Source organism: Arthrobacter sp. NPDC058097 (genome assembly GCF_042884885.1).
GTDB lineage: Bacteria > Actinomycetota > Actinomycetes > Actinomycetales > Micrococcaceae > Arthrobacter.
The window spans coordinates 56,386-114,056 of the sequence record NZ_JBHVSZ010000012.1 but is presented as its reverse complement, the minus strand read 5'-3'; the positions used below and the strand labels follow the sequence as shown (position 1 = coordinate 114,056).

Sequence of the window (57,671 nt, the reverse complement as noted above, 5' to 3'; positions counted from 1 at the left end):
ACGACGGAGACGGGTCCACCTTCGGGGATGCCGGTCCCACCGGATCGGACGGGATCGAGCGCACTTTCATGGACTATTTCGCGCAGAATGGATTGGCAGCTGAGGCCACGGTGTTTGACGGTGGCTCGGACTACCAGCCCTTCCTGCGGGCAGGCATCCCGACCGGCGGATTGTTCAGCGGGGATGTGGACCGGAAGACGGCAGACCAGGTCGAGGAATTCGGCGGGGTCGAGGACGACGATCTGGACCCCTGCTATCACAAGAGCTGCGACACCATCTCGAACATCGACCCGAAGCTGCTCAACGAAATGGCGGGTGCCCTGGGTTACGCCACGGCCGCCTACGCGATAATGGCCCGGCCTGACTGACAGGGACCCCCGACTAAGTGCAGGACCGGGGCTGCGGGCTACGAATGAGGCTTCAGAAGAACCGCCACTGCCGCAGTGAAGGAATCCGGCAGCCCCACCGAATCCGGCTCTACGGCGTCGACCAGCCAGCGATGACGGTCGCCTTCCTGGCCCCCCACCAGAGGCACCGCCGCCACCAAAGGCCCGGCCGGCGCCTGTAGAAACCCTGGCAGCAGTGGAACTGGCCCGGCAACGTCCACAAGACTCGGGTCGACGACGGCCAGACCCCTGCCCAGCGCTTTGAGGACTGCTTCCTTGCGCGTCCACAGGAGTGTCTGGACTCGCGGCCGGAGTGCGGGCTCCGCCCTCTGAAGGTGTTCCCGCTCGCGCTCGGAAAGGGCAACCGCCCCGAACCCGTCGAAGCCTGCGGCTGTGCTGCCCTCCAGGTCCACGCCGACGCCAAGCACCTGTTCATCGGTTGTTGCGGCCAGCAGGCACCAGTCACCTGCCCGGCTTAGGCTCGCCAGTACGGTGGGCCCGGACGGACCGGCCTGATACCGGGGCTTTCCGTGCACGTGGTCGTCCCGGGTGCATTCCCGGCAGACATAATCGGCCTGCAGGGCGCCGGCACCGACTCCTGCGGCTGTGGCGGCGTGACGCCGCAACGCTATGCGGCCGGCGAGGAACCTGTCCCGCTGCAGCTCGGGACGGAACGACGCCGCCCGCAGACGCTCGCCGTCGTCCAACGTGCCGGCCTGCCCAAGGTCCACGCTGGACAGCTTCACAGCGGCCAGCAGGATCCGGTCAATGTCCGGCCCGGCTGGCCTTTCGATGCTGCCTCCGGGAGGGTTGCTGCTCGGTTGATGAGTCATTGGAATCAACAGCCTATACTCCGGTGGCACCGTGCCCGGAGTGCTGCCCATGTGCCGCCATGCCTGACCCGCCAGGCGCGGACCCAGTAAGCTCGAACCCATGAGTGTAATCCGTCCCGCAACACCCGCCGACGTTCCCGTAATCCTGCAGCTGATCCATGAACTGGCTGTCTACGAAAAGGAGCCGGACGCCGTCCGCAACACCCCCGAGATGCTCACCGAAGTGCTCTTCGGCAGCAACCCGCGCGTGTACGCGAACATGGCCGAGAACGAGGACGGCGAGGTGCGGGGCTTCGCTCTGTGGTTCCTGAACTACTCAACGTGGGAGGGCGTGCACGGGATCTACCTCGAGGACCTCTACGTCACCCCGGAGGGGCGCGGCGAGGGCCACGGGAAGGCGCTGTTGCAGCATCTGGCGGCCACCGCCGTCGAACGTGGCTACGCACGCGTCGAATGGAGCGTCCTGGACTGGAACGAACCGTCCATCAACTTCTACCGCAAGCTCGGTGCGTTCCCGATGGAGGAATGGTCCACGTTCCGGCTGACCGGAACGGCGCTGGCCGAATTCGGCAGCCGCCGCGAGGTTGGTGTCCATGGCTGAGGCAACGCTGGACACCGGCGTCCACCAAGGCCCCGTCCATACAGTCCGCGCCCGGCACAAGTTCCGCGGCATGCGCACCGCAGAACACTTCTTCACCCTGCCGCTGGACCATTTTGCCGGTTCGGACGGAGAAGGCGCGGCAGAGACCATCACGGTCTTCGCCCGCGAATACGTGTCTGATGAGCACAGCGAGGCCGAGGCGGCGGGGCTGCCGTGGCTCCTGTACCTGCAGGGCGGTCCCGGCGGCCGCGGCAACCGCTTCGCGTCGCTGGGCGGCTGGAGCAAGGCGGCCGCAAAGGATTTCCGCATCCTGATGCTGGACCAGCGGGGCACTGGCCTCTCCTCCCCCATTGACCGCAACACCCTGCCCCTGCGCGGTGACGCTGCGGCGCAGGCGAGGTACCTTGAGTACTTCCGCGCCGACTCCATCGTTGCCGACTCCGAGATGATCCGGCAGGCGCTCGGCTCCGACCCGTGGACTGTCTACGGGCAGAGCTACGGCGGTTTCTGTGCGCTGACGTACCTGTCGTTCGCGCCCGCCGGTCTGCGCGAGGTGCTGATCACCGGCGGGCTGGCCCCGCTGACCGGCTCTCCCGAGCGGGTCTACCGCGAGACGTTCAAGCGGGTGGCAGCCCGCAACGCCGAATACTTCGGCTGGTACCCCGAGGACCGGGACGCCGCGAACCGGATCGCCGATCACCTTCGCAGCACCCCGGAATACCTCCCCGACGGCTCTCCGCTCACGGTGGAGAGATTCCAGATGGTGGGATCCTTCCTCGGCGGAAACACTCGGGTGGACAACCTGCACAATCTGCTGGAGGACGCCTTCGTGGAAACTCCCGAGGGCCAGCGGCTCTCGGATCCGTTCCGTGAGCAGGTCCGCAGCCTGGTCTCGCGCGCAGCCAACCCGCTGTACGCGCTGATGCATGAGTCCATCTACGGACAGGGCGCGGCCACGGGCTGGGCTGCCTGGCGGGTCCTCGAGGAGTTCCCCGAGTTCAGCCCGGACGCTGCCGAGATCCTCCTCACCGGGGAGATGGTCTACCCGTGGTACTTCGACCAGGATCCCGCCCTTAGGCCGCTGAAGGAGGTCGCGGAACTGCTGGCGGCCAAGGCTGACTGGAAGCCGCTGTATGACCCGCACCAGCTGGCGGCCAGCATCGTTCCGGCGGCCGCTGCCGTCTACCGCGACGACATCTACGTGGACCACGGGCTCTCCCTGGAGACCGCCGCCGCAGTCCGCAAGCTGAAGACCTGGGAGACCGGGGAGTTTCACCACGACGGCATTGCCGACGACGGCGAGGCCATCTTCGGGCGGCTGCTCGGCATGGTCCGCTCCGCCCGCTGAGATCCGCCGGCAGACCAAAAAGACAAAGCAACCCCGGCCACCAGGTGTGGCCGGGGTTGCTTTCTGCTGAGACGGGTCAGTGGAACCAGTCGACGTCAGACCTTAGTCGACGTCGCTCAGGCTCTTCCGGGCGTCCTCCTCGAGGCGGGCGTCCAGCTTGGCCTTCTGCGCGCCGGAGCTCACCAGGCTGGCGATGACGGCGATGATGATGGTGCCGATGATGACCGCGAGCGAGACGTAGGTCGGGATTTCCGGAGCCCACTCGATGTGGTGGCCGCCGTTGATGAACGGCAGTTCGTTGACGTGCATGGCGTGCAGGACCAGCTTCACGCCGATGAAGGCCAGGATGATGGACAGCGCGTGCTTCAGGTAGATGAGGCGGTTCATCAGGCCGCCGAGCAGGAAGTACAGCTGCCGCAAGCCCATCAGGGCGAAGATGTTCGCCGTAAAGACGATGAAGGCGCTCTGCGTGAGGCCGAAGATGGCGGGGATGGAGTCGACGGCGAACAGCAGGTCCGTCATGCCGATGGTGATGAAGACGATCACCATCGGGGTGAACACCTTCTTGCCGTCTACGGTGGTGCGCAGTTTGCCGCCGTCGAACTTCTCGGACATCGGGATCACCTTGCGGAGCTTGCCGATGAGGGCATTTTCCTTGTCCTCTTCGTCCTCGCCCTCGTCCTGCGCCTGCTTCCAGGCGGTCCACAGAAGGAAGGCCCCGAAGATGTAGAAGACCCAGCTGAACTGCTCGATCACGATGGCGCCGAGCATGATGAAGATGCCGCGCAGGATCAGCGCGATGATGATGCCCACCATCAGCACTTCCTGCTGGTACTTACGAGGCACCGAGAAGCGGGCCATGATGATGATGAAGACAAACAGGTTGTCGATGCTGAGGCTGTACTCAGTCACCCAACCGGCCACGAACTGGCTGCCGTACTCGGGTCCCGTGAACATGAACATGGCACCGGCGAACACGAGGGCCAGTGCCACATAGAAGGCCACCCAGAGGCCGGCTTCCTTCATGGAGGGTTCGTGCGGACGGCGCAGAACCAGAAGCAGGTCCATAAGGAGGATGATGCCGAGGACGACGAACGAGCCGACCTCAAACCAGACGGGAAGTTCCACAAAAATGCCTTTCGCAGGGTACAGAAAACCGGTGTAAGTCTCTCCGGCGAACCTGTGCACTTTGTGCTGATGTGGCTGCCCGCTACGCCCGGCAAGGCATCTGTGCCCTGCGTGTTGACGTTCGTAGCGCTTGGGATACTCCCCTACGTGACCTCAACTTTACCCTAGAGGCGCGGCCACGCGCGCCAAGGGATGCCCGCCGCGCCACATGACCCCCGTACCTGCCGCGCCAGCCGACGCACCAGGGCTACGCGTGCCCGGCCGACTGCATCTGGCGCAGTTCCTTTTTCAGCTCGGCAACCTCGTCGCGGATCCGGGCAGCGACTTCGAACTGCAGCTCGGCGGCCGCTCCGTGCATCTGCTCGGTCAGCTGCTCGATCAGGCCCACCAGGTCCTCGGCAGGCGCCGCGGCCAGTCCGTCGGCGCGGACCATGGCCGCGCCCTTCTTGGCGCCCTTGCCGGTCTTGGCCGCCGCGGTAATACCGCGCTTGCCCTTGCCGTAGTCGAAGCTGCCCAGCAGTGCATCGGTGTCGGCGTCTTCTTTGGCCAGCTGGTCCGTGATGTCGGCGATCTTCTTCCGGAGCGGTTGCGGATCGATTCCGTTTTCGGTGTTGTAGGCCACCTGGATGGCACGGCGCCGGTTTGTTTCATCAATGGCATGCGCCATGGAGTCGGTAATCCGGTCCGCGTACATGTGGACCTGGCCCGAGACGTTTCGCGCGGCACGGCCGATGGTCTGGATCAGGGACGTGGACGATCGCAGGAACCCTTCCTTGTCCGCATCGAGGATGCTCACCAGGGAGACTTCCGGCAGGTCCAGGCCTTCCCTGAGCAGGTTGATGCCCACCAGGACGTCAAACGTGCCCATCCGGAGTTCGCGCAGCAGCTCCACACGCCGCAGAGTGTCCACGTCGGAGTGCAGGTACTCGACCTTGACGCCGTGGCCCAGCAGGTAGTCGGTGAGGTCCTCCGCCATCCGCTTGGTGAGCGTGGTGACCAGGACCCGTTCATTCTTCTCCGTGCGGGTCTTGATCTCACCCAGCAGGTCGTCGATCTGGCCCTTCGTGGGCTTGACCACCACCTCGGGGTCGATCAGCCCGGTAGGCCGGATGATCTGCTGGACGAAGCCGTCTGCCTTACCCAGTTCATATTTGCCGGGCGTGGCGGACAGGTAGACGGTCTGGCCTGTGCGCTCCAGGAACTCGTCCCACTTCAACGGACGGTTATCCATGGCAGACGGCAGACGGAAGCCGAAGTCCACAAGGTTCCGCTTGCGGGACATATCGCCCTCGTACATAGCGCCGATCTGCGGGATGGTCACGTGGGATTCGTCCACCACCAGCAAGAAGTCGTCCGGGAAGTAGTCCAGGAGGCAATGAGGGGCGGTTCCGGGGGCGCGGCCGTCGATATGCGCCGAGTAGTTCTCGATGCCGTTGCAGAAACCCATCTGCTGCATCATCTCGAGGTCGTAGGTGGTGCGCATGCGCAGCCGCTGGGCTTCCACGAGCTTGTTCTGGCTTTCCAGAACCTGGAGCCGGTCGGCAAGTTCGTCCTCGATCCGCTTGATGGCGCGCGCCATCCGCTCGGGTCCGGCCACATAGTGCGAGGCCGGGAACACGTACATCTCCTCTTCGTCCCGGATCACCTCGCCGGTCAGCGGATGCAGGGTATGGATGTTTTCAATCTCATCCCCGAAAAACTCGATCCGGATGGCCAGTTCCTCATACATCGGAATGATTTCCACGGTGTCGCCGCGGACGCGGAACGTGCCGCGGTGGAAGTCCATGTCGTTGCGGACGTACTGCATGGAGACGAACTTGCGCAGCAGGTCATCACGGTTCATCTCGGCGCCCCTGCGAAGCGTCACCATGCCGGCGATGTACTCTTCCGGCGTACCCAGGCCGTAGATGCAGGACACAGTGGCCACCACAATCACGTCGCGGCGCGTGAGGAGCGCGTTGGTGGCGGAGTGCCGGAGCCGCTCCACTTCCTCGTTGATGGAGGAGTCCTTCTCGATGAATGTGTCCGTCTGTGCCACGTACGCTTCGGGCTGGTAGTAGTCGTAGTAGGAGACGAAGTACTCCACCGCATTGTTCGGCAGGAGTTCGCGGAACTCGTTTGCCAGCTGCGCCGCGAGGGTCTTGTTCTGCACCATCACCAGGGTGGGCCGCTGGACCTGTTCGATCAGCCAGGCGGTGGTGGCGCTCTTACCGGTACCCGTGGCGCCGAGCAGGACCACGTCCTTTTCACCGTTCTTGATGCGTTCGGTGAGTTCGGCGATGGCCGCCGGCTGGTCACCTGCCGGCTTGAACTCGCTGATGACCTCGAAGGGCGCAACGACGCGGTTGATCTCCTGCGCAAGACTCATGCATCTAATCTACCGTCGGCCACTGACAGAAACCGCTGATTCAGCTTTGGGCTGTACCGGTCACCTTTGGCCGGCGTTGGCGGAGGTGGAAGCGTACGACGGCGGCTGCCAGCCGCTGCTTTCGGCCCACCGTTCCATGCCGGGAGCCGCCACCCCGCTGAACCAGGCCTCCTTGCCCTCGGCGTACCCGGCGGTGGAGTCGTCGCCGGCGTGCAGGGCGGCCACTCGCCGCTTCTCGGCGGCGTACTCCGACCGGGCAGCAGGGTCGGCGCGCAGCCAATCGCGGAAGCAGAGGGCAAACCGCCAGCCCGGCGAGCCGGCCACCCGGACATGGAGATTCACCGGCCGCGCGGGATCGGCATTGCCGTGCAGGCGCTTGGACCAGGCAGCCGGGTCCGGGTCCCCGTGGGGGCTGTCCATCAGGACTCCCGGCCAGAGCGGGAAACCTGCGGCACCCAGCAGCGGCGCAATCCGGTCTGCCGTCGCGAGATCCGCAACCGCGAGCTGCAGGTCGATGACGTCCTTCGCCTCCAGGCCGGGAACGGCCGTCGACCCGATGTGGTCCACGGCCAGGACGGCCTCCGGGGCGGCGGCCTTCAGCCGCTCGGACAGGCTGGCGGCCTGGCGCGGCCAATCGGAGTCCGGGGCAGCAAGGACAGGCGCACCGCTGCGGACGGCCACCGTGGCTTGGCTGATGTTCCGCGCGAACGGCAGCACGCGTTCGTCCCACAGCCGGTCCACCGCAGCCAGCAGCTCTTCGCGCGTGCCGGAGTTAGCGAGGACCACGTCTGCCGCGGCCAGCCTGTCCTGCCGGGACGCCTGGGCAGCCATCCGTGAACGGGCGTCCGCTTCAGTCATGCCACGGTGCTCGGTCATGCGCTGCAGCCGGATATCCTCGGGCGCATCCACCACCAGCACGAGGTGGAAGTTTTTCTGCTGACCCGTTTCCACCAGAAGCGGGATGTCCTGCACCACCACGGCGTCCGCCGGCGCCGCCGCGATCACCGCCGCGGCACGTTCGCGGACCAGCGGATGGATGATGCCATTGAGTTCTGCGCGCCGTTCGGGATGCTGGAAGACGATGGCCCCGAGCCGCGGCCGGTCGAGCCGGCCCTCGCCGTCGAGGATCTCCGGGCCGAAAGCATCCACGACGGCGGCCAGGCCCGGAGTGCCCGGATCCACCACTTCCCGGGCGATCGCGTCGGCGTCGATGAGCACCGCCCCCAGCTCCGCCAGGCGTGCAGCCACCAACGATTTCCCCGAGGCGATGCCGCCCGTCAACCCAATCTTCAGCACTCCCCAAGACTAATCCCCACCGCCTCCCTAACCTCGCTCCGCTCGGCCAGGAAACCCTGGCAGCGTGGGCCCACCCACCGCCTCCCTAACCTCGCTCCGCTCGGCCAGGAAACCCTGGCAGCGTGGGCCCACCCACCGCCTCCCTAACCTCGCTCCGCTCGCTCAGGGAACCTCCCCGCTGCCTCCCCAACCTCGCAAGCTCGATTGGGGCCCCTCGGCAGCGTGGGCCCCGGCGGCGTGGGCCCATGTCCTAGACTTGGGCGGTGCAAGAGCAAGAGAGCAGGGCATCCGGGTACACAACACTGGCTGCCGGGGACGGCTTCCGCCACGAGTTCGAGATCAAGCGTTCCCGGTTCATCACCGTGCTGCGCCGGGCGGCCACTGAAGAGGACGCCCGCGCCCTGGTGTCCGAACTCCGCCGCGAATTCCATGACGCCCGGCACCACTGCTCCGCCTTCGTGCTGGGCCCGGACCGGGACGTCCAGCGTTCCAGCGACGACGGCGAACCGTCCGGCACCGCCGGTATCCCCATGCTTGAAGCGCTGCTCCGCCGGGAAACCGCGCCCGGGGTGACTGACCTCAGCGATATGAGTGCCGTCGTCGTGCGTTATTTCGGCGGGATCCTGCTGGGAGCCGGCGGGCTGGTGCGCGCCTACTCCGATTCGGTTTCGACGGCGCTGGAGCTGGCTCCGATGGTGCAGCGCCGGCGGCTACGCATCTGTGTCGTCCGGGTACCGCACGCCGCGGCGGGGCGCCTCGAGAACGACCTGCGCAGCGCAGGCTATGCGATGGCGGAGACCGGCTACGAGGCCCAGTCCACGGTGCTCCGGCTGGCGCTCCCGGACGCGGCCGAGGATCTCGCGGCGGCTTCCGACCGGCTCGCCTCCATGACTGCCGGAAGTGCGGTTCTCCAGCGCGAGGGCACGGAGTGGATTGACGTCCCCCGCTGACCTCGCGCAGCAATAATCAGCTTGCTTATGAGTTTCTGCTTTCCTAGTGTGGGTCCTGTAGGGCATCACACGGAAAAGGAGGACGCATGTCAGAGCACGACATCACCGGCAAGAGGGTCGCTTTTCTGCTGACGGACGGCGTGGAGCAGGTTGAACTGACCAGCCCGTGGGACGCGGTCAAGAACGCCGGCGGCGAGCCTGTCCTGGTGGCTCCGAAGAGTGGAAAGCTGCAGGGTTTCGAGGGCGTGGAGAAGGGCGATACCTTCGACGTCGACCTGACCCTGAAGGACGCCAACGCCTCGGACTTCCATGCCTTGGTGATCCCGGGCGGCGTGGTGAACGCCGACCACCTGAGGGTGGACAAGGACGCGCAGGCGTTTGCCCGCAGCTTCTTTGAACAGCACAAGCCGGTGGCGGCCATCTGCCATGGCCCGTGGCTGCTCATCGATGCGGGCGTCGTCAAGGGCAGGAACCTCACCTCGTACCACACGTTGGCCACGGACCTGCGGAACGCCGGGGCCAACTGGAGCGACCAGGAAGTCGTGGTGGACCAGGGCCTGGTGACCAGCAGGAAGCCGAATGACCTTCCCGCGTTCAACGACAAGGTGCTGGAGGAGATCGCCGAAGGCGAGCATGCCGGGCAGACCGCCTGACCCCGCGATACCAGCCGGCGCGCCAAACTGCCGGGAGTAAAAAGGTGGCCGCCCCCTCTCGGGGACGGCCACCTTTTTATTGACTCTCAGTCAACGCCGGGGCAATTAGTTGCCGGTCAGCTTCTCGCGCAGAGCGGCAAGAGCCTCGTCCGAAGCAAGCGTGCCTGCACCGGAATCGGTGGCAGCCGGCTCGGAGGAGTAGCTGGTGGCGCCGGAGTCGCTGTCGCCGGACGTCGCAGCAGCGGCGTCGTCGGCAGCGTGCTGGGCAACCTGCTTCTTGTGTGCTTCCCAGCGGGTCTGGGCGTCAGCGTACTGCTGCTCCCAGGCTGCGCGCTGAGCTTCGTAGCCTTCAAGCCACTCGTTGGACTCGGGGTCGAAGCCCTCCGGGTACTTGTAGTTGCCCTCTTCGTCGTACTCTGCGGCCATGCCGTACAGAGCCGGATCGAACTCGGTGCTGTCGGCGTCAACGCCCTCGTTCGCCTGCTTGAGGGAGAGGGAGATGCGGCGGCGCTCGAGGTCGATGTCGATGACCTTGACGAACAGTTCGTCGCCAACGGAGACAACCTGCTCGGCCAGCTCAACGTGGCGGACAGCCAGCTCGGAGATGTGCACGAGGCCTTCGATGCCGTCTTCGACGCGGACGAACGCACCGAACGGAACGAGCTTGGTGACCTTACCCGGAACAACCTGGCCGAGGGCGTGGGTGCGGGCGAAGGTCTGCCACGGGTCTTCCTGCGTAGCCTTGAGCGACAGGGAGACACGCTCGCGGTCCAGATCCACTTCGAGGACCTCGACGGTGACTTCCTGGCCAACCTCGACAACCTCGGACGGGTGGTCGATGTGCTTCCAGGACAGCTCGGAAACGTGAACCAGGCCGTCTACGCCGCCCAGGTCCACGAAGGCACCGAAGTTGACGATGGAGGAAACGACGCCGGGACGGACCTGGCCCTTTTCCAGCTTGTTGAGGAAGGTGGAGCGGACCTCGGACTGGGTCTGCTCGAGCCATGCACGGCGGGACAGCACAACGTTGTTGCGGTTCTTGTCCAGTTCGATGATCTTGGCTTCGATCTGCTGACCGATGTACGGAGCCAGGTCGCGCACGCGGCGCATCTCGACGAGGGATGCGGGCAGGAAGCCGCGCAGACCGATGTCGAGGATAAGACCACCCTTGACAACCTCGATGACGGTACCGGTGACAACACCGTCTTCTTCCTTGACCTTCTCGATGTCGCCCCAGGCACGCTCGTACTGAGCACGCTTCTTGGAGAGGATCAGGCGGCCTTCTTTGTCTTCCTTGGTGAGCACCAGGGCTTCGACCTGATCGCCGACGGAGACAACTTCTCCGGGATCAACGTCGTGCTTGATGGAAAGCTCGCGGGAGGGGATGACACCTTCGGTCTTGTAACCGATGTCGAGCAGAACTTCGTCGCGGTCGACCTTGACGACGGTACCTTCGACGAGGTCCCCGTCGTTGAAGTACTTGATGGTGGCGTCGACTGCTGCGAGGAAGTCCTCAGCGGTACCGATGTCGTTAATGGCGACTACGGGGGTACCGGGCTTCTCGGTGGAGGTGATGGTCATGTAGTAGGGGCTCCGTTGTGGATAGTTAGTCGGTCAGGCAAACCGCCGCGCCCGCGTTATGGAACGCAGGCGCAGGTGTGGGCACTCCGTAACGAAGTGCCTGGTCATCCTGATTTTGTGGATTGAAGAAAAAAACATGCACGTAGTACACGCCCGTTTATTCTAGTGGCAAGCGCCAACCGGGGTCAAAGCGCTAGAAATGCGTCAGGCAGTGCGGTGCGCGTTCGACGGCGAACATCCGCGCGGCGCGGAACGCCGCGCCCGGTGTGCACTCCAGAATACGTCCGGACGCCGCCAGCGTCACGGGGTTGACGCCGCCGAGGTAGATGGCCGACAGCGCCGCGACATCAAGTTCGAGGTCCGGAGCGCTGTGGTCCGGCGAACTGGGACCCGGCTTGCCGCCCGTCGCATCGGTGACGGCGGCGGTGCCGCCGTCAACGTCCAGGGCGAAGGTGCCGCCGGCCAGGCCGAGGGAGTCGGCGACTTTCAGCACCAGCCGCCCGTCGGCCGGGTAGTGCCGGGCCTCCAGCGCCTGCTTCACATCGAGGATGCGCAGCCAGAGCATGTCCTGCGCCGCCGAGGTTTCCACACAGCGCGCGTCCTCGAGGGCCCAGCGCAGCGGGTCATCCACAGGCGCCTCGTCCCAGGTAACTCGTTCCACGAGGTCGATCGCGGCCAGGTACTGCCACAGCTCGAGGTACGCCTCCCCGGTGGCAGCAACCAGGTCCACGACCTCCATGGTGTACGGGGTGCTGGACCAGCCGGCGAACTTGTACGAGACATAGCCGTCCACGTCACCGCCGGACCCGTAGTGCAGCGCCACCTTGACCTTCGGGTCCTCGCCGCCGTCGCGGCTGACGGACCCCGAGGCGAACTGCCGGTAGAACTCATGCCGGCCGATCGATCCCGGCGTGCTGCGGTGGACCCGGTCGAAGACTTCCGGAGCCAGTTCCAGCAGCACTTTGGGGTCGGCAACCTCGACGCTACCAACGGGGGTGTGGTTGAGCCTGAAACGTGCGGTGGTGTCCACCTTCACGGCCTGCTCGGACGTTGCAACGCCGAACCCGAACCGGCCGTAGATCGAGGCCTCGGAGGCGGTGAGCGCGGCCATCGCGAGGCCTTCCTCCCGGGCCAGGGCGAGGTCCTCCCCCATCATGCGGCGCAGCAGGCCGCGGCGCCGGTGCGAGGTCCGGACGGTCACGGCGGTCACCAGCCGGGTATCCAGCAGCCGGCCAAAACCGATGTTCAGCGTCTTGGTCATGGTCCCGAAAGTGGCAACGGGAACGTCGGCGCCGAGCGAATGCCCGGCCACGGTTCCGGTCTGGTACACGCCGGTCATGACCCGGCCGTCGGTGCGCTGCAGCTCGATGCTCTTGTCCACGCGCTCGTCGCTGCGCCGGGCTTCGTGGAAGCCGAAGGCTACCGCGCGCATCCACGCAACCGACTCCGCATAATCAGGATCGTCCTTGACCGCCGCTTGGAACCGGCGGATTTCATAGTCCACGCTCAGATTCGACACAACCCCGAGCCTAGCCAATGAACCCGCCGGCCCGCCACAGGCACGCTGAAGCGCCTGCGGCGGCCCGCTGAACCCCGTAAGGCCAGCCCGCTGGGGCTAGTGGCCGGCGTCGTACCAGCTGGTGCCGATGCCGATCTGGACTTCGAGCGGAACGCTGAGTTCCGCGGCGGCAGCCATCTGCTCGGTGACGAGCTTTTCAACTGCCGCACGTTCGCCCTTGGCCACTTCCAGCACCAATTCGTCGTGGACCTGCAGCAGCATGCGTGACTTCAGTCCCTGTGCGGCGAGTTCCGAATGCACGCCCAGCATGGCGCGCTTGATGATGTCCGCGGCCGAGCCCTGGATGGGCGAGTTCAGTGCGATGCGTTCGGCGTTCTCCCGCAGCTGCCGGTCCGTGCTGGTGAGGTCCGGCAGGTAGCGGCGCCGGCCTTCGATCGTGGCGGTGTAGCCGTCCACCCTGGCCTGGTCCACCACTCCGCGGAGGTAGTCGCGCACGGCACCGAACCGGTCGAAGTAGTCCTTCATGAGGTTCCTGGCCTCGTCCACGGAGATCTCGAGCTGCTTGGACAGGCCGAAGGACGTCAGCCCGTAGGCCAGGCCGTAGGACATGGCCTTGACCTTGGAACGCATGGCGCTGGTGACCTCGGCCGGCGGCACGTGGAAGATGGACGAGCCGACGAAGCGGTGCAGGTCTTCCCCTTCGCGGTACGCCTCGATCAGGCCGGCGTCCCCGGACAGGTGCGCCATGATGCGCATTTCGATCTGCGAGTAGTCGGCGGACAGCAGGCACTCGTAGCCCTCGCTCACCACGAAGATGCCGCGGACGCGGCGTCCTTCCTCACTGCGGATGGGGATGTTCTGCAGGTTGGGGTTGTTGGAGGAGATGCGTCCGGTGGCGGCCACGTTCTGGGCGTAGGTGGTGTGGATGCGCCCGTCCTCCGCCACCGATTTCTTCAGCGTCTCCACCATCTGCCGCAGCTTGGCAGATTCGCGGTGGGCCATGAGCTGGACCAGGAATTCGTGCCCGGTCTTCTCCAGCAGGTTCTTCAGGGACGCAGCGTCCGTGGTGTAGCCCGACTTGATCTTCTTGGTCTTGGGAAGCTGCAGCTCCTCGAAGAGGACTGTCTGCAGCTGCTTCGGCGAACCGAGGTTGACCTCGTGGCCGATCGCGGCGAACGCACGTTCCTGGGCGTCGTCGATCACCCTGGCCAGGTCCGCCAGCTGTTCGTCCATCAGCTCCATGGAGACGGCGATGCCGGTGGTCTCCATGTCCGCCAGCACCCGGCTCACCGGCAGTTCCAGCGTGGCCAGCAGGTCCTCGGCCTTGCGGTCCTTCAGTTCCGATTCGAAGTAGCGGCTGAGTTTATGGACGACGGCGGCCACCTGGACCAGCGCACCGGACGCCGCGGCAGCGTCGTCGTCGAACGACAGCTCCAGCTGGCCCGCCTTGGCGGCCTCGGGCGTGATGTGGATGTTCAGGTGGAACTGGGCCAGTTCGCCCAGTTCGTAGGTGCGGCGGTCGGGCTGGATGAGGTAGCCGGAGATGGAGGTGTCATCCACCACGCCCTCAAGGCCGAACCCGCGGTTGGCCAGGGCCTTCAGCGCCGCCTTGTAGCCGTGCATCACCTTCGGGGAGCCGGCGTCCCGGAGCCACTGCGCCAGGATGTTTTCCGCGTCGGCGTCCAGCGTGGTGAGGTCCACGTAGGCGGCGGCATCGTCCCGCACGATCGCGACGGCGTCTGCGTCCTCGCCGATCCGGCCGGGCAGCACGTCCACGGCCAGGGCGGAACGCTGCCCGGCCCCTGCTTCGAGGAAGGTGCGCAGCGCGTCCGCGTCCGTCAGCGTGGCGAAGTCCCGGGTCTCCAGGGCTTCGCGCTCCGGCACCGGCGCCTCGCTGGCGTACAGGTCAAAGAGCCGGGTACGGATGGTCTTGAATTCGAGCTCGTCGAAGAGCTCTTCGAGGGCCTGCTGGTCCGGCCGCGGATCGGCCAGTTCGTCCAGCGTCACCGGGAGGTCAAGGTCGGTGTGGAGCTGGTTCAGCTTGCGGTTGCGCTTGACTGCGTCCACGTTGGCCCGCAGCGAGTCCCCCACCTTTCCGCCGATGGCATCGAGATGTTCCAGCACCCCCTCCAGGCCGCCATAGAGATTGATCCACTTGGCCGCCGTCTTGGGCCCGACTCCGGGAACGCCCGGCAGGTTGTCCGCGGTCTCACCCACCAGGGCGGCGAGGTCGGAGTAGCGGGAGGGGCTGACGAAATACTTTTCCTCGACGGCGGTGGCGTCCATGCGGGGGATGTCGCTGACGCCCTTCTTCGGGTACAGCACGAACACGTTGTCGGTGATGAGCTGGAAGGCGTCCCGGTCGCCGGACACGAGCAGGACCTCGAAGCCCGCCCTCTCGCCCATGGCGGCGAGGGTGGCCAGGATGTCATCGGCCTCGTAGCCGGGCATCTTGATGGTTTTGATGCCCCAGGCACCCATGACCTGGTCGATAAGGTCGATCTGGCCGCTCATTTCCCGGGGCGTCTCGTTGCGGCCGCCCTTGTACTCGCTGTACTCGGCCTTGCGGTGAGTGGTGTCATCGGAGACGTCGAAGGCGACCGCGATGTGGGTGGGCTTCTGTTCCTTGATCAGGTTGATGAGCATGGACGTGAAGCCGTGGATAGCGTTGGTGTGCTGGCCCCGGGCGGTGGAGAACTTGTCGGCCGGAAGGGCAAAGAAGGCCCGGAAAGCCATGGAGTGCCCGTCCAGCACCAGAAGCCGGGGCTGCTCCGTCAGCGGGACGACGGGCGCCTCGGTGGCCGACACCGAGGGGGCGCCGGTCGGGGACACGGCGATGTCCTCGAGGGTCTGGGTTGTGGACGGATTTGGGGCCGGTTTGGTTGTTTCACTCACAGGTGCCAGCCTAGTTGCTATGATGGACAATTTCACGCCCGGCCCTGCCGGTGAGGCCAGCCCCACAGCGGTGGAAGCCGCGGCCAAGGCTGACTTCCGGGAAGAGCTGTTTGCCGCCGGCGTTCCGGAGCACCTCCACGACTGGCTTGCCGGGTACGGCATCGGCGCCCTCGTGGTGAAGATGGGGATCCGGTTCCTGGAGATGAGCCCGGAGCGGTGCGTTGCCACGATGCCGGTGGAGGGAAACACGCAGGTGGCCGGGATCCTGCACGGCGGAGCACATGTGGTGCTTGCCGAAACGCTGGGGTCGTTTGCCGCCGGGATGCATGCAGGTCCTGGACGCCAGGCACTGGGCATCGAGGTTGGCGCCACGCACCACCGCGCCGTTTCTGCCGGGACGGTGACCGGAACCTGCACGGCCATCCACCTTGGCCGCACGCTGACCACCCACGAAATCGTGATGACCGACGAGCAGGGGCGCCGGCTGTCCACGGCGCGCATCACCAACCTCATCCGCGACATCGGCCGGTAACGGCCGTCCTCGAAGCAGCGCCGGTAACGGCCGTCCTCGAAGCAGCGCCGGTAACGGCCGTCGTCGAAGCAACGCCGGTAACGGACGTTGCCGAAGCAGCGCGGCTAAGCAGCAAAGCTAGCGCTCAGGCCAGCGGTACCGGAGCTCCACGATACCCCGCCCCTGGGGACGTGCTTCCTGCAACTCAAGCGGCGCCGTCGGGCCCTGGACGAGGGGAAGCAGCCGCTTTCCCCCGCCCAGCACCACCGGGATGATCGAGACGATCAGTTCGTCCAGCAGGCCGGCGCCGGCGAACTGGGCGGCGAGTTCGCCGCCGCCCACCATCCAGATGTTTTTGCCGCCCGCGTCAGCCCGGAGGTCGTCGATGAATTCGGTCACCTCGCCGCGCACGAAGGTGATGTCGGCACCCGGCGGGGCGCTGAACTCGTGGTGCGTGAAGATCCAGCAGGGCGTGCCGGGGTAGGGCCAGTTGCCGGGTTCGTGCTCCATCAGCCACTCATAGGTGGTCCCGCCCATGACGATGCACCCGACGCCGGCGATGAAGGTTTCGTAGCTTTCTTTCCCGCCTTCGAAGCCGTCGAACTGCAGCAGCCAGCCGAGATCGTCGTCGGTGGTGGCGATGAAGCCGTCCAGGGAGGACGCAACGTAATACTGGACACTGGGCATGGGGCCAGCCTAGCCACTGATGGTTCCCTCTTCCCAGAGGCAGCGCAGTTCCCGGAGGTGGCGCAGCTCCCGGATACGGGGCTAGCCGCTGAAGTACGGAATGATCAGGTAAAGCCCGAACAGCACGGCGGCACCGCAAAGCCCGAAGCAGGCGTAGGAGAGGTATCTGACCCACGCCGGGGCCAGGACCTGGCGGTCACCGGCGATGGCGGTCAGCCGGACGCCGAGGGAATAGAGGACCACCACGGTCACGGCGGCGATCAGGGTGGCGCCGGCCACGGTGAGGAGTTCCAGCCACTTCATCGCTGCGGGCCCTTCGGGTTGTTGTTCTTGGCGCGCTCGGCGGCGCGTGCCCTGGCGAGGGCCTTCTTCTTCGCGAAGCGGACGGCCTGACCGGCCTCTTCAACCTCAACGGCGTTGTGGTGGCCAACCTGGGATTTGCGCGACACCAGGAACATGTACAGCACGGCGCCGATGCCGGCCACGGCTGCAATCACGACACCGACGACCCCAGTCTTGACCAGCAGCGCGGTCAGGGCACCGACGATGCCTGCGGCCGGCAGCGTGAAGAGCCAGCCGAGTGCGATCCGGCCCACCATGCCCCAGCGCACCGTGGTGCCCCGGCGGCCCATGCCGGAGCCGATCACGGATCCGGAGGCCACCTGCGTGGTGGACAGGGCAAAGCCAAGGTGCGAGGAGGCCAGGATTGCTGACGCGGTGCTCGACTCGGCCGCGAAGCCCTGGGCGGGTTTCACTTCGGTGAGGCCGGCCCCCATGGTCCTGATGATCCGCCAGCCGCCGGCGTACGTTCCGACGGCGATGGCGAGGGCGCATGCGGTGATGACCCACAGCTGCGGGCCCGAGCCGGGCTGCTGCGTTCCAGCCGAGATGAGCACCAGGGTGATGATGCCCATCGTCTTCTGGGCGTCGTTGGTGCCGTGGGCCAGTGCCACCAGACTGGAGGTGAAGATCTGGCCGGTCCGGAAGCCGCCCCGCTTCTGCGTGAGCTTGCTGCCGGTCTCCGGATCGTGGCGGGACGTGAGCGCGTAAGCGATGCGGGTGCAGACGTAGGCCACAAGCCCGGCGATGACGGGGGCGAAAACCGCGGGCAGGATGACCTTCTGGAGCAACGTCTCAAGGTTGACGGAGTGGAAACCGATGCCAACGATCGCGGCACCGATGAGTCCCCCGAACAGTGCATGGGACGAACTGGAGGGCAGGCCCTTAAGCCAGGTGATCATGTTCCAGAGAATGGCGCCCATCAGACCGGCGAAAATGATGTCCGGGGTGATCTGGACCCCGCCGGACCCCTCCCGGATGATGCCGCCTGAAACGGTTTTGGCGACTTCCGTGGACAGGAACGCGCCGACGAGGTTGAGGGCCGCCGCGAGGGCAACGGCGGTCTTCGGCTTGATGGCACCGGTGGCAATGGGGGTCGCCATAGCATTCGCGGTGTCATGGAAACCGTTAGTGAAGTCGAAAAATAACGCCAGCGCAATGACCAGCGCCACCATGAAGGTGATGTCCACCTGTTGCCCAATCTGCAGAGTCTACGTACAGCAGTTCCACTTCCCCTGCCTGCACTGCACAGCATAGTTCACCCGATGTTTAAGAAAACGTCTGGGGGTGGGGGTAGCGGAGCTGCAGGGCGGGCTTGAAACCTTATCGATGGTACGCGCCATGCCGGCGAGGTCCAACCTGCAACGCGTTGGCGCGGTCACACCTGCCGGTCCTGGCGGCCGGCGAAGGCGCGGATGGCCTCCAGCTCAACCGGCGACAGGCCGGTCCGGGGATCCGGCGAGACCAGCAGGGCCCGGCGGCCAAGAATCCGTGCCCACGCCTGCGCGCGGCCCTCGAAGGCGAGCTGGTCGTCCACCCAGATAATCCGCTCAGGCGTGTTTCCGCCCACGTCGGCCTGAATGGCTTCCAGCTTCCACCATTCCGCACCGCCTCCAGCCCCGTCGGCGGTCAGCACCGGCCATGAGCCCCCGTCCAGTCCGGTGACCGGGCAGAGCACGGCCGGCGCCAGCTCCTCCCAGCTGGTGAGCCAGACGAACCGGACCCCAGGCCGGAGCGCCAGCCGGTTCAGTGCCGCCACCAGCTCCGCCGCGTATGCCACCTCCAGCATCCCGGCGTAGGCGTAGCGCCAGGCTGAACCCCACGGCGTGGTGCCCGCCGGTCCGAACGGGCACACCACGCCGTCGACGTCAAGATACAGGGTGACTGTATGTTCCACAGGGTTCCTTCGCTGCCCGCGGCTCTTCAGCCAACGCTACGGACAGCGCCCCGGGGCGGGCAAGGGCCGAGCTAGGCGGGGGCCTTCTCCTGAACTGCCGGAACCGCCGCGGAGGGTACGCCGTCGCCGTCCTGGCCGTAGAGCCAGTCGTTGTACTGGTAATCGCCGTCCTTCCGGCTCTTGAAGAGCAGGTTGCGCAGGGTGCGGGCCAGTCCGGAGACGTGCCAGGACTCGCCCCACACGCGGGCCGTGCGCTGGACCTGGGCGGTGCGTGCGGCGCGGGCCGTGTTGAAGTTCCGGATCGCGGCGTCCCAGCCGCCGGCGTCGGGGCCGTCCGCCGTGAAGACGGTCCCGAGGCTCGCCTCCTGCAGCACGGCCGCGTCCTCCAGGGCCTGGCAGGCGCCCTGGGCGAGGTACTGGAGCATCGGGTGCGCGGCGTCGCCCATCAGGACCATCCGGCCGGCCACCCAGTTTTCGATGGGATCGCGGTCGTACATGGGCCAGCGGATGCCGGTGGCCAGGTTCTTCAGCGCTTCACGGACCGCGGGAACGCAGTCCCGGTACGCGGCCTCGAGCTCATCCACTCCCCCGTACTGCTCCTCGCCGCGTTCGAAGGATGCCGATTTGAAGACGGCGACGGTGTTGAGCAGTTCGCCTTTCCGCAGCGGGTACTGGACCAGGTGGCAGTCCGGGCCGAGGTACACGATCACGTCCTCGAGGTCGCCCCGGGGCGTGTCCGCCGTGATGGGGACAGTCCCGCGGTAGGCAACGTACGACGACGACACCGGGCCGTCCTGGGCCACCTCGCGGCGGAGCGCGGACTTGAGTCCGTCGGCCCCGAGGACGACGTCGGCCTCGTAGGTGGCCCCGTCCGCCGCCTGTGCGGTGGCGCGGCCGTCCACGGTCCGGACGGTTTCGACCTGGACGTCGTTGACCAGGCGGACGCCGGCATCCCGGCAGGCCTCGAGGAGGATGCGGTGCAGGTCGCTCCGGTGGATGACAACGTAAGGCGCCCCGTAGCGTTCCTCGAAGCTGCCCCCCAGCGACTGCCGGGTGAGTTCCTCGCCGGTCACAGCGTCCCGGAAGACAAGGTGCTTGGGCCGGACACCGATCTCCAGCGCTTTCTCCAGCAGGCCCCAGCGCTTGAGCACGCGGGAGGCGTTGGGCGCCATCTGCAGGCCCGCCCCGACTTCGCCGAATTCGGGCGCCCGCTCCAGCAGGGTGACCTCGGCGCCGTTCTCGCGGAGGGCGAGGGCGCCGGCGAGACCGGCCATTCCGCCGCCGATCACCAGGACATCGGTGGACGGTTTCGGGTTAGACATTGTTGGCTCCTACAGGGGTTGAGGTTGTGCGGATGGTTTTGGCGCCGACGGCGATAAGCAGGAGTGCTGCGACGGCGGCGGCCCCGGCGAACGCCAGGAAGTTGGAGTTGACGCCCAGGCCGGCTGCCAGCAGCAGGCCTCCGGCCTGCGGGGCAGCCACCGCGCCGATCCTGCCCACGCCGAGCGCCCAGCCGAGTGCTGTTCCACGCAGGTGGGCGGGATAGTGGCTGGCAACGGCGGCGATGATCAGGCACTGCGTTCCGTGTGTTCCGACGCCGGCCAGGACCAGCATCAGGTACACCACGGTGACGGGCGGCCCGGCGACAAGCACCAGGAGGGCGACGGCAGCCACCGCGGCCGCCGCGACCGCCGTCGGGACGGGGCCGAAGCGGGTCCCCGCCCAGGCGGTGGCAACAGAACCGACGACGGCGCCGAGGTTCAGGGCCAGTGCAAATGTGAGCGCGGAACCGAGGTTGTAGCCGGCCAGCTGCATCAGGTTGGGCAGCCAGGTGCCGAGGCCGTACCAGGCAAAAAGGGTCACGAGCGTGGCCACGGCGTAGAGCACACTCACGCCCAGGTAGGGTGCCCGGAGCAGGGAGCCGAAACCTGCGCGCCGGTTTTCCGCGGCAGCAGCGCCAGCCGTTTTGACGCCGGCCGGCGGCAGGGTCTCCGGCAGGTAGCGCAGGCCCAGCGGGATGACGACCGCCAGGGCCAGCACCGCCACGAGGAACATGACGGGCCAGCCGAAGGCCGGGATCAGCGGGATGCCGGCCAGTGCGGCCAGTGACCCGCCGATCGGCACGCCGGACATCATCAGGGTGGCGATGGTGGACCGCCACTTGGCGGGCACGAGTTCGGCCACGAGGGCGTTGGCGGAGGGCACCAGTCCGCCGAGGCCGATGCCGGCCACCAGCCGCAACGCTCCGAAGACGTAGGCGTTCGGGGCGAAAGCGCACAGGATGGTGAAGACGGAGAACAGCATGGCGCAGCCGAGGATGGTCCGGCGGCGGCCCCAGGTGTCGGCCATCCGGCCGGCGAGGACGGCGCCGATCATCATCCCGGCGAACGCCATGGAGCCGACCGTGCCTGCGGTGGCCTTGGTCAGTCCCCAGCCGGTGTCGTTGATGAGGGCTGACTGGACGGTCCCGTAGACAATGAGGTCGTAGCCGTCAAAGACCACCAGCAGCCAGCAGACGAGCACGGCCAGGACGGACTGTTTGGAAAACCGGGGCGTTGCCGGCGGAATGGCTGTTCCGGGCGTGGACCGCTCCGGCGCTGCAGCGGAAGGTGTGTGATTCATGCCACCAACTTTCCGGGTTGAAGCGGCGGCCTTCCAATAGAATTCTGTTATGCAGAACTTGCCGCTCCGGAAGAAGCCCACCTACTCCATCGAGGCGGTGGATAACGCGCTGCAACTCCTGCAGCTGCTGCGGGACGGCGGCAGCCTGCGGCTCAAGGATGCGGCGGCTGAACTGGGCGTGGCACCGTCCACCGCGCACCGCCTCCTGGCCATGCTGGTGTACCGGGGCTTCGCAGTGCAGGACGAAACCCGGCGCTATGTGCCCGGCCCGGCGATGGGGGCCGGCCCGGCGGGCGTGACCTGGACCCGGCTGCTGCGTAATCTTGCCCGGCCGCACATGGAGCTGCTGAGCTCGCGCCTCAACGAGACCGTGAACCTCATGATCCGGGTGGGCACCAAGGTCCGGTTCCTGGAGACGGTGGAAGGCACCAGCGCCCTTCGCGTGGGCGACAGGCAGGGCACCGTGCTGCCCGCGAACAAGGCGTCGGGCGGGAAAGCGATGCTCGCCGAGCTGGAGCCGGCGCTGATTGAGCAGCTGTTCCGGAGCCAGAATGCGGAGATCGGCGGCGACAGCATTCCCGATGCCGAGTACCCGGCGTTCCTGCGGGAGCTGGAAACGGTCCGCAGCAACGGCTTTGCGGCCAACTTCGAGGGCACCGAGGAGGGCATCAGCGCGCTGGGCATGGCCCTGCACAACGGGAAGGGCGACGTGGTGGGCGCGTTCAGCGTCGCCACACCGGTGACCAGGTTCCGCGCGTTGTTCAACGCCGGGCTGGTGCCGGTCATGCTGGAAACACGCCGGCAACTGGAAATCGACATCGCGGCGAATCCGGCCGAGTCCGGCTGACTGAGGCCGAGAGCCCAAATCAATTCTGCCTGGCAGAATATGCTGTGGTTCACAGCCGCCGTCTCCCTAATGTCGGTAGTACGCGAAGACATCATCATCCGTACCCACCGAGGAGGCCGCCGTGTCCATCAGCGCCGAGACCACGACCCACGAATCAGTTGCCGCCGCCCAGGCGGCCCCGGAGCCCACGCCGGAGGAGGCCGTGCAGCTGGAACAGCTGTACCGCGACTTCGAGCAGGAGAACCTCATCCCGTTGTGGACCGAGATCGGTGACCTGATGCCGATGGTTCCCTCGCCCAAGGCCCGGCCCCATGTGTGGCGCTGGGACGACCTGTACCCCCTGGCTGCCCGCGCCGGAGACCTGGTCCCGGTGGGGCGGGGCGGCGAGCGGCGGGCCATAGCCCTCGCCAACCCGGGGCTGGGTGGCACGCCCTACGCGACACCGACGCTGTGGGCGGCCATCCAGTACCTGGGCGCCCGCGAGACCGCACCCGAACACCGCCACTCACAGAATGCCTTCCGGTTCGTCGTCGAGGGCGAAGGCGTCTGGACCGTCGTTAACGGTGACCCGGTGGCCATGCGCCGCGGCGACTTTTTGCTCACTCCCGGCTGGAACTTCCACGGGCACCACAACGACACCGACCAGCCGATGGCGTGGATCGACGGCCTGGACATCCCGTTCGTTCACTATGCGGATGCCGGCTTCTTCGAGTTCGGCACCGAGCGCGTCACCGACGAGGCCACCCCGGACATCTCCCGCTCGGAACGGCTCTGGGCCCACCCCGGCCTGCGTCCGCTCTCCGGCCTGGACAACACCACCAACTCCCCCATGGCCGCGTACCGCTGGGAACACACCAACCGCGCACTGCGCGAGCAGCTGCTCCTGGAGGATGAAGGCCACCCCGCCACCGTTTCCCAGGGCCACGCCGCGATCCGCTACTCCAACCCCACCACCGGCGGGGACGTGATGCCGACTATCCGCGCCGAATTCCACCGCCTCCGCGCCGGCGCCACCACCGAGCCACTGCGCGAGGTCGGCTCCAGTGTGTGGCAGGTCTTCGAAGGCTCCGGGAGCGTACTGCTCAACGGCGAACGCAAGAACCTCGCCAAGGGCGACCTCTTCGTCGTCCCGTCCTGGGCCGAATGGTCCCTGGACGCGGAATCTGAGTTTGATCTGTTCCGGTTCAGCGACGCCCCCATCTTTGAACGCCTGAACTTCAACCGCACCTACACCGAAGGACGCAACAAGTAATGAGACTCCTCACCCTCCGCACCGCTGAAGGAACCAAAGCCGTCCGCCAGGACGGCGGCACCCTCACCGAGATCGACGGTTTCGCCGACATCGGCGAACTCCTCCGCAGCGAAGACTGGCAGGCCACGGCGAAGGCGGCCAACGGCGCAACGCACGCGCTCGACGGCGCCGACCTGGCCGCCGTCGTGCCTTTCCCGGGCAAGATCGTCTGCGTTGGCCACAACTACCGGAACCACATCAAGGAGATGGGCCGGGAGATCCCGGACCACCCCACCCTGTTCGCCAAGTACCAGGAATCCCTGATCGGCCCGAACGACGACCTGGCCCTGCCGCAGGAATCGGACACCGTGGACTGGGAAGCCGAGCTCGCCGTCGTGATCGGCAAGAAGGGCCGCCGGATCAGCGAGACCGACGCCGCGGACCACATCGCCGGCTACTCCGTCCTGAACGACATCAGCATGCGCGACTACCAGTTCCGCACCGTCCAGTGGCTGCAGGGAAAGACCTGGGAGAACTCCACCCCGTTCGGCCCCGCCCTGGTCACCAGGGATGAGTTCACCGTTGGGCCGCTGATGACGTCGGCCGTGGACGGCGAGATCCAGCAAAGCACCCCCACCGGGGACCTGGTGTTCACCCCTGAATTCCTGGTCTCCTACATCTCCACGATCATCACGCTGAACCCCGGTGATGTGATCGCCACCGGCACGCCCGGCGGCGTGGGCCACGCCCAGGACCCCAAGCGGTACCTGCAGGAAGGCCAGGTCCTGGTCACCACGATCGAGGGCCTGGGCCAGCTGACCAACCGCGTGGTCAAGGAGGCCTGATGGCCGCCCGGCACGACCTCGCCACCGACCCGGTCCTGCGGGAAGGACTCCTGCAGGCCCGGCGGGGCACCGCGTTCTTCGCCCGCAAGCTCAACGAGCTCACCGATGCCGAGCTCGACGGCGGCTCCCTGCTCCCCGGATGGACGCGCCGGCACGTCGTGGCCCACATCGGGTACAACGCCCGGGCGATCGCCCGACTGGTGGAATGGGCCGCCACCGGTGTCGAAACGCCCATGTACCCCTCGGTGGAGGTGCGCGACCACGAGATCAGTTTCGGGGCCACCCTGTCGCCGATCGCGCTGCGGAACCTCTTCGACCACTCCGCCGTGCACCTGTCCGTCGAATGGCGCGACCTGCCGGACCGGGACTGGGCCAACGAAGTCAAGACCATCCAGGGCCGCACCGTCCCGGCGACCGAAACCGTGTGGATGCGCACCCGCGAAGTCTGGATCCACGCCGTCGACCTCGCCAACGGCGCAACCTTCGCCGACATCCCCGCGCCCGTCCTCGAACGGCTCCTGCAGGACATTACCGGCGCCTGGCATGCCCGCGGCACCGATGCCGGGCTGGTCATCAGGGTGACGGGAACGGATCTGGTGTTGGGCGACACCGGTGCCCAAAGCACCAAGTCGGAGGACCCGGTCACGGTCAGCGGGCCGCTGGCTGGTGTCGCTGCCTGGGCCGCCGGGCGGACGCCTATTGCAGGCGCCGGCGTCACGGCCTCCCGCGGGACAGAAGTGCTGCCCGACGTTCCCGCCGCTCCTAAGTGGATCTGAGGCCCTAAACGGATCTGCAGGTTGCGGTGTATCTGAGGGCAGCCAAAACGCGGGGGTAGACTGTGCCGGTCAGCGCTGGAGCGGATCCGAAGGAAGGCAATCCATGGGCATGGCCGGGGCAAGCGGAACGATTTCGGACGAAGAGCTGGACCTCCTGCACCGCTACTGGAGCGCGGCAAACTACCTGACGGTGGCCCAGATCTACCTCCAGGACAATGCGCTGCTGAGGGAACCGCTGCGGCCGGAGCACATCAAGCCGCGGCTGCTGGGCCACTGGGGCACCGGCCCCGGGCTGTCGCTGATTTACGCGCACCTGAACCGGCTGATCAGGAACACCTCGGCCGAGGTCCTGTTCATCGCCGGCCCCGGCCACGGCGGACCGTCCGTGGTGGCGAACGTCTACCTCGAAGGCACCTACTCCGAGATCTACCCGGACATCAGCCGCGACGCCGCCGGCCTGCTCCGGCTTGCCCGGCAGTTCTCGACGCCGGGCGGTGTGGGCAGCCACGTGGGCCCGGCCACGCCCGGATCCATCCACGAGGGCGGCGAGCTGGGTTATTCACTCATGCACGCCACGGGCGCGGTGATGGATAACCCGGATCTCATCGCAGCGTGCGTGGTGGGCGACGGCGAAGCCGAGACCGGCCCCCTCGCCGCCTCCTGGACGGCGCCGTTCTTCCTTAACCCCTCGCGGGATGGCGCGGTCCTGCCCATCCTGCACCTCAACGGAGCCAAGATTTCCGGGCCTACTGTCCTCGGCCGCCGCACGGACGAAGATGTTGAGGCGCTCCTGCGCGCCAACGGCTGGGAGCCCGTGACTGTTTCCGGCAACCAGCCGGAGAAGGTCCACCGGGCCCTGGCCGCCGCCGTCGATGACGCCTATGCCGCTATCCGGGACATCCAACAAAAGGCCCGGAACGCCGGCTCCGGCGGCGATGGCACCCGCACCCGAACGACGGCGGCCCGCTGGCCGGCGATCATCCTGCGCACGCCCAAGGGTTGGACGGGTCCGGAAACCGTGGACGGCAGTCCGGTGGAGGGCACCTTCCGTGCGCACCAGGTTCCCCTGTCCGGCGTCAAGGACGATCCGGAGCACCTGGCACTGCTGGAGACATGGATGCGCTCCTACCAGCCGGAGTCGCTGTTCGACGACGACGGCCGGCTGCTGCCCGAACTGACGGCGCTTGCTCCGGAAGGCAGGCTCCGGATGGGGGCGGCGCCCTGGGCCAACGGCCAGCCGTCCGTGCCGCTGGAGATTCCCGACCTCGCGGAGTACGCCGTCGACCCGGGCCGGCCCGGCTCCACCAGCATCGAAACCACCAAGCCGCTGGGCGAGCTGTTCCGCGACCTCTACACCGGGACGGCGGACAATCCCCGGTTCCGGCTGTTCTGCCCGGACGAAACCAACAGCAACAGGCTGGGCGCCGTCTTCGAGGCTACGGACCGCTGCCTCCTGCTGCCGGGAGACAGCGACGACGACCACGTTTCGGCGGACGGCCGCGTGATGGAGGTGCTCTCCGAGCACCTGTGCCAAGGCTGGCTGGAAGGCTATCTCCTGACCGGCCGGCACGGGTTCTTCGCCAGCTACGAGGCGTTCGCCATGGTCAGCGCCTCCATGACCGTCCAGCACGCCAAGTGGCTGCAGCACGCCCGCGAGCTGGAATGGCGTTCGCCGGTGCCGAGCCTCAACATCCTGCTGACCTCCACATGCTGGCGCAACGACCACAACGGGTTCAGCCATCAGGGACCGGGCCTCATCGACACGGTGCTGTCCCTGTCCGGCGAGGTGACGAGGATCTACCTGCCGCCGGACAGCAACACACTGCTGGCCGTGGCCGAGCACACACTGCTCAGCAAGGACTACGTGAACCTTGTGGTGGTGGATAAGCAATCCCACCCCCAGTACCTGACGCTGGCTGAAGCCCGCGAGCAGGCCGAGGCGGGAGCGTCCCGGTGGGACTGGGCCGGCAACGAGGATGGCGGCAGCACTGAACCGGACGTCATCCTCGCCTGCGCCGGCGACATCCCCACCGAGGAGGCACTCGCGGCGGCCTGGCTGCTGCAGCGCCACGTTCCCGACGCCGCCGTGCGGGTGGTGAACGTCATGGACGCCATGGTCCTGCCACCGCAGGACGTGCACCCGCACGGGCTCGACGACGGGAGGTTCCTTTCGCTGTTCACGGACACCTGCGAGGTGGTGGTGGCGTGGCACGGCTACGCCCGTTCCTTCCACCAGCTCCTGCACGGCAGGCCGAACCCGGAACGGTTCCACGTCCGCGGGTACAGCCAGCAGGGCACCACCACGACGCCGTTCGACATGGTGGTGCTCAACAGGATGAGCCGCTACCACCTGGCGCTGGAGGCACTCCGCCGGCTGCCGCGGCAGTTCGACGGCGCCGAGGGACTGGCTGATCACTGCAACCGGCAGCTGGACGCCCACGCCGAATACATCCGGGAGCATTTCGAGGACCTGCCCGAGATCCGCGACTGGGTCTGGTCGCCGCCGCAGTCCTGAAAAGCATCGTGGGGTCACTTAGCGCCCAATGATGTCCGTTATTGGGCGAAAAGTGACCCTCCCCACCCGCACCCTAGCCTCGCAAGCTCGGCCAGGGAACCCTGCGGGCGTGGGCCCCCGTTGGCTGTTTTCTGCGTCTCTTTTAGCTAGGAAGCAGGAGCCGCTGAAGCTCCGCTGACGTTCACCAGCCACGCGATGCCGAACTTGTCGGTGCACATGCCAAAGATGTCGCCCCACGGGGCCTTCTCCATCGGGACGGTGACGGAACCGCCGTCCCCGGACAGTTTGTCGTAGTAGCCGCGCAGTTCGGCCTCGTCGTCGCCGCTGAGCGACACGGAGATATTGTTCCCCGGCGAGTAGTCCATGGAGTTGGGAGTGTCGGCGCCCATGAGCACGAGCCCCTTCTCCGAGGTCAGCATCCCGTGCATGATCTTGTCCGCCTCCGCGGGATCCTCACTGGCCTGGAACTCCCCGAAGGTGCTGAGCGCCAGGTCGCCGCCGAACACCGACTGGTAGAAGGTCATGGCGTCGCGGGCGTTGTCACGGAAGCTGAGGTACGGGTTGAGCAGGGTGGACACGATCGGTTCTCCTTCGGCTGTACGTGCGGCGCCCGGTGTGCGGCGCCCGGCACTACACATGTTGCCCGAATCCGGCGCCCCTTCATAGGGGTTCACGGAAGTTCACCGGCCGTTCATAAGCGCAGGTCAGGGCCGGAAGCGGTAGCCGACGCCTGCCTCGGTCAGCAGATGCCGCGGGTTGCCGGTGTCCGCCTCCAGCTTGCGCCGGAGCTGGGCCATGTAGACCCGCAGGTAGTTGGCTTCCTTCTCGTAGGCGGGGCCCCACACGCTGGCCAGGATCTGCTGCTGGGTGATGAGCTTCCCGGGGTTCCGCACCAGCAGCTCGAGGATGCTCCACTCGGTGGGGGTCAGCCGGACGGGCTCTCCGTTCCGGGTGACCATCCGCCGGCCGAGGTCCACGCTGAACTCCGGGGTGTCCACAGTGGACGGCTCGGTGGCTTCCGGGGCCCGGCGCAGCAACGCGCGAAGCCGGGCCAGGAGTTCCTCCAGTCCAAAGGGCTTGGTGATGTAATCGTCGGCACCGGCGTCAAGGGCGTCCACCTTGTCCGATGAGCCGTGCCGGGCGGAGAGCACCAGCACCGGGGCGGTGCTCCAGCGGCGGAGCTCCCGGAGAACCGCGGCGCCGTCCATGTCGGGCAGTCCGAGGTCCAGGACGACAATGCCCGGCGGGTTGCGTGAGGCGGCAATCAGGGCGGCCTCCCCGTCCTCGGCGGTCTCCACGGTGTAGCCATGCGCCTGCAGCGTGATCCGCAGGGCCTTCAGCAGGTGCTGGTCATCGTCGACCACGAGGACGCCGGTCACTGGGCAGTCTCCTGCGGCGTCGCGGCAGGCGGGACTGCAGCGGCGGCGGACGGCCCGCCGTCGTGCCCCTCATGCCCTGCTGAGCCAATCTCTGTTGACCTGTGCCCCGTTGACAGCGGAAGCCTGATGACCATGGTGAGTCCCCCGCCGGGCGTCTCTTCCGCCGACAGGCTGCCGCCCATGGCCGAGACGAATCCCCTGGCCACCGCCAGTCCAAGGCCGACACCGGTTGATTGGGAAAGATCGTCCAGGCGCTGGAAGGGGCGGAACATTGCCGGCACGTTGCGGTCCGGCACGCCGCGTCCGTGGTCGATGATCCGCAGTTCGCCGGCCGGGTGGCCGTTGACGACGGCGCCGCTGAGCCCGCCCGACGCCGAGGTCACGGTGACGTCGGAGGCGGGCGCGTACTTGACGGCATTTTCCGCGATATTGGCGATGACGCGTTCCAGCAGGACGGCGTCGGCGTCGACGGCGGGCAGGTTCGGTGGCAGCACCACCCGCACGCTGCCCTGGGGAAGGCCGCGCAGCGCCGGCGGGACGACGTCGAGCCAGCGGACGGGCTTCAACAGGGGGCGTACCGAGTCGGCCGTGATCCTGGACATGTCGAGGAGGTTCCCCACCAGGGCGTCCAGCCGGTCCGAGCATTCGTCGATGGTTTTCAACAGCTCCTGTTGCTCCTCAGGTGTGTACGTGACGGCGGTCTGCAGGAGTCCGCCGACGGCGAGCTTGATGCCGGCGAGTGGTGTCCGGAGGTCGTGCGAGACGGCCCGCAGGATGGCGGTGCGCATGGTGTTTCCCTCGGCAAGCCGGAGCACCTCCAGACGGCTCGCGGCCAGCTGCTGGCGCTCCAGCTGTGCCAGCACGTGGGCGGCGAAGGCGCCCAGCAGGCTGCTGTCGGCGGCGGGCACCGTCCGGCCGAACAGCACCAGCCAGGTGCCGTCGTCGACCGGTTCCACGGTGTGCTCGGCGAATTCCGCGCCGTCCCGTTCAGAATCGGTCAGCTCGCCCGCACTTGCGAGCAGCTTCCGCTCTGAACTGTTCTCTCCCGCGCGGGTGCCCTCCGGGTCGCGGAAAGCCGGTGTGTCGCGGAGAACCGGCATGTCAGGCGTATCCGTTCCGTTCCGGAAGGCCGGTCCGCTGAACAGCGCGGCGCCGCGGACACCGAAGACGTCCAGCGCCTGTTCCAGCAGGCTGCCCACCGTGTCCTCCGCGCGGGTGGCTCCACGGGCCAGCTCGCCGAGCGTTGCCGCCTCGGCGCGCGCCCGGGCGGCTTCCTTGGAACGCCGGGCAGACCTGTCCACCACGCCGGCCACGGCCACGGAGACGCCCACGAACACGCCAAGGGCCAGCAGGTCCTGCGGGTCCTTGATGGCCAGCTCGCCCACCGGCGGCGTGGAGAAGTAGTTGACCAGCAGGCTGCTCCAGAGCGCACCCGCGACGCCCGGCCACAGCCCGCCCACGAGCGCCACGGCCACGGCCCCGGCAAGCTGGACCAGGACGGCGGTGGCCACGCTGTGCTCGATGACGGCGAGCGCCAGCTGCATCAGGATGGGAATGGCGGCGGCCAGCACAAACCCGACGGCGACGCGCACGCGGCCAAGGTCCCGCGGTCGCCTGCGGCCGGTGCCGCGCCCGGCCAGCGGATGCGGCACCACCTGCACGTCGAGGTCACCGGCACGGCGGACGATCCCGGTCTCCGTCGCGCCGGTCAGCAACCTCGACACCGGGTGTGCCCGTGACTGGCCGATGATCAGCCGGGTGGCGCCGACATGGGACGCGAACCCGAGGAGCGCCTCAACAGGGTCGTGCGCGGCGACGGTGTGGTAGCTGCCGCCGAGCTCCACCGCCAGCCGGCGCTGGGATTCGAGGGCGCTGGTCGATTCGTGCGACGCGCCCTCCGCCGTGCGGATGTGGACCGCGATCAGGTCCCCGCCGCCGGCGCTCTCCAGGACCTTGATGGCACGGCGGATCAGGACCTCCCCCTCAAGGCCTCCGGACAGGCCAATGACGATCCGTTCCCCTGCCATGACGCCATTCTTTCACCTGCGCGTATCCTCTCTGTCAGCCGGCCTCTTTCCTGTCCACCGGCCTGGGCTGCACGCGCGGAGGCTGCCTCACACCGGCGTTAAGGATCCGTCAAGATTCGGCTGCCGCCGGTTCCGGCGTTCCAGCCCGGTGCTACGTTCGGCTTTGCCCCGGGCGAAATGTCCCGGGCGCCAGTACAGATGAAAGGCGCCATGACCACCATGAGCCGCCCGCCGGCGGAACCATCGGAGCTGCGCCACACGCGGAGGCAGCGGCTTTCCCGCTGGCTGCTGCTGGGACTCCAGGACAGCAAGGGATCCCACCAGGGTCCCGGCGGCCGCACGATGGCGCACGAGCGGAAGCATGCGTGGTGGCAGGTCATGTGCCTGACCGGCGTGGACTACTTCTCCACCCTCGGCTATCAGCCCGCCATCGCCGCACTCGCGGCCGGGGTCATTTCCCCGCTGGCCACGCTGGTCCTCGTGGCCGTCACGCTGTTCGGGGCGCTGCCCGTGTACCGCCGCGTGGCGGGCGAGAGTTCGCACGGCGAGGGTTCCATCGCCATGCTGGAGCGGCTGCTCCCCCGCTGGGGCGGCAAGCTGTTTGTCCTGGTACTGCTGGGCTTCGCGGCGACGGACTTCATGATCACCATGACCCTCTCCGCCGCCGATGCCACGGCGCACCTCATCCAGAACCCGTATGCTCCGGACTGGCTGCAGGGGCAGGAGGTGACGGCGACCCTCGTGCTCCTGGCCCTGCTCGCTGCCGTATTCCTGCGGGGGTTCAAGGAGGCGATCGGGATCGCCGTCGTTCTCGTGGCGGTCTATCTGGGACTGAACGTCGTGGTGGTGGCAAGAGCCGCCGTCGAAACCCTGGGCCACCCGGCCGCCGTCGGGGACTGGTGGCAGGCCCTTGGGACATCGCACGGCAACCCGGTAGTCGCCGTCGCCATCGCGCTGCTGGTGTTCCCCAAGCTGGCGCTGGGCCTGTCCGGCTTCGAAACCGGCGTCGCGGTGATGCCGCAGGTCCGTGGACGGGATTCGGACACGGAGGAGAATCCCGCGGGGCGCGTCGAGGGGACCCGCCGCATGCTGACCACCGCCGCGCTGATCATGAGTGCCTTCCTCATCGCCAGCAGCTTCACCACGGTAATTCTCATTCCGGCCGCCGAGTTCCAGCCCGGCGGCCAGGCCAACGGACGCGCCCTCGCCTACCTGGCCCATGAATACCTGGGGAACGGGTTCGGCACCGTCTACGACCTCAGCACCATCGCCATCCTGTGGTTCGCCGGCGCATCCGCGATGGCCGGACTTTTGAATCTGGTGCCGAGGTACCTGCCGCGGTACGGGATGGCGCCGGAGTGGGCCAAGGCCGTCCGGCCGCTGGTGCTGGTGTTTGGCTCCATTGCCTTCCTGGTCACCATACTTTTCGAGGCCGACGTCGACGCCCAGGGCGGTGCCTACGCCACCGGCGTGCTGGTGCTGATGACCTCGGCGGCGGTCGCCGTCGCGCTGTCCGCCCGGCGCCGCCGGCAGCGGAAGCGCACGGCCGGCTTCGGGCTGGTCGCCCTCGTGTTCATCTACACGACGGTCGCGAACGTCATTGAGCGGCCCGAGGGCATCCGCATAGCCGCGTTCTTCATCGCCGGCATCATCGTCATTTCGCTGCTGTCCAGGATCGGGCGGTCATTCGAGCTGCATGCGACGCACGTGCGCCTCGACCAGACGGCCCTGGAGTTCGTCGCCGCGGATGAAAGCGGCCCCATCGGCATCATTGCCCACGAGCCGCGCCGGCTGACCGCGGAGGCGTATCGGGACAAGCTGACGTCAGCCATCGAAGTCAGCCACCTGCCGGTCCACTACCAGGCGCTGTTCCTCGAGGTGATCGTCGACGACTCCTCGGACTTCGAAACCGAACTGCAGGTCCACGGCGTGGTGCGGCACGGCTACCGGGTGCTGGAGGTGCATGGGCCGGTGGTGCCGAACACCATCGCCTCCGTCCTCCTGCACATCCGGGACGTCACCGGGCTCATGCCGCACATCTACTTCCGCTGGACCGAGGGCAATCCGGTGGTGAACCTGCTGCGCTTCCTGTTCCTCGGCGAAGGCGAGATCGCGCCGGTCACGCGGGAAGTCCTGCGCGAGGCCGAACCGGATGTCACCAAGCGTCCGTGGGTGCACGTGGGGTGACTGCTTGTGAACTCCGGGTGTGGGCGTTGGGGTGCGTGCACGGACGGCCGCCGGGCCGTAGGCTCAACGCATGGCGAAATTCTTTGATGTCCACCCCGAGGACCCCCAGCCCCGCGCGATCTCGCAGATCGTGGAGCTCCTGCGATCGGGCGGGCTGATCGCGTACCCGACGGATTCCTGCTACGCCCTCGGAGCCCAGCTGGGAAACAAGGAGGCGCTGGACAGGATCCGTTCCATCCGCCAGCTGGACGACAAGCACCACTTCACGCTGGTCTGCCGGGACTTCGCCCAGCTGGGGCAGTTCGTGAACATCGGCAACGACGTGTTCCGCCTCATCAAGTCCGTCACGCCGGGCAGCTACACGTTCATCCTGCCGGCCACCAAGGAGGTCCCGCGCCGGCTGCTTCACCCCAAGAAGAAGACGGTGGGCGTGCGCATCCCGCGCCACAACTTCGTCCAGGCGCTGCTGGCCGAACTTGGCGAACCGCTGCTGTCCAGCACGCTGCTGCTGCCGGACGAGGAGGAGCCGCTGACCCAGGGCTGGGAAATCAAGGAGCGGCTGGACCACGTGGTGGATGCGGTCATTGAGTCCGGGGACACCGGCGCTGAACCAACCACCGTCGTCGACTTCTCCGGCGGCACCGCCGAGGTGGTGCGCCGCGGCACCGGCGACCCGTCCCGGTTCGAGTAGGGCCGGTTCGGGCAGGACGGTCGTGTAGAGGCCCCACGCCCCGGGCCGGCGGGGCGGTGCCGCCGGCTACTCAGGCTTCTTCGCCCTGCTGGGCTGGACGCGGGGCGGCTCGCCCGGCATCTTGGGATAGTCGGGCGGGAACGGCAGTTCGCCAAGTCCGTTCTTGACGTCGCGCTCCCACCATTCCAGCAGCGTGTCGATGATGCCCGCGTTCGCGTGCATCTCCGCCCATGGGTCTCCCACCCTTTTCAGCCTGTCCGGCACGGTGAGGATGGTGAAGTCCTTGGGCCTGACGTCCGCCAGCTCGTCCCAGGTGATCGGGCAGGACACGGAAGCATGCGGGAGGGCGCGCGGGCTGTAGGCGCCGGCGATGGTGCGGTCCCGGTTGGCCTGGTTGAAGTCGACGAAGATGCGCTCGCCGCGTTCCTCCTTCCACCAGCTGGTGGTGACCTTGTCCGGCATGCGCCGCTCGAGCTCCCTCGCTGCAGCGATCACGGCGTGGCGGACATCAAGGAACTCGCGCGTCGGTTCAATGGGGGCATAGACGTGCAGGCCGCGGTTGCCCGACGTTTTGAGGAAAGCGTCCAGCCCCGCCTCGGCAAGCACCTTCCGCAGTTCGAGCGCGGCGGGGATGGCGTCCTCGTAATCAGTACCCGGCTGCGGATCCAGGTCGATGCGCAGCTGGTCCGGGTTGTCCGAGTTGTCCGCACGGGACGGCCAGGGATGGAAAACCACTGTGTTCATCTGCGCTGCCCAGACCGCCGCGGCGGGCTCGTCGAGGACCAGCATGGGATGCGAGCGCGCGCTCGGGAAGGTGACCTTGACCGTGCGGATGAAGTCCGGCGTTCCCTTCGGCGGGTTCTTGGAGAAGAACTGCTCGCCGTCCACGGTGTCTGAAAACCGCTGCAGCGCGACCGGCCGGCCGCCGTTGGCCCGGATAAACGCCTCCCCCACATCCACGAAGTAGCGCGCCAGGTCCAGCTTGGTCAGACCCAGTTCGGGCCACAGCACCCGGCTGGGACTGGAGACGCGCATTTCCCGGGGGCCGTCGGGCCCGTCGACACTGATGGTGGTCTGTTCACTGGCCATGGGGACAACCTACCCCGCGAGGCCCGCGCCGTGAGCAGTACGCGTCCCGCGATTCATGGCTGGCAGACCGCCCGGGTGAGTCCCGCCGTCGGGCGCCCAGAAACTTCTGCCCCCTCTCTGGGCACCGGCAGGGCCATCTGTAAGGATGAGATCACCGGGCGCCGCAGGCGCAGAGCAACCTCGAAGGAGACCCGTCCATGGTTGAATCCCCGAGTCTGGACGCTGCCCAAGAACCATCCGGCGCACAGGGATCCGTTGAATCCCAGCTGTTCGGCATGGCGGCCGGGCAGGCCGGCCTGGAGCCGGGCAGCAGGGACTGGAAGGCACTGGAGCGCCGGTTCGACCGCCACTACCCAGACCTGTCCAGGCTGTTCCGTGCGCTGTACGGATCACGGCCGGACATCGAGGAGCAGCTGGCAGCCCTGACGCTGGAGATCGCCCGTTCCTGGAAGCAGCGGCCCGCAGAGCTGAAGGAGCTCGACGCCGGCCGCGAGGGCAATGCCGAATGGTTCCAGTCCAACCGCATGCTCGGCGGCGTCTGCTATGTGGACCGGTATGCGGCCGACCTGGAAGGCGTGCGCGCCCGCATCCCCTATTTCAAGGAACTCGGCCTCACCTACCTGCACCTGATGCCGCTGTTCCTGGCCCCGGAGCCCCTGTCGGACGGCGGTTATGCGGTCTCCAGCTACCGCGAGGTCAGCCCGAAGCTCGGCACCATGGACCAGCTGCGGGCGCTCGCCGCCGAGCTGCGGGCCAACGGCATCAGCCTGGTGGTGGACTTCATCTTCAACCACACCTCGAACGAGCACGTGTGGGCGCAGCGGGCAGCCGAGGGCGATCCGCAGTACAGCGACTACTACTGGATCTTTCCGGACAGGGCCATGCCCGACGCCTTCGAACAGAACGTGCGTGAGATCTTCCCGGAGGACCACCCCGGCTCGTTTGTGCAGCTGCCGGACGGACGGTGGGTCTGGGCCACCTTCCACACCTTCCAGTGGGACCTGAACTACTCCAACCCCGAGGTGTTCCGGGCAATGGCAGGAGAGATGCTGTTCCTGGCCAACATCGGCGTGGACATCCTGCGGATGGACGCGGTGGCCTTCATCTGGAAGCAGCTGGGAACGTCGTGCGAAAGCCGGCCGGAGGCGCACACCCTGCTCCAGGCATTCAACGCCGTGTGCCGGCTGGCCGCGCCGTCGCTGCTGTTCAAATCCGAGGCGATCGTGCACCCGGACGAAGTGGCACTCTACATTGATCCCGCCGAGTGCCAGCTCTCCTACAATCCGCTGCAGATGGCGCTGACGTGGGAAGCCCTCGCCACGCGCAATGTGTCGCTGCTGGCGCAGGCCCTGGAGCGGCGGCACAACATCGCGCCGGGCACCTCCTGGGTGAACTACGTGCGGAGCCACGACGACATCGGTTGGACCTTCGCCGATGAGGACGCCGCCGAGTTCGGCATCAACGGCTTCGACCACCGCAGGTTCCTGAACTCGTTCTACGTCAACCGCTTCCCGGGCAGCTTCGCCCACGGTGTCCCGTTCCAGGACAATCCGCGGACCGGCGACTGCCGCATCTCTGGCACGACGGCGTCGCTGTGCGGCCTTGAGGACGGGTCGGCCGAGGCCATCCGCCGCGTCCTGCTGACTCACTCGGTGGCCTTCAGCACCGGCGGCATCCCGCTGCTCTACCTGGGCGACGAGGTGGGACAGCTTAACGATTATGGCTATGCGCAGGAGGATGGGCATGAGGCCGACAGCCGGTGGGTGCACCGGCCGCAGTTCCCTGCCGAAAAATATGCGAAGCGGCTGGATCCGGCCACGCCTGAGGGTGCTGTGTTTGCAGGGCTTAGGCGGCTGGCCGAGGTCCGGTCGGCCACCCCCGAGCTGGCCGGCACACGCCTAATTCCCTTCACCACGAACAACTCCGCCGTGCTGGGGTACCAACGGCCCGGGGAGGGCACGGTGGTCCTTGCCCTGGCCAACTTCAGTGACGGGCCGCAGGTGGTGGCGGCGGATACGCTGTCCGGGTTCGCGGCGGAAGCCCTGGACCTGTTTTCGGAGGAGCCGGTGCGGATCGATGAGGGGCTTGTGCTGCGGCCGCAGGATTACGCGTGGCTCAGGGTGGTTCCGGCTTCCTGAGAACTTTCGCGGCCTTCATCCCGGCCGAGGGCGGCCGTGCCGCAGTGCCCGGGCTGTGCGTTCTGAACGGTGCCTGACGACGCCGGCCGCCCGGCTTTGCGTCCGCTTTCGCAGGTCCCGATCGGGCATGATGGAGTCATGCCCACCGTTGACTCTCCCATCACCATTGCCGTCGGTGACGGCCACGTCTCCGGCGCCTACGCACGGCCCGCCAGTCCGTTCGCGACGCTCGTGCTGGCCCACGGCGCCGGCGCTGGCATGGAGCATCCGTTCATGCGCGGGTTCACCGGCGCTTTGAACGACGACGGCGTGGCCACCTTGCGCTTCAACTTCCCCTACCGCGAGGCGGGGCGGAAGTTCCCCGACCGGCCTCCGGCGGCGATCGCAACCTGGCGTGCGGCGATGTCCGAGGCAACCGCCCGTGCGGAATCCGCCGGGGCCACTGAGCCGGTGTGGGCGGCGGGAAAGTCGTTCGGCGGCAGGATGGCGTCCATGGCGGTGGCTGAGGGAATGCCGGCTGCCGGGCTTATCTACCTCGGCTACCCGCTGCACCCGCCGGGCAAGCCGGAGAAGCTCCGGGACGAGCACCTCTACGGGGTGGCTGCCCCGATGCTCTTCCTGCAGGGGACGCGCGACACTTTCGCCACCCGCGAGCTGCTGGAAGGCGTGGTGTCCCGGATCGGACCGACCGCGACGCTGAAGTGGTGCGAGGGCGGCGACCATTCGTTTGCTGTTGCCGGCAACAAGCGCACGGCCGAGGACATCGGTGCCTCGCTGGCGGCCCCGGTTGCTGCGTTTATGCGCGCCAAGAGCGCTGCCTGAGGCCCGGCGCCCGTTGATTCCCGCTCCGGCCGGCCCGGCCGGCGAGGGGCTATCAGGCGTTCGCCGCCGCCGCCGGCGCCACGTTGCCCGGGACCGGTTCGTGCCGCAGATAGCTGCGCCGGAACCGCCCGGTGCCGGCGGTCAGGGCCCGCAGCTGGACGGCATAACGGAGCAATTCACCGTCCGGAACCTCGGCGGTGACTTCCGTGGCGTCCCCGCCGGACGACGTCGTGCCTGTAAGCCGGCCACGGCGCGACGACAGGTCGCTCATGACGGCCCCCACGTACTCGTCCGGGATGCTGATGGTGACGGAAGAGACCGGTTCCAGGAGCTGGATGCGGCCAGCGGCAGCCGCTTCGCGCAAGGCGAGCGCGCCGGCTGACTGGAACGCGGCGTCCGAGGAGTCAACGCTGTGGGCCTTGCCGCCCACCAGGGTCACCCGGATGTCCACCACCGGGAAGCCGGCGGAAACACCCTTCTGCATCTGCGCCCGCACGCCCTTCTCCACCGAGCCGATGAACTGGTTCGGCACCACGCCGCCGACGGTCTTGTCCACGAACTCGAAGCCCGCCCCGCGGTCGAGCGCCTCCACCTCGATGTCGCAGATGGCGTACTGGCCGTGGCCGCCGGACTGCTTGACGTAGCGCCCGTGCCCGGCGGCCGGCGCGGCGAAGGTCTCCCGCAGCGGCGTCACCACCGGCACGGTCTGCAGCTTCACGCCCTGGTCGCGCAGCCGGTCCAGGATCACCTCGCCGTGTGCCTCACCCATGCACCACAGGATCAGCTGGTGGGTTTCCGAGTTGCGTTCCACCCTAAGGGTCGGGTCACCTGCGGCCACCTTGCCCAGGCTCTTGGCCAGGGCGTCCTCGTCGCTGCGGGTGGCGGCCTCGACGGCGACCGGCATGAGCGGCTCCGGCATGTCCCAGGCGGTGATCAGCAGCGGGGCGTCCTTCGCTGACACGGTATCGCCCGTCTCGGCGCTGCCCAGCTTGGTAATGGCGCAGATGTCGCCCGCAACGCTGTACGGGACGGGCTTCAGGCTTGCGCCCATTGGGGAATAGAGGTGGGTCAGGCGCTCGTCGCTGTCGTGGTCCTCATGGCCCCGCGCGGCCAGGCCGCGGCCGCTGACGTGCACGGCTGAATCCTCGCGCAGTGTGCCGGAGAAGACGCGCACCAGGCACACCCGCCCGAGGAACGGGTCCATGGTGGTGCGCACCACCTCGCCGGCCAGCGGCCCGGCCGGATCGCACGACAGCGGCCCGGCAGGCTCGCCGGCAAGATCCGTCACGTCCGGCACAGTACGTTCCAGGGGGGTCGGGAACGCCCGGGTCAGCATGTCCAGCAGCTCCGAGATCCCCAGTCCCGTCTCGGCCGAGGTTGGCAGGACCGGGAAGAACGATCCGCGCGCCACAGCCGTTTCGAGGTCCCCCACCAGGACCTCGACGTCGATATCCTCACCACCGAGGTAGCGGTCCATCAGGGACTCATCCTCGCTCTCGGAGATGATGCCCTCGATCAGTGTGCCGCGCTCCGACTCGGCGGCGGCGAGCTCATCGGCGCTGGCTTGCCGCACCGCTGGTTCCGGGGATTCGCCGTCGTACTCCGAGACCTGGCCGGACAGGAGCCCCAGCAGACCACTGACGGTGCCATCAGCGCGGACCGGCAGATAGGCGGGCACCACCGACTGGCCAAAAGCCCGCCGGCAGGCGGCCAGGGAAGCCTCGAAATTTGCCCTCGGATGATCAAGCCGGCTGATCACCACGGCCCGCGGCGTATCCAGCTGTGCGCACTCCGCCCACAGCGCGGTGGTGGCGGCATCGATGCCGTCCACGGCCGACACCACAAACAGTGCCGCGTCCGCCGCGCGCAGCCCGGCCCGCAGCTCGCCGGTGAAGTCCCCGTAGCCCGGCGTGTCCAGCAGGTTCACCTTCACGCCGTCGTAAATCAGCGGCGCCACGGACAGGACCACGGAGCGCTGCTGGTGGATCTCGGACGGTTCCGCATCGCTGACTGTGTTGCCGTCAACGATGGAACCCATCCGGGGGATGGTGCCGGCGGCGGCGAGCAGGGCCTCGAGGAGCATGGTCTTACCGGCCCCGGAATGCCCTACCAGCGCGACGTTGCGGATGTTCTCCGGCTTATCCACCGGTGCTCCGGCGGACGCGTCCGCCCGCCGGAGATCGGAACTGCCACGGCCGGGACCCTTGCCCCGGCCATTAGTACCTCTTGCCGACATGACCATCTCCCGGCGTGCTAGTCGTAAGCCGCCAAGCGGCCTTAGTAAGAAGATTCGACACCTAAAGCTGCTGTTCAGCAAGGGGTCGGGACGCCATGCCGGGAGTCCGACGGCGCGGTGGCCCCTGCCGGACCTGGCCGGGCCGGCAGCGAATAACCGTTGCGGCGTCATCACGGTAGGGGGACGATGGGTATCGTGGCCGCACAGGCCGGACCATGCCATCCGACTAGTCGTCAGGGAGCAGCCGATGAGCGCGTGGAATGAGAATATCGGTGCCGGATCATCCGGTCTGACAGCAGTGACCGTGGTGGAAGGCTCCTCCTTCTGCATCTCGGCCGAGAGCGGGGACGTGCTACCTGGCCAGCCGCAGGGCGCCTTCTACCAGGACACCCGGATTCTGTCCCGCTGGCAGTTAACGGTCGACGGCGTCCCTCTCGAGCCGCTGTCAGGCCAGACCCGTGAGCCCTATCGGGCGGTCTTCGTCGGCAGGCCACGGGGGGCCGACGGTGCGGTGGAGAGCCCGCTGGTGGTTGAACACAGCCGGCAGGTCGGGCCCGGCCTGCGTGACGACATCAAGATCCACAACTACTCGGAACAGCCGCGGACCTGCCGGATCCAGATCAGGGTGGATGCAGACCTGAGCGACCTGTTCGACGTCAAAGGCGGAAAGGTGGTGCCTTCCGCCGAGCACAGCCGCAAGGTCCGGGCCGACGCCCTGCAGATTGACGCCATCCGCAACGGAGTCCACCGCGGCGTGGTCATCAGCGCCGCGGGCGCCGCGGTCTCCGAGGATGCGCTGACGTTCGACGCCGAACTGGCCCCCCGCGGCTTGTGGACTGCCACCGTACTTACCACACCCCTGGTTGACGGCACGGGGCCTGAGCAGCCGTTCACGCATGAGTCGGCTCCGCACGTCGGCGCCCAGCGCTACGCCGCATGGGAGGAACACGTTCCCCGGCTGACCGTGACGGACAAGAACGTGGAGAAGGTCCTCACCCGCAGCCAGGAGGATCTGGGTGCCCTCCGGATTTTCGATCCCGACCACCCGGAGCGGGCAGCGGTGGCCGCCGGCGCCCCGTGGTTCATGGCACTCTTCGGCAGGGATTCCATCCTCTCTTCCTACATGGCGCTGCCCGTGGATCCGAAGCTGGCCGCGGGGACCCTCCAGACTTTGGCCTCGCTGCAGGGCGAGAAGGTTGACCCGGACACCGAGGAGGAGCCAGGGAGGATCCTGCACGAGGTGCGGCTGGGCGTCACCGCCGGACTCGCACTCGGCGGCAGCCAGGCGTACTACGGGACCGCGGATGCGACGCCCCTGTTCGTGTCGCTGCTGGCGGAGCTGGGGCGCTGGGGGCTGGCGGGCGACCTGCTGGACTCGCTCCTGCCGCACGCCGACCGGGCGCTGGACTGGGTGGAGCACTACGGTGACCGCGACGGCGACGGCTTCGTGGAGTACCAGCGCGCTAACGAGCACGGGCTGCTAAACCAGGGCTGGAAGGACTCCTGGGACGGCATCAACTTCGCCGACGGCCGGATGGCGGAGGCCCCGATCGCACTGTGTGAGGTGCAGGGCTACGTTTACAGCGCCTACTTGGGACGCGCGCTGCTTGCCCAGCAGCTGGGCGACGAGGAGGCCGCGGCCAAGTGGAACCGCCGTGCCGCTGATATGAAGGCCGAGTTCAACGAGAAGTTCTGGCTCCCGGAGCGGGGATACTTCGCCGTGGCCCTGGACAAGGACAAGCGCCCGGTGGATGCCTGTGCCTCCAACATGGGGCACTGCCTCTGGGTGGGCATCGTGGACGCGGACAAGGCGCCCCAAGTGGCCGAGCGGCTCATGTCGCCGGAGATGTTCACGGGATGGGGAATCCGGACGCTCGCCTCGGACATGGGCGCCTACAACCCGGTCAGCTACCACAACGGTTCGGTGTGGCCGCACGACACAGCGCTGGTGGCCGCCGGGCTCATGCGCTATGGGTTCGTCGAGGAGGCGACGCGCATTGCCACGGGCCTGTTTGACGCGGCGGAACAGTTCGACGGACGGCTGCCGGAACTCTTCTGCGGATTCTCCCGGGACGATTTCCCCGATCCCGTGCCCTTCCCCACGTCCTGCTCGCCGCAGGCCTGGGCCTCGGCGGCGCCGGTGCACCTGATGCGGACCCTTCTGCGCTTCGATCCCCTGCTTCCCCGCGAGGAGGTCTGCCTGGCCCCGGTTCTGCCCGCCGGGTTCGGCAGCTTCCGCGCCGATAACGTGCAGATGGACCATTCCCGGATTACCCTGAGCGCCACCGGGAGCGAGGGTTCGATTGAAGGCCTGCCGCAGGGCACGACCGTGCTCAACCAGCCCCGGCCCCCGCTGGAGCGGCTGATGGCGCCCTGACAATCATGGCGCAGTAGCGCCGGCTGACAGTCCCAACCACAACTGAATGGTCTCAGTAGTTAATCGGTCTCAGTAGATCCGGACGACAAGGGAGCTGCGGATGCGTATCGGTTTGATTGCGGGGCCCTGGTACCCGATTCCCCCGGCCGGTTACGGAGGCATCGAACTGGTGGTCGACGCCCTGGCCAGGGGATTTTCCAGGGCGGGCCACGAGGTGCTGCTCGCCGCCGCCTCGGACAGCACCTGCCCGGTGGAACGGCTTCCCGGGATGCGTTCCTCCGAACCCGACTTCGTTGGATTCACGTCCTCGGAGCTCAGCCACGTGATCAACGCGTATGCCGGGATGGACGGCATGGTGGACCTGGTCCATGACCACACCCTGGCCGGCCCGCTCTACCGGGGCCGTCCCGAGGGGCTGCCGGTGGTGACCACCATACACAGCGACCTGTCGCCGTCGTTCGCCGCCGTGTACGGCGCAGCGGCCCGGGACACAACCCTGATCGCCATCTCCAAAAGCCAGGTCAGCAGCTTGCTGGCGGACCGCGTCGCGGCCATCATCCCCCACGGCATGGAGGTGGCCGCTGTTCCGGTGGGGCACGGGCAGGGAGGCTATGCGTGTTTCCTTGGCCGGATGTGCCCCGACAAGGGCGTGGTGGAGGCCGTCAGGGTGGCCCAGCTGGCCGGGATTCCGCTGCGGATCGCCGCGAAAATGCGGGAACCCGCCGAAGTGCAGTACTACCGCGACGTTGTGAAGCCGCTACAGGGTCCGGACGTGGAGTTCGTGGGCGAGGTGGGCGGCGCGGAGAAGTACGAACTGCTCGGAGAAGCCATCGCCCTGCTCAATCCCATCCAGTGGATGGAGCCGTTCGGACTGGTGATGATCGAGGCCATGGCCACCGGCACACCCGTTGTTGCCACACCGATGGGGTCAGCCCCCGAAATCGTTGACGACGGTGTGAGCGGCTACCTGGCTTTGTCGCCGGAGGACCTTGCCGGCCTTCTTCAGCGCGCGGCGGACCTGGACCGCAGGACAGTCCGGGCCCAGGCCGAAGACCGTTTCAGCACGGAGCGGATGGTCGACGCCCATCTGGCCCTGTACGCGCGGCTTACAGGCGTGACGTCCGCGCTGTAGTCATTTCGGCACCACTTAGTGCAGCGCGTCAGTCCCTCCGCGCTGCAGTCACTTCCGCGCTCAAGCTATTTCCGGGCGTTGGTCCGGGCGGTCGCCGTCGCGGTCCAGGGGTCCTCGGGCCATGGGTGCTTCGGGTAGCGGCCCCGCATCTCGGCGCGCACCTGCGCGTAGGGTCCGGACCAGAAGGAGGCGAGGTCGTCTGTGACAGCCAGCGGCCGCCGGGCCGGCGACAGCAGATGAAACTGCACGGCTACCCGTCCGCCGGCCAGCAATGGCGTCCGGTCCCAGCCGAAGCATTCCTGGAGCTTGACGGCAACAACCGGCCTGCCGCCGTCGTCCCCGACTGCCGGATAGTCGATCCGGATGCGGGAACCGCTGGGCACCTCGAGGAACTCCGGGGCAAGCTCGCCGAGCCGGGCGGCGTCGGGCCACGGCAGCAGCCGCCGCAGCGGGTCGGTGAGGTCAATGCCGGAGGTTGCGGCACCGCCGGCCAGCGCCTCCAGCTCCGGCCCCAGCCAGTCGTCGAGCCGGGCCAGCAGCGCCTGCTCGGAGATGTCCGGCCAGGGATCGCCAAGTTCCCGGTGCAGCAGGGCGAGCCGGCGGCGCAGCGCATCTGCCGCCGTCGACCATCCGATGGCTCCCAGCCCTTTGTCCGCCAATGCCCTGGCGACGGCGGCGCGGCCCTCAGCCGCGGACGCCCGCACCGGCGTGGAGGAAAGCGGGATGGCGCCGAGCCGCCGCTCCCGGCGTGCCGTCAACCGGCCCTGGCCAAACGTTGCCTCCACCGAGTCGAACAGCAGGTGCGCCGCGGCGGCCTCGGCTGTGTCCGCCGTCAGCGGTGCGGCGGCGCGAATCACCGCGCCGGTCCCGGCGGCGTCCCGCCCGTCCGCCCGCGCAACCTCAGCCACGGCCAGCCATTCATGTCCGGCCATTGGACTGCCAGTGGGAAGTCCGGCCCGGGTGCCGCAGGTCAGCAGGTAGCGCTCCGGGCCGTCCCCGGGGACACGGCGGGCCACCCGGTCAGGGAACGCCAGTGCCAGCACCAGGCCGACCTGTTCGGCGCTTCCCGCCGACACGTCGAGCACTGGAACCTCCACCGTGGGAAGCCCGACGCCGCCCGCCGCCTGGCGTGCCAGGGTGTCCAGCCGCCGTGCCTCCTCGGCCCAGCGTCTGGAGGCGGGATCCTTGCCTGAGCGGAGCGCGGAAACCAGCCGCGGCAGGTCGGCACCCGTGGCCCACTGGTCCCCTTCGACGGCGGCAACAACCTCCGCAGCCTTCCTGGTGCCCAGCAGCGCCGAGCCGACCAGGAGGGCGCGTCCCAGCCTGGGGTCGGCGGGGATGCGCGCCAGGGCTTTGCCCAGGTCCGTGGCGAGCCCGTTCTGCCCTACTGCGCCAAGCTCGCCCAGCACCTCCTCGGCGTCGCCCATCGCGGCCTGCGGCGGGGCGTCCGGAAGGGCCATCCCGCGGCCGCCCGGCGAACCCCAGCAGGCGAGGATCAGGGCGGCACCCGTCAGGTCGGACACGGCGATCTCGGGTGTCTGGTGGGCAGGGGCCGCGCCGAGTGTCTTCTGGTCGTAGCAGCGGACCACCTTCCCTGGCCCCTGCCGCGCGGCGCGTCCGGCGCGTTGTTCAGCGGAGGCCCGCGAGCAGGAGACGGTGACCAGGCCGGTCATGCCGCGGCCGGCGTCCCGGCGCGGTTCGCGGGACAGCCCGGCGTCGACCACCAGCCGGACCCCGGGCACGGTCAGGGAGGATTCGGCGAGCCCGGTGGACACGATCATCCGGGCGGGATCCCCGGGTTTCCGGCCGGACACGGCGCGGTCCTGGGCTGCCGGGCTGACCTGGCCGTGCAGTTCCAGGATTTCGACGCCGGGACCCACCTGGGTGCGCAGCCGGCTGGCGACCTGGGACACCTCCCAGGCGCCCGGCAGGAACACGAGAGCGTCGGTGCCGGCGTCCGCGGCAAGGGCTGCCGCGTAGGACGCTGCGGCGGTGTCCGCCACATGGTCCAGGAAGGCACGTGTCACGCCGCGGCCGTCGAGCCGTGCAACGGGTGCCGGCTCCCATACGGTTTCCAGCGGGTGAAGAGCGGAAGGGCAGTCCACGACGGGAGCCGGCCCGTCGGCGTCCGGGCTTTGCTCCCCGCCTGACTCCGTGCCGAGGCCAGGGTCCGAGCCGAGCAGCACCGCGAACCGCGGCGCGTCCAGGGTGGCGGACATGGCGACGAGCATGAGGTCGCCGCGCAGCTGGCGCACCTCGGCGAGCAGGCCCAGCAGGAGATCGGTCTCCAGGCCGCGTTCGTGCACCTCATCGAGGATGACGGCGGCTGTGCCCTCCAAGCCGGGATCGGCCAGCAGACGTCGCAGCAGGATGCCCGGTGTCACGAACTCGATCAGGGTGGCCGGACCTGCCTGCCGTTCGCCGCGGACGGTGTAGCCCACCCGGTCACCCAGCTTCGTCCCGTCCAAGGCGGCGAGGCGCCGCGCGGCAGAGCGGGCGGCGACCCGCCGCGGCTGGGTGACGACGATGCGCGGCCTGCCGCCGTTGGCCGCAGCCTGTGCAAGGTTGGCAACCAGTGGAGGCACAAGCGTCGTCTTTCCGGTGCCCGGCGGGGCCTGGACCACCGCGGCTCCGCCTTCGCCCTGCCCACCCAGCACATTGCCCAGCTCCGTCAGCGATTCCGCAAAGACGAGCCCGGAGCCGATTGCTTTCAGGTTGAACGGCGCGGACAGGCCCAGGGCGTCGAGTAGGGCGTTTTGTGGGAGGGGCGCGGAAGTCACCCTTCCATTGTGCCGGTGGCCGCGGCGGGACCTGACATGGGGACCCAGCCAGCAATGCACAAGCGGACCCTTTTGCCTTTCGGTGCTTCAGCGGCCGCCGCCGGTCCGCAGCCCGTGCAGGGAAACATTGCCCTGGCTCAGGAGCACACGAACTGGGTTCGGGCCACCCCGGACGATGGCCAGCCATGCCTGATGACGGGACATGCTTTCAGGCTGGTGTCTTAGGCTGCCGCGATCGATGACCAGTAAGGCCATGGATCCGCTGGCAGCGGTGGGTCAACGCCGTCGATATCCATCGGGCTCCCACCATCGTCAAGGTCGTCGGGAGGTTCCGGAAGCTCGGGGCAGCTCGGTGGCATGGGCCAATCTTGGCCGAGTGGCAGGTCCTGCCAATCCTGGGTTTCCCGCCAGTCATGGCTGGGTGGTGGTTCTGGCCAGGTGGGTGGTTCCCAGTCCTGATACTCGGCCGGGTAGGTCCGTCCCGACGGTGAGATCCAGCCCGGCGGGGCGTCGCGGGTGGCGCCGACCGGTCTCCATTGCGTGTTGTGTTTCAGCCGGTGGTGTTTCGGGCAGGGTTGGCCGAGGTTGGCGACGCCGGTACCGCCGCCGTCGGCCCAGGCGAGGATGTGGTCGGCGTCGTTGTCCAGGGAGTGGCTGTTGCAGGCCGGGAACGTGCATTTGGCGTCGCGGAGCCGCAGCCACTGGCGCATCGGTTTCGTCAGCCGGTAGCTGGTGCGCCCGATCTCCAAAGGCGCGCCGTCCCGCGGGTCAACAAGGACCCGGAGGAATGATGTTGCGCCGTCGGCGACGAGCCGGCGGGCCATCGACGGCGGAATCGGACCGTGCCCGTCCAGTGTGGCCGGTTCCTCGGACAGGCCAAGCAGCGAAAACACCGGCACCGTGACCAGGACCTGCGCCGCCGGTGACGGCACACCAACCCCGCCATCGACTCCCTGAGCCGGGCCGAGCAGCCACCCGGCGAACGCGTCGACGCGGAGCTGGGTCAGGGTCCGGGTTTCGGTCGGGCCCCGCATGGCGCGGGCGGCGGCGGTAGTTCGGTTCCAGACCCCGGCCGCCTGGTCCGCAGGCAAATACGCCGACAGCCACGCCATCCCGTCCCGGTCCGGGGCATACTCCAGCCGCCGGTCCTTCACACTCCTGTGGTGGCGGGTTTCGATGCTGACCGGATGATGCCGTTCCCGCCAATACCGGGCCTTCGCCCGAAACCTCGCCGGCGTCAGCTCCCCCGCCGGACAACCCCGCGCATACCCCGGTGCGTCCGGGTCCAGGAAATGCGCCTCAAACGCCGCCGCCGCTTCGGGTCCCAGCCCCTCGGTCTCGTCGCACAGGATCCGCCCGTGCTGCCACGACAGCGCCCCTGTTCCCAGCGCGGCCAGGGTCAGCGGCAGGTTCGTGCTCAGCCCGGCGGACTCTTCCAGAAAGCGCGCCGCGGCCCCCTCGCTCACGGTCAGCGCGCACGCGACCTCGGCGGTCACCGACATCTCCAGCGCGTCCCGCTCCGAGACGGACGCGTCAGGAGCCGTCAAAGCCGCCGCGGCAGCAGCGAAACCGGCAGCGGCCTGCACCTTCAACGCCGCCACCCTGGCCTCCAGCCCGGCCGTCTCAGCCAGCACATCCAGCCACGCATCCGCCTCATCACGCAACGGATCACCGCCAGCCCCAGGACCCGCAACGCTCACGGAACCGGCACCAGCAACCTCGGCGCCGGCGGCCTCACGGACAAAACCAGCCAGCACAGCAACAGAGGACCCAATACCCTCCACCGTCTGCACCGCTGCCTTCGCATCCATACCCACAGCATGACAGGGGGCACCGACAATAAAGGGCGGAAAAGGCCCCACATGCGGACCGGTCCGAAAAATCTTCTTGAATCAAAACCAGGTAGCAGATCAGGGCGCTCCCAGCCCTGGGAACGCCCTGATCTGCTACCCAGTTGGGCATGTCGCCGTATTTTTGGACCCCCCGCTACCGCCGGACCACGACGTCGTCGATGTAGGTGTCGCCCATCTGGCGCGGGTGCTCGGCTCCGAACTGGACCTTGCTCAGGCTCGTGCCGCCGAGGGCCACTCTGTTGTTGGCAAAGACCCGGGCACCGTCGAGCCAGATCTCGATGGAGGACTTGTCACCGTTGGCCCTGACCTGCATCTGCACATGGTGCCACGTGTTCAGGGTCATGTTCCGGACCAGAAGCTTCGTGTAGGAGAACGTCCCGTTCGGGTTGGTAGTGCGCAGCCAGGGCGTGCCCGTGGCGTTGTCACGGAACACATCGGCAATCCTGGTTCCGCCGGAGAAAAACCGCACATAGGGAACGTTGTTCCCCCGGAGACCGCCGGAAACGATGTTGACCCAGGCGTCCGCGCTGGCCCGATTGGTGCCGGCCCCCAGGCCGTATCCCATGTTGGCCACAGATCCGACGGTATCGGTGGCCCGCAGCCGGACCGAGCAGGTGCCGGTGTGGGCCATGGGGCTGGCAACGGCCACTGTTGCGATGCCCGTCCGGGTGGCCACGAACGGGGCGATGGTGTTGCCCTCGAAGGTTGTGGCGGTCAGTACCTTGCCACCAAGGTTCGTCACCGGGACTGCCGTTCCGGGACGGCAGGTGGCCGCCAAGGCGGCTTGCGATGATCCGACAATCAGGCTGCCCGACAGCAGCAGCCCAAGGCTTCCGATCGTGCAGAGTTTCCGTAGCTCGCCCATGGCGTGTCCTCACTGTTGTTCGGTTTAGTCTCCGTAGCCACACAGCTTGCACCCCGGGCACATGGTCGGCTCCGGAAGTTGGGAAAACCTTGAGGAACCCTATGAAGCGCATAATGGCATCATCCACAGGCAAAAATGACGACGGCGGCCAGGGACAAAGGAGGTCCGGATGCTGAGGCTTCCCCGCATCACAGTTGAGGTTCCGGTGCTCAGCGTCGGCACCAAACCGGCGGACTACGAACAGCTTGCCGCCTACGCGGACGGGTTGCGGAGGCCGCAGGGCCTGCACATGACCCTGCTTCACATCGGCATCTTGGAGGACTTCGCCGCCGACGTTGCCGACTGGACCAAGGACGCCACGGATCCTGCGTCGGCCGCCGCCGTGACCGCGGACTGGCTGCGCTCACTGCCAGTGCTGGAGGGCTTCTCCGGAACGGCAGAGAGACTCGTTCTGTTCGGCGGGGGCCGGGTGTCCGGACTCGAGGTGGAGGTGCCCCAGCACGTGAGGGATTTCCAGGTCTCGCTGGTCCAGGCCCTCCATGAGCTGTTGGATGACCTGCTGGTGGACAACCCCGATGACTTCATCCTCAGCTCACGGGCCCTGGGCTACAGGTACCCGCGGTGGCACCCCCACGTTGCCGTGGGAAAGCCAAAGTCCCCGGGCTACCCAAAGGAAAGCCATCCAAGGGAAGGCCGTTCACGTGAACGAAGCGGCTCCTGGGAAATCCGTCCACTCCCGGTGGAGTTCGGACCGTCGCAGATCAGGAACGGGCAGCTGCTGCCGGGCAACATCGAAGGCCTGCCGTAGCAGAAGAACGACGGCGGGACTCACCTCGCCGGTGTGACCACCATGGCCGAGCCTCCCCCGCGCCTCACAGGTTCAGCCGCCGCGATCATGCGCCCGCCGGATCTGAACTCGATGGCCGTGGCCGCGCCGATTTCGGCGGCCGAGGTGAACGCGTCACCGGACGGCGTGAACACGTGGCCGAACGGCATCAGCTGCTTTTCGTAAAGCGCGATGAACCCGGGCTCGGCGGTGACCTTGGCCGAGTTCCGCTGCGCCGCCCGCGGAGCCGCAATGGCGTCGGAGATGTTCATCCCCAGGTCCACCCTGTTCAGGATGGTCTGCAGGACGGTGGTGATGATCGTCGAGCCGCCGGGCGAGCCGAGGGCGAGGAACGGATCGCCGTCCTCGAGGATGATCGTCGGCGACATCGAGGACCGCGGCCGCTTGCCGGGTGCGATACGGTTCGGATCCTTCGGGTCGTACACGGTGGAGAAGTCGGTCAGTTCGTTGTTCAGCAGGAAGCCGCGGCCGGGAACCACAATGCCGGACCCGCCGGTCTGCTCGATGGTGAGCGTGTACTCGACGACGTTGCCCCACTTGTCGGCCACCGTCAGGTTGGTGGTGGAGATGTTCTCGGTGTCCTTCTCGCTGGCGGGGGCCGCCGCGGGGGCCGGGCACGCGCCGTCGTAATTTGCCACGTCACCCGGCGCGACGGGCTTCGCGGCCGCCAGCTTCGGGTTAATCTCGCACGAGCGTTCCTTGCCGAACAGCGGATCCGTCAGGGCCTCGGTGGGAACGTCAACGAAGGCGGGGTCGCCGACGTACTTGCCGCGGTCCGCAAAGGCGAGAGCGCTGGCTTCGAGGTAGTGGTGCAGCGCGCTGGGGGTGGACATCCCGGAGAGGTCGAACGGCTCAAGGATGTTCAGCGCCTCGCCCACCGTGGTGCCGCCGCTGCTCGACGGAGCCATCCCGTAGACGTCCAGGCCGCGGTATTCGACGTGGGTGGGCCGCTGGTTCAGCGCGCGGTATTTGGCCAGGTCCGCTGTCGTCAGGTGACCTACCGGGACGGGCAGCTTGGTGGTCTTGGTCTTGGGCGGCGCCTGGACCGTTGACGCTATCTCCTTGGCCAGCGCGCCGTGGTAGAAACCGCGCGTGCCCTTGTCCGCCAACAGCCGGTAGGTAGCCGCGAGGTCCGGGTTTTTGAAGATGCTGCCGACGGCGGGTGCGTCACCGCCGGGAAGGAACAGCTGGCTGGTGGAGGTGAACGCCTCGAAGCGCAGCTTGTTGTCGAGGGTCTGCTGCCGGAAGGTGTCGTCCACCACGAAACCGCGCTCGGCCACCTTGATTGCGGGCTCGAGGACGTCATCGAGGTCCTTGGTTCCCCACCGGTCCAGCGCCTGCTCCCACGTTGCCGGCGTGCCGGGCACGCCCACTGACACTCCGCTGGTGACGAGCTCCGGGGTGAAGTTGTAGGGCTTGCCGGTCTTGGGGTCGATGAAGGCGTCATGCGGCATCGCGGCCGGCGCCGTCTCACGGCCGTCGATGGTGCTCACATGGCCTGAGTGTGCGCTGTAGAAGAGGAAGTACCCGCCGCCGCCCACTCCGGCGCTGTAGGGCTCGGTCACGCCGAGGGTGGCCGCGGCTGCGACGGCGGCGTCTGCCGCGTTTCCGCCCTTGCGGAGAATGTCGATGGCCGCGGCGGAGGCCTCCGGGTCCACGGTGCTGACGGCGCCGCCGTAGCCGGTGGCGGTGGCGGTCTTTTCGGTTACCCGCTCGTCAGCAAACGCGGGGCTGGCGACAGCCCCCGCCGTCACGCTCATCGCCAGGGCCGTGGTGACGGCTGCTACTCGGCTTCTCAGGTATGGCATGGTCGCTCCCGGGTGTGAGTAATGCGGGTTGACGGTACTGTCACGCTACTCCGCGGCGGAAGGACACTCAACGGCCCAAACGCGTTCACCGGACGCTGATCAGCGGCCGTGTGCTTCGTCAGCAGCGGCGTGCTGCCTGCGGCTGGCATACAGGAACGGCACGGCGAGCAACTGGATCACGCCGCTGAACGCCACCGACGCTGAATAGCCGTAGACGTCGGCGGCCCGGCCGAGGACCGGCTGCACCACCACCCCGCCGCTGGAGCCCATGAGGGAGGCGAAGCTGAGCACCGTGGCCCGCTGCCTCGAGTCGATCATGTCGTTGAGGTAGGCCTGCTCCACCGGGATCCCCACCTCGGCCACGAGCGCCCACACAGCCAGCAGCACCAGGGCCACCCAGAACTCACGGGTGAACCCGAGCGCCACCAGGATCAGTGCGCTGACTGTCCCGCTGAGGATCAGTACCGTGGTGCGTTTGCGGACCAGGAGCCGGAAACGGGGCGCCAGCCAGCCGCCCAGGACCTCGGCCCCCGCGACAATCGCTGCCGCCAGGCCCGCAATGGCGTACGCGCCGCGGTCGCCGTACAGTTCCAGCAGGAAAGGCTGCAGGGCGTAGAAGACATATATCCCGACGCCGGCAGTGAAGGGCGCGGACAGCATCACGTAGCGCACGGGCGGATTTTTCAGGCCGTTCTCGATGGACGCAGAGAGCACGGCGCGCACCGCCTGAAGGGGGCGCGCCGAGCGGTCTGGGATGAAGCCGACGTCGTGCATGAGCCACAGGGCCACACCGAACATCGCCAGCAGCACGCCAACCCGGAGCAGGAACGGCACGCCGAGGTTGGTGGCCTGGGCGATGGCACCGCCTGCGACGGATCCGATCAGCATGGCGGTTCCGGACACCATCTGGCCGCGTCCGAGCACCGTCTCCAGCGCGCCGTCGTAGCCGGAGTAGTGCAGTGCATCGACGAGCCATGCCTCCACGGCGCCGGAGAAGAAGGTGAAGCCCAGGCCGAGCAGCACGGACACCACTGCCCACGCCCAGAACGGAGCGGAAAGCTGCCACAGCACGTAGTAGAGGAGCGTCGAGACGGACAGTGTCGCGGTACCGAGCAGGAAGGACACCCGGCGCCCCCAGCCGTCAGCCACCACGCCGGTGGGTACCTCGAAAATGACCATCCCGGCGGTGAAGAACGCGTTCGCGGCAAAGGCCTCAAGGTTACTGAGCCCGGCATCGAGCAGGAAGAGCGTGTTGATGCCCCAGATGAACGAGGCGGCAAGGGTATTGCCGAGTGTCAGCGTCAGGTAGATGCGCTGCACCTTGCGGGCCGCCGGGTTCATCGCCTCGCTGTCCGTCCCGGCGCGAAGTTGGGGCACGAGACCATTCTCGCCGTCTTCACCGAAGGCCGCCAGAGACCCTTTTATCAGGGGTCGTTCGAGCGTAGCGTCATGCCCAACGGAGTAGGCGGCGAGAGGCAGTGCGGCTCCGGTCCGCACAGCGCCGTCTCCCTCCTGAGCCGTCGAAGGAGGCGGAAATGGCTGCTGGCTGGAATGCTGATACGGCTGCCGGTCCTGTGGGGGCGGGCACGGTCACCCTGGTGGAAGGTTCGTCCTTCTGCATTTCCTTGGCGAACGGGGATATCCATCCGGAACATCCGCACGGGGTCTTCCATGAGGACACCCGCATCCTGTCCCGCTGGAACCTGTCAGTAAACGGCCAGCCCCTGGAGGCGCTGACGGCGGAGACCAAGGAGCCGTACCGGGCCCTGTTCATCGGCCGGGTGCCCCGCTCCGACGGATATGCGGACAGTCCCCTGATCGTGGAGCGCCTGCGGGAGGTGGGGGCGGGAATCCGCGAGGAGATCACCATCCGGAACTACTCCTCGAAGGAGACCGAGTGCGTCGTTTCGCTCAGTGTCGAATCGGATTTCGCCGATCTCTTCGAGGTGAAAGAGGCCCGTGTCCAGCGGCGCTGGGAAGAATCCCGCCGGCCGGAGGGCGACTCGCTGGTGATCAAGGCCGGCTGGCAGGACCTAGTTAAGAGCGTCATCGTCAACGCAAGCGGAGCAGAGGTCACTGCCGACTCCCTAACTTTCCGGACGGTGGTCCCGCCGCGCGGCGCGTGGAGCTCGCGGGTGAGCGTGGCGCCCGCCGCTGACGGCGGCGGGGTCCCGCGGTCGGCGGTGATCCGTCCGGCGGTTGGTGAGGTATCGCCCAGCGACCGCCGCCGGCAGGAATGGGTGGCCAAGATCCCCAGGCTGCATATGAGCAACCGGTCCATTGAGCGGACCCTGCGGCGCAGCTACGACGACCTTGGCGCGCTCCGGATCGAGGATCCGGGCCATCCCGAGCGCGTGGTGGTGGCCGCGGGTGCGCCCTGGTTCATGACGCTGTTTGGCCGGGACTCGCTGTGGGCGTCGGAAATGGCGCTGCCGGTGGATCCTTCCCTGGCGCTGGGCACCCTGCAGACGCTGGCCGACCGGCAGGGCAAAGTTGTGGACCCGATGAGCGAGGAGGAGCCCGGGAAGATCCTGCACGAGGTCAGGCTGGGCGTCTCCAGCGGGCTGGCGCTGGGCGGCAGGTCCGCCTACTACGGGAGTATCGATGCCACGCCGCAGTTTGTCATGGCGCTTGGCTCGGTCAGCCGTTGGGGATTCGGACGGGACGCCATCGCCGCGCTGCTCCCCCATGCCGACCGCGCGCTGGAGTGGGTCCGGACTTACGGAGACAAGGACGGCGACGGGTTTGTCGAGTATCAGCGACTCAACGACCAGGGCCTGATCAACCAGGGGTGGAAGGACTCGTGGGACGGTATCAACTTTGCTGACGGAACGCTGGCAGAACCCCCGATCGCACTATGCGAAGTGCAGGCATTGGTGTACTCGGCGTTTTTGTCCCGGGCGTGGATGGCGTACGACGCCGGCGACACGGCTTTGGCGGCGAGCCTCACCGAGGAGGCGGCGGAGCTGAAGAGGAAATTCAATGAACAGTTCTGGCTGCCTGACCGCGGCTATTACGCGGTGGCACTCGACCGGGACAAGCGCCCCGTTGACGCGTGCGCTTCCAACATGGGGCAGTGCCTGTGGCACGGCATCGTGGACGAGGACAAGGTGCCGCTCGTGGCCGAGCGGCTGATGTCCCCGGAGATGTTCAGCGGCTGGGGCGTCCGGACGCTGGGCACCGACATGGGTGCCTACAATCCCGCCAGCTACCACAACGGCTCGGTCTGGCCGCACGACAATGCGGTCATAGTGGTGGGCCTGCTGCGCTACGGTTTCGTGGAGGAGGCGCAGCGGATCGCCACGGCCCTCCTGGAGGCGGCAGATTACACCGACGGCCGGCTTCCCGAGCTGTTCTGCGGCTTCAGCCGGGACCAGGTCACCGAGCCGGTGCCGTATCCGACGGCCTGCTCCCCACAGGCGTGGGCGGCCACCACACCGATCATGCTGGTGACCAGCCTGATGCGCTACGACGCGCACGTGTCCCGCGGCGGCGTGTGGATGGATCCGGTCCTGCCCGCCTCCTATGGCGATCTCCACATCACCAACGCACCCATGGGGGCCGGCCGGATCACCATCGACATCACCGGTTCCGAGGCCTCCGTTCAGGGGCTGCCGGAAGGACTGACCTTCCACCGCGAACACCGGCCTTGGCTGACCGAGCTGATGGCGGAGGCCGGGCTGGGAAAGTAAAGACTAGCCGAGGCGGTCCAGCGCCTGCAGGAGCCGCCGGACCGAACCGCCAAGATTCCATTTAGTGGCGAGCCGCTCGAGTTCCTCCCGCGCCTCACCCGTCACAGCATGCAGTTCCGCACCGGCCTCTTCCAGGGACGGCGGCTCCAGATTGCGCACCACGCTGACAACGGCGGGGGCCACCTTGAGATAGTCCGCGGCGGCGGCGAGTTTGGAGCGCACCGAGACGGACACCCTGCCGCCGGGATCGGCCGCTGCAGCGAGCAGCCCGTCGAGCGTGCCGTGTTCCAGCAGCAGCGAAGCGGCGGTCTTCTCGCCGATGCCGGCCACGCCGGGCAGCCCGTCCGAGGCGTCGCCGCGGAGGGTTGCGTAGTCCGCGTACTGCTGCGGCAGCACGCGGTACTTTCCGACGACGACGGCTTCGGTAAGGACTTCGAGGTTCCGCATGCCCCGCGCGGTGTAGATCACCCGCACCTGGCGGTCGTCGTCCACCAGTTGGAAGAGGTCGCGGTCCCCGGTCACCACGTCCACCGGAAGGTCGGCGTGGCTGGCGTAGGTGCCCACGACGTCGTCGGCCTCATGCTCCGGGACGCCCACGACGGCGATGCCGGCCAGGCCCAGCACGTGGCGGATCAGCGGGATCTGCGCCTCCAGCTCGTCGGGCACCACCTCAACATCGGCCGCACCGGCCACCACCTCCGCCACACGGTGGGCCTTGTAGGTGGGAATGAGGTCAACCCGCCACTGGGGGCGCCAGTCGTCATCCCAACAGGCCACCAGATGCGTGGCGCCGTAGTCGGTGGTGAGCCGCGCGATCATGTCGAGCAGGCCGCGGACGGCGTTCACCGGCGTGCCGTCGGCGCGGCGGATGGTGTCGGGCAGGCCGTAGAAGGCGCGGAAGTACAGGGAGGCTGTGTCGAGCAGCATCAGGCGGTTGACCATGACTGATCCTGACACGGATTCGCCGCGCGGCGCCCGGGACACGGTCCGGAAGTGGGAGGATGGGCGCATGGAACTGCACATCACCGGCGACGAAGCCGCCGACAAACTTCTCAGCGATGACGCCTTCGCGCTGCTCACTGGCATGCTGCTGGACCAGCAGGTGACCATGGAGTCGGCTTTCGCCGGACCCGAAAAGATCCGCACGCGCATCGGCTCCATCAGCCCAGCCGCCGTGGCCGAACATGACCCGGCAGGCTTCGTTGAGGTCTTCAAGGAACGTCCGGCCGTCCACCGCTTCCCCGGTTCCATGGCTGCCCGCGTACAGGCGCTCGCCGAGGCCGTGGAGAGCGAGTGGGGCGGCGAGGCGACTGCCATCTGGACCCGGGACGAACCCGACGGCAAGGAAGTCCTCCGCAGGCTGAAGTCACTGCCGGGATTCGGCGAGCAGAAGGCCAAGATCTTCCTGGCGCTGCTCGGCAAGCAGTGCGGGCTCCAGGCGCCGGGCTGGCGTGAGGCAGCGGGCCACTACGGCGAGGAGGGTTCGTACCTCTCGGTCGCGGACATCGTGGATCCGGAGTCGCTGACGAAGGTGCGTGCCAGCAAGCAGGCGGCCAAGGCCGCCGCGAAGGCAGCAAAGGCGGCGGCCGCCGATTAGCTGATCACGACGGCGGCCGGCCGCCTTGGCGGGGCAGCTTAGTACTCGCCCTTGATCACGAAGTAGGATCCGCGGATCTCCCCGGCAAGCTTCGACTTTTGGCGTGCGAACTTGAAGCTGGATGCGAGCTCTTCGGGAACGTCCATGCCCTGGGAGAGCTTGAATCCCACTGCCCGCTTCGCACCCTCCTCGATGCCGTACATGACGTTGACGGACAGCCCGGATTCGTAGAACACATAGGCCATCCGAAGGCCGTCCACTTCGAAAGACGTTACCTCGAGCGGACGGGCCGAGAAGGAGATGTCGCGCTCGTCGGACAGGAT

General features: G+C 67.6%; 45 protein-coding genes (2 of these 45 only partly in view). 20 read left to right on the top strand and 25 right to left on the bottom strand.

What is annotated here, in order from left to right:
* Window positions 1–368: the 3' end of a M28 family metallopeptidase gene (locus ACFVTE_RS19660; protein ID WP_387103307.1), read on the top strand. It extends 643 nt beyond the left edge of the window; 368 of the gene's 1,011 nt are visible here — the last part of the coding sequence; its start codon lies beyond the left edge, outside the window; its stop codon occupies window positions 366–368.
* Window positions 369–406: 38 nt separating this feature from the next.
* Here ACFVTE_RS19660 and ACFVTE_RS19655 read toward each other — a convergent pair whose 3' ends face one another.
* Entirely contained in the window at window positions 407–1,219 is an 813-nt protein-coding gene (locus ACFVTE_RS19655; protein ID WP_387103304.1) for a 4'-phosphopantetheinyl transferase family protein, read from the bottom strand.
* Window positions 1,220–1,319: 100 nt separating this feature from the next.
* On the opposite strand from ACFVTE_RS19655, the gene ACFVTE_RS19650 reads away from it, so the two are divergent.
* The gene (locus tag ACFVTE_RS19650; RefSeq protein ID WP_387103301.1) at window positions 1,320–1,820 is read left to right on the top strand and encodes a GNAT family N-acetyltransferase; all 501 of its coding nucleotides are present in this window, start codon (window positions 1,320–1,322) and stop codon (window positions 1,818–1,820) included.
* Entirely contained in the window at window positions 1,813–3,168 is a 1,356-nt protein-coding gene (locus tag ACFVTE_RS19645) for an alpha/beta fold hydrolase (RefSeq protein ID WP_387103298.1), read from the top strand. The genes ACFVTE_RS19650 and ACFVTE_RS19645 overlap by 8 nt, the downstream gene beginning before the upstream one ends.
* Window positions 3,169–3,270: 102 nt before the next feature.
* Here the strand turns inward: ACFVTE_RS19645 and ACFVTE_RS19640 are convergent, their stop codons facing one another.
* The 3 genes from ACFVTE_RS19640 to coaE form a co-directional block, all read right to left on the bottom strand.
* Entirely contained in the window at window positions 3,271–4,296 is a 1,026-nt protein-coding gene (locus tag ACFVTE_RS19640; protein WP_387103295.1) for a TerC family protein, read from the bottom strand.
* Between the two features lie 247 nt (window positions 4,297–4,543).
* Entirely contained in the window at window positions 4,544–6,664 is a 2,121-nt protein-coding gene (gene uvrB, locus ACFVTE_RS19635; protein WP_387103293.1) for an excinuclease ABC subunit UvrB, read from the bottom strand.
* Window positions 6,665–6,724: 60 nt separating this feature from the next.
* Entirely contained in the window at window positions 6,725–7,960 is a 1,236-nt protein-coding gene (gene coaE, locus ACFVTE_RS19630; RefSeq protein ID WP_387103290.1) for a dephospho-CoA kinase, read from the bottom strand.
* A gap of 263 nt (window positions 7,961–8,223) precedes the next feature.
* Between coaE and ACFVTE_RS19625 the strand changes: the two genes are divergently transcribed.
* Window positions 8,224–8,910, top strand: coding sequence for an IMPACT family protein (locus ACFVTE_RS19625; RefSeq protein WP_387103287.1), 687 nt, complete (start codon window positions 8,224–8,226; stop codon window positions 8,908–8,910).
* A gap of 86 nt (window positions 8,911–8,996) precedes the next feature.
* On the top strand, window positions 8,997–9,563 hold the full coding sequence (locus ACFVTE_RS19620; protein WP_387103284.1) for a type 1 glutamine amidotransferase domain-containing protein: 567 nt from the start codon (window positions 8,997–8,999) through the stop codon (window positions 9,561–9,563).
* 105 nt (window positions 9,564–9,668) lie between these two features.
* On the opposite strand, the gene rpsA is transcribed toward ACFVTE_RS19620, so the two are convergent.
* From rpsA to polA, 3 genes are all read right to left on the bottom strand, one after another.
* Window positions 9,669–11,144 carry a 30S ribosomal protein S1 gene (rpsA, locus tag ACFVTE_RS19615; RefSeq protein WP_387103282.1) on the bottom strand — a complete coding sequence of 492 codons (1,476 nt, stop codon included), beginning with the start codon at window positions 11,142–11,144 and terminating at the stop codon, window positions 9,669–9,671.
* A 193-nt stretch (window positions 11,145–11,337) separates the two neighbouring features.
* Window positions 11,338–12,654: a GNAT family N-acetyltransferase gene (locus tag ACFVTE_RS19610; protein ID WP_387103419.1), complete on the bottom strand. Its 1,317-nt coding sequence runs from the start codon at window positions 12,652–12,654 to the stop codon at window positions 11,338–11,340.
* Window positions 12,655–12,759: 105 nt separating this feature from the next.
* Window positions 12,760–15,399 carry a DNA polymerase I gene (gene polA / locus ACFVTE_RS19605; RefSeq protein WP_387103417.1) on the bottom strand — a complete coding sequence of 880 codons (2,640 nt, stop codon included), beginning with the start codon at window positions 15,397–15,399 and terminating at the stop codon, window positions 12,760–12,762.
* 178 nt (window positions 15,400–15,577) lie between these two features.
* Between polA and ACFVTE_RS19600 the strand changes: the two genes are divergently transcribed.
* Window positions 15,578–16,090, top strand: coding sequence for a hotdog fold thioesterase (locus tag ACFVTE_RS19600; protein WP_387103279.1), 513 nt, complete (start codon window positions 15,578–15,580; stop codon window positions 16,088–16,090).
* A gap of 117 nt (window positions 16,091–16,207) precedes the next feature.
* Here the strand turns inward: ACFVTE_RS19600 and ACFVTE_RS19595 are convergent, their stop codons facing one another.
* The 6 genes from ACFVTE_RS19595 to ACFVTE_RS19570 form a co-directional block, all read right to left on the bottom strand.
* The gene (locus ACFVTE_RS19595; protein WP_387103277.1) at window positions 16,208–16,756 is read right to left on the bottom strand and encodes a dihydrofolate reductase family protein; all 549 of its coding nucleotides are present in this window, start codon (window positions 16,754–16,756) and stop codon (window positions 16,208–16,210) included.
* A gap of 81 nt (window positions 16,757–16,837) precedes the next feature.
* The gene (locus tag ACFVTE_RS19590; protein WP_387103274.1) at window positions 16,838–17,059 is read right to left on the bottom strand and encodes a hypothetical protein; all 222 of its coding nucleotides are present in this window, start codon (window positions 17,057–17,059) and stop codon (window positions 16,838–16,840) included.
* Complete coding sequence (locus tag ACFVTE_RS19585; RefSeq protein WP_387103271.1) at window positions 17,056–18,285, bottom strand: anion permease; 1,230 nt, start codon at window positions 18,283–18,285, stop codon at window positions 17,056–17,058. Before ACFVTE_RS19585 ends, ACFVTE_RS19590 begins: the two co-directional genes overlap by 4 nt.
* 188 nt (window positions 18,286–18,473) lie before the next feature.
* Complete coding sequence (locus ACFVTE_RS19580; protein WP_387103268.1) at window positions 18,474–18,992, bottom strand: HAD domain-containing protein; 519 nt, start codon at window positions 18,990–18,992, stop codon at window positions 18,474–18,476.
* Between the two features lie 71 nt (window positions 18,993–19,063).
* Window positions 19,064–20,314 (bottom strand): FAD-dependent oxidoreductase, encoded by a 1,251-nt coding sequence (locus tag ACFVTE_RS19575; protein WP_387103266.1) that lies wholly within the window; start codon window positions 20,312–20,314, stop codon window positions 19,064–19,066.
* Window positions 20,307–21,614 (bottom strand): MFS transporter, encoded by a 1,308-nt coding sequence (locus tag ACFVTE_RS19570; protein WP_387103264.1) that lies wholly within the window; start codon window positions 21,612–21,614, stop codon window positions 20,307–20,309. The genes ACFVTE_RS19575 and ACFVTE_RS19570 overlap by 8 nt, the downstream gene beginning before the upstream one ends.
* 49 nt (window positions 21,615–21,663) lie before the next feature.
* Between ACFVTE_RS19570 and ACFVTE_RS19565 the strand changes: the two genes are divergently transcribed.
* The 5 genes from ACFVTE_RS19565 to ACFVTE_RS19545 all read left to right on the top strand — a co-directional run bounded on the left by ACFVTE_RS19565 (window position 21,664) and on the right by ACFVTE_RS19545 (window position 27,828).
* On the top strand, window positions 21,664–22,461 hold the full coding sequence (locus tag ACFVTE_RS19565; RefSeq protein WP_387103261.1) for an IclR family transcriptional regulator: 798 nt from the start codon (window positions 21,664–21,666) through the stop codon (window positions 22,459–22,461).
* Window positions 22,462–22,582: 121 nt separating this feature from the next.
* A complete protein-coding gene (locus ACFVTE_RS19560; RefSeq protein ID WP_387103260.1) occupies window positions 22,583–23,713 on the top strand; it encodes a cupin domain-containing protein in 1,131 nt (376 codons plus the stop codon).
* The gene (locus ACFVTE_RS19555) at window positions 23,713–24,537 is read left to right on the top strand and encodes a fumarylacetoacetate hydrolase family protein (protein ID WP_387103258.1); all 825 of its coding nucleotides are present in this window, start codon (window positions 23,713–23,715) and stop codon (window positions 24,535–24,537) included. The genes ACFVTE_RS19560 and ACFVTE_RS19555 overlap by 1 nt, the downstream gene beginning before the upstream one ends.
* Complete coding sequence (locus ACFVTE_RS19550; protein WP_387103256.1) at window positions 24,537–25,313, top strand: maleylpyruvate isomerase family mycothiol-dependent enzyme; 777 nt, start codon at window positions 24,537–24,539, stop codon at window positions 25,311–25,313. The genes ACFVTE_RS19555 and ACFVTE_RS19550 overlap by 1 nt, the downstream gene beginning before the upstream one ends.
* 103 nt (window positions 25,314–25,416) lie before the next feature.
* On the top strand, window positions 25,417–27,828 hold the full coding sequence (locus tag ACFVTE_RS19545) for a phosphoketolase (protein ID WP_387103254.1): 2,412 nt from the start codon (window positions 25,417–25,419) through the stop codon (window positions 27,826–27,828).
* A 146-nt stretch (window positions 27,829–27,974) separates the two neighbouring features.
* Here the strand turns inward: ACFVTE_RS19545 and ACFVTE_RS19540 are convergent, their stop codons facing one another.
* The 3 genes from ACFVTE_RS19540 to ACFVTE_RS19530 all read right to left on the bottom strand — a co-directional run bounded on the left by ACFVTE_RS19540 (window position 27,975) and on the right by ACFVTE_RS19530 (window position 31,234).
* The gene (locus ACFVTE_RS19540; RefSeq protein ID WP_387103252.1) at window positions 27,975–28,406 is read right to left on the bottom strand and encodes a VOC family protein; all 432 of its coding nucleotides are present in this window, start codon (window positions 28,404–28,406) and stop codon (window positions 27,975–27,977) included.
* A 126-nt stretch (window positions 28,407–28,532) separates the two neighbouring features.
* The gene (locus ACFVTE_RS19535; RefSeq protein ID WP_387103251.1) at window positions 28,533–29,207 is read right to left on the bottom strand and encodes a response regulator; all 675 of its coding nucleotides are present in this window, start codon (window positions 29,205–29,207) and stop codon (window positions 28,533–28,535) included.
* The gene (locus ACFVTE_RS19530) at window positions 29,204–31,234 is read right to left on the bottom strand and encodes a DUF4118 domain-containing protein (RefSeq protein ID WP_387103248.1); all 2,031 of its coding nucleotides are present in this window, start codon (window positions 31,232–31,234) and stop codon (window positions 29,204–29,206) included. Before ACFVTE_RS19530 ends, ACFVTE_RS19535 begins: the two co-directional genes overlap by 4 nt.
* Before the next feature lie 210 nt (window positions 31,235–31,444).
* On the opposite strand from ACFVTE_RS19530, the gene ACFVTE_RS19525 reads away from it, so the two are divergent.
* Window positions 31,445–33,421: an amino acid transporter gene (locus ACFVTE_RS19525; RefSeq protein ID WP_387103245.1), complete on the top strand. Its 1,977-nt coding sequence runs from the start codon at window positions 31,445–31,447 to the stop codon at window positions 33,419–33,421.
* Between the two features lie 70 nt (window positions 33,422–33,491).
* A complete protein-coding gene (locus ACFVTE_RS19520; protein ID WP_387103242.1) occupies window positions 33,492–34,112 on the top strand; it encodes an L-threonylcarbamoyladenylate synthase in 621 nt (206 codons plus the stop codon).
* A 66-nt stretch (window positions 34,113–34,178) separates the two neighbouring features.
* Here ACFVTE_RS19520 and ligD read toward each other — a convergent pair whose 3' ends face one another.
* Window positions 34,179–35,201, bottom strand: coding sequence for a non-homologous end-joining DNA ligase (gene ligD / locus ACFVTE_RS19515; RefSeq protein ID WP_387103240.1), 1,023 nt, complete (start codon window positions 35,199–35,201; stop codon window positions 34,179–34,181).
* A 197-nt stretch (window positions 35,202–35,398) separates the two neighbouring features.
* Here ligD and ACFVTE_RS19510 point away from each other — a divergent pair, with 197 nt between their 5' ends.
* Window positions 35,399–37,339, top strand: coding sequence for an alpha-amylase family protein (locus ACFVTE_RS19510; protein ID WP_387103238.1), 1,941 nt, complete (start codon window positions 35,399–35,401; stop codon window positions 37,337–37,339).
* A gap of 138 nt (window positions 37,340–37,477) precedes the next feature.
* Window positions 37,478–38,161 (top strand): alpha/beta family hydrolase, encoded by a 684-nt coding sequence (locus tag ACFVTE_RS19505; protein ID WP_387103236.1) that lies wholly within the window; start codon window positions 37,478–37,480, stop codon window positions 38,159–38,161.
* Window positions 38,162–38,213: 52 nt separating this feature from the next.
* Here ACFVTE_RS19505 and ACFVTE_RS19500 read toward each other — a convergent pair whose 3' ends face one another.
* Entirely contained in the window at window positions 38,214–40,397 is a 2,184-nt protein-coding gene (locus tag ACFVTE_RS19500; RefSeq protein WP_387103234.1) for an elongation factor G-like protein EF-G2, read from the bottom strand.
* A 247-nt stretch (window positions 40,398–40,644) separates the two neighbouring features.
* On the opposite strand from ACFVTE_RS19500, the gene ACFVTE_RS19495 reads away from it, so the two are divergent.
* Together ACFVTE_RS19495 and ACFVTE_RS19490 are read left to right on the top strand one after the other, a co-directional pair.
* Window positions 40,645–42,774 carry a glycogen debranching N-terminal domain-containing protein gene (locus ACFVTE_RS19495; protein ID WP_387103231.1) on the top strand — a complete coding sequence of 710 codons (2,130 nt, stop codon included), beginning with the start codon at window positions 40,645–40,647 and terminating at the stop codon, window positions 42,772–42,774.
* A 100-nt stretch (window positions 42,775–42,874) separates the two neighbouring features.
* Window positions 42,875–43,906: a glycosyltransferase family 4 protein gene (locus ACFVTE_RS19490; RefSeq protein WP_387103228.1), complete on the top strand. Its 1,032-nt coding sequence runs from the start codon at window positions 42,875–42,877 to the stop codon at window positions 43,904–43,906.
* A 65-nt stretch (window positions 43,907–43,971) separates the two neighbouring features.
* Here the strand turns inward: ACFVTE_RS19490 and hrpB are convergent, their stop codons facing one another.
* From hrpB to ACFVTE_RS19475, 3 genes are all read right to left on the bottom strand, one after another.
* Window positions 43,972–46,686, bottom strand: a complete 2,715-nt coding sequence (gene hrpB, locus ACFVTE_RS19485) for an ATP-dependent helicase HrpB (RefSeq protein ID WP_387103226.1) — start codon at window positions 46,684–46,686, stop codon at window positions 43,972–43,974.
* A 221-nt stretch (window positions 46,687–46,907) separates the two neighbouring features.
* Window positions 46,908–48,497 carry a DUF222 domain-containing protein gene (locus ACFVTE_RS19480; protein ID WP_387103223.1) on the bottom strand — a complete coding sequence of 530 codons (1,590 nt, stop codon included), beginning with the start codon at window positions 48,495–48,497 and terminating at the stop codon, window positions 46,908–46,910.
* Window positions 48,498–48,672: 175 nt separating this feature from the next.
* Window positions 48,673–49,404: a hypothetical protein gene (locus tag ACFVTE_RS19475; RefSeq protein WP_387103221.1), complete on the bottom strand. Its 732-nt coding sequence runs from the start codon at window positions 49,402–49,404 to the stop codon at window positions 48,673–48,675.
* 169 nt (window positions 49,405–49,573) lie between these two features.
* On the opposite strand from ACFVTE_RS19475, the gene ACFVTE_RS19470 reads away from it, so the two are divergent.
* Entirely contained in the window at window positions 49,574–50,212 is a 639-nt protein-coding gene (locus tag ACFVTE_RS19470; protein WP_387103218.1) for a hypothetical protein, read from the top strand.
* Between the two features lie 20 nt (window positions 50,213–50,232).
* Here ACFVTE_RS19470 and ggt read toward each other — a convergent pair whose 3' ends face one another.
* Together ggt and ACFVTE_RS19460 are read right to left on the bottom strand one after the other, a co-directional pair.
* Entirely contained in the window at window positions 50,233–52,059 is a 1,827-nt protein-coding gene (gene ggt, locus ACFVTE_RS19465) for a gamma-glutamyltransferase (RefSeq protein WP_387103216.1), read from the bottom strand.
* Between the two features lie 99 nt (window positions 52,060–52,158).
* Window positions 52,159–53,400, bottom strand: coding sequence for an MFS transporter (locus ACFVTE_RS19460; protein ID WP_387103414.1), 1,242 nt, complete (start codon window positions 53,398–53,400; stop codon window positions 52,159–52,161).
* Between the two features lie 194 nt (window positions 53,401–53,594).
* Here ACFVTE_RS19460 and ACFVTE_RS19455 point away from each other — a divergent pair, with 194 nt between their 5' ends.
* Entirely contained in the window at window positions 53,595–55,751 is a 2,157-nt protein-coding gene (locus tag ACFVTE_RS19455; protein WP_387103213.1) for a glycogen debranching N-terminal domain-containing protein, read from the top strand.
* Between the two features lie 3 nt (window positions 55,752–55,754).
* On the opposite strand, the gene ACFVTE_RS19450 is transcribed toward ACFVTE_RS19455, so the two are convergent.
* Window positions 55,755–56,693 (bottom strand): 5'-3' exonuclease H3TH domain-containing protein, encoded by a 939-nt coding sequence (locus ACFVTE_RS19450; protein WP_387103210.1) that lies wholly within the window; start codon window positions 56,691–56,693, stop codon window positions 55,755–55,757.
* A 67-nt stretch (window positions 56,694–56,760) separates the two neighbouring features.
* Here ACFVTE_RS19450 and ACFVTE_RS19445 point away from each other — a divergent pair, with 67 nt between their 5' ends.
* Window positions 56,761–57,348, top strand: a complete 588-nt coding sequence (locus ACFVTE_RS19445) for an HhH-GPD-type base excision DNA repair protein (protein ID WP_387103411.1) — start codon at window positions 56,761–56,763, stop codon at window positions 57,346–57,348.
* A 38-nt stretch (window positions 57,349–57,386) separates the two neighbouring features.
* Here the strand turns inward: ACFVTE_RS19445 and ACFVTE_RS19440 are convergent, their stop codons facing one another.
* Window positions 57,387–57,671 carry the 3' portion of a phage tail protein gene (locus ACFVTE_RS19440; RefSeq protein ID WP_387103208.1) on the bottom strand. The gene runs 180 nt beyond the window's last position, so only the last 285 of its 465 coding nucleotides appear in the window; the start codon falls outside the window, past its right edge; it ends in the stop codon at window positions 57,387–57,389.

What these genes read in the sequence shown, in the direction of transcription:
- ACFVTE_RS19480 (WP_387103223.1), bottom strand. Translation starts at nt 48,497, where the DNA reads ATGGATGCGAAGGCAGCGGTGCAGACGGTGGAGGGTATTGGGTCCTCT.
- ACFVTE_RS19655 (WP_387103304.1), bottom strand. Translation starts at nt 1,219, where the DNA reads ATGACTCATCAACCGAGCAGCAACCCTCCCGGAGGCAGCATCGAAAGG.
- ACFVTE_RS19600 (WP_387103279.1), top strand. Translation starts at nt 15,578, where the DNA reads ATGATGGACAATTTCACGCCCGGCCCTGCCGGTGAGGCCAGCCCCACA.
- ACFVTE_RS19525 (WP_387103245.1), top strand. Translation starts at nt 31,445, where the DNA reads ATGACCACCATGAGCCGCCCGCCGGCGGAACCATCGGAGCTGCGCCAC.
- ACFVTE_RS19495 (WP_387103231.1), top strand. Translation starts at nt 40,645, where the DNA reads ATGAGCGCGTGGAATGAGAATATCGGTGCCGGATCATCCGGTCTGACA.
- polA (WP_387103417.1), bottom strand. Translation starts at nt 15,399, where the DNA reads ATGGCTTTCCGGGCCTTCTTTGCCCTTCCGGCCGACAAGTTCTCCACC.
- ACFVTE_RS19510 (WP_387103238.1), top strand. Translation starts at nt 35,399, where the DNA reads ATGGTTGAATCCCCGAGTCTGGACGCTGCCCAAGAACCATCCGGCGCA.
- ACFVTE_RS19550 (WP_387103256.1), top strand. Translation starts at nt 24,537, where the DNA reads ATGGCCGCCCGGCACGACCTCGCCACCGACCCGGTCCTGCGGGAAGGA.
- ACFVTE_RS19620 (WP_387103284.1), top strand. Translation starts at nt 8,997, where the DNA reads ATGTCAGAGCACGACATCACCGGCAAGAGGGTCGCTTTTCTGCTGACG.
- ACFVTE_RS19565 (WP_387103261.1), top strand. Translation starts at nt 21,664, where the DNA reads ATGCAGAACTTGCCGCTCCGGAAGAAGCCCACCTACTCCATCGAGGCG.
- ACFVTE_RS19455 (WP_387103213.1), top strand. Translation starts at nt 53,595, where the DNA reads ATGGCTGCTGGCTGGAATGCTGATACGGCTGCCGGTCCTGTGGGGGCG.
- ACFVTE_RS19505 (WP_387103236.1), top strand. Translation starts at nt 37,478, where the DNA reads ATGCCCACCGTTGACTCTCCCATCACCATTGCCGTCGGTGACGGCCAC.
- ACFVTE_RS19650 (WP_387103301.1), top strand. Translation starts at nt 1,320, where the DNA reads ATGAGTGTAATCCGTCCCGCAACACCCGCCGACGTTCCCGTAATCCTG.
- rpsA (WP_387103282.1), bottom strand. Translation starts at nt 11,144, where the DNA reads ATGACCATCACCTCCACCGAGAAGCCCGGTACCCCCGTAGTCGCCATT.
- ACFVTE_RS19570 (WP_387103264.1), bottom strand. Translation starts at nt 21,614, where the DNA reads ATGAATCACACACCTTCCGCTGCAGCGCCGGAGCGGTCCACGCCCGGA.
- ACFVTE_RS19460 (WP_387103414.1), bottom strand. Translation starts at nt 53,400, where the DNA reads ATGAACCCGGCGGCCCGCAAGGTGCAGCGCATCTACCTGACGCTGACA.
- ACFVTE_RS19590 (WP_387103274.1), bottom strand. Translation starts at nt 17,059, where the DNA reads ATGAAGTGGCTGGAACTCCTCACCGTGGCCGGCGCCACCCTGATCGCC.
- ligD (WP_387103240.1), bottom strand. Translation starts at nt 35,201, where the DNA reads ATGGCCAGTGAACAGACCACCATCAGTGTCGACGGGCCCGACGGCCCC.
- ACFVTE_RS19645 (WP_387103298.1), top strand. Translation starts at nt 1,813, where the DNA reads ATGGCTGAGGCAACGCTGGACACCGGCGTCCACCAAGGCCCCGTCCAT.
- ACFVTE_RS19530 (WP_387103248.1), bottom strand. Translation starts at nt 31,234, where the DNA reads ATGGCAGGGGAACGGATCGTCATTGGCCTGTCCGGAGGCCTTGAGGGG.
- uvrB (WP_387103293.1), bottom strand. Translation starts at nt 6,664, where the DNA reads ATGAGTCTTGCGCAGGAGATCAACCGCGTCGTTGCGCCCTTCGAGGTC.
- ACFVTE_RS19470 (WP_387103218.1), top strand. Translation starts at nt 49,574, where the DNA reads ATGCTGAGGCTTCCCCGCATCACAGTTGAGGTTCCGGTGCTCAGCGTC.
- ACFVTE_RS19555 (WP_387103258.1), top strand. Translation starts at nt 23,713, where the DNA reads ATGAGACTCCTCACCCTCCGCACCGCTGAAGGAACCAAAGCCGTCCGC.
- ACFVTE_RS19490 (WP_387103228.1), top strand. Translation starts at nt 42,875, where the DNA reads ATGCGTATCGGTTTGATTGCGGGGCCCTGGTACCCGATTCCCCCGGCC.
- ACFVTE_RS19450 (WP_387103210.1), bottom strand. Translation starts at nt 56,693, where the DNA reads ATGGTCAACCGCCTGATGCTGCTCGACACAGCCTCCCTGTACTTCCGC.
- ACFVTE_RS19445 (WP_387103411.1), top strand. Translation starts at nt 56,761, where the DNA reads ATGGAACTGCACATCACCGGCGACGAAGCCGCCGACAAACTTCTCAGC.
- ggt (WP_387103216.1), bottom strand. Translation starts at nt 52,059, where the DNA reads ATGCCATACCTGAGAAGCCGAGTAGCAGCCGTCACCACGGCCCTGGCG.
- ACFVTE_RS19500 (WP_387103234.1), bottom strand. Translation starts at nt 40,397, where the DNA reads ATGTCGGCAAGAGGTACTAATGGCCGGGGCAAGGGTCCCGGCCGTGGC.
- ACFVTE_RS19595 (WP_387103277.1), bottom strand. Translation starts at nt 16,756, where the DNA reads ATGCCCAGTGTCCAGTATTACGTTGCGTCCTCCCTGGACGGCTTCATC.
- ACFVTE_RS19475 (WP_387103221.1), bottom strand. Translation starts at nt 49,404, where the DNA reads ATGGGCGAGCTACGGAAACTCTGCACGATCGGAAGCCTTGGGCTGCTG.
- ACFVTE_RS19520 (WP_387103242.1), top strand. Translation starts at nt 33,492, where the DNA reads ATGGCGAAATTCTTTGATGTCCACCCCGAGGACCCCCAGCCCCGCGCG.
- ACFVTE_RS19545 (WP_387103254.1), top strand. Translation starts at nt 25,417, where the DNA reads ATGGGCATGGCCGGGGCAAGCGGAACGATTTCGGACGAAGAGCTGGAC.
- ACFVTE_RS19575 (WP_387103266.1), bottom strand. Translation starts at nt 20,314, where the DNA reads ATGTCTAACCCGAAACCGTCCACCGATGTCCTGGTGATCGGCGGCGGA.